The following is a 57671-nucleotide window of genomic DNA, read 5'->3' on the forward strand; positions in this document are numbered from 1 at the left end:
TATCGATGTGCGAGTCAAACACGATAATGCGCTCACCGTCTCCGATGCGACCGATGATGTTGCCCATCTTGTCGAAACGGACTTCATCAAATTTCAGTTTGTTCATTTCTTCGGCAATGCGCTCACCGACGGGGCCGATCTGATTTTCCACGCTTGGAATGGCAACAATGTCGCGAAGGAATTGGATGATCTCTTCCCGTTGCTCCTCAACCTTGCTTTGAATTTCTTTAATGATTGATTCGTTGTTCATTTTCTTTTTAGTTCTCCTTTTGGTTATAAAACTTGTTGATTAAAACACTGAAAGCCAGTATTTGCACGCAATGAAACGAAGCCCTGATTATTTTTCAGTCACCAGCCGTTTTGCCGCCTGGTTATGTTTTTTGACCAGATCGGGCACATCGATCGTCACCAGCTCACCATCTTTGACAATGAACTTTCCGCCAACAATGTTGACATTAACCTTCTGAGGGGCACAGAACAGGGCTGCGGCCACCGGGTCGTGCAGGGCGCCGGCATAATCCAGCCGGTTGAGGTTGATGGCAAACAGGTCTGCACATTTGCCCACTTCCAGCGAACCGATGTCCTCGCGCCCCAGGACGGCAGCACCGCCCCGTGTGGCGATTTCTAACGCCTGGCGGGCGCTCATCAAAGGCGGCGCGTCTTCGCCAGAGCGAGATGCTCCGCCCAATCCGGCGTTTAATCGAGCGAGCAGCATGGCTAATCGAGCTTCACCCAGCAGGTGAGAGCTATCATTGCTGGATGAACCGTCCACTCCCAAGCCCACCTTGACGCCCCTGCCCAGCATGTGCAGGATTGGTGCAATGCCTGAGGCCAGGCGCATATTCGAGCCGGGACAGTGCGCCACTCCGCAACCGGTATCGGCATAGAGCTGGATCTCGGCATCGTTAACGTGCACGCTGTGAGCAAACCACACGTCTTCGCCAATCCAGCCCACCTCCTGCATGTAAGCCACCGGGCGGTGTCCAAACTTTTCGAGGCAAAAATCCTCTTCGTCCTGAGTTTCTGCCAGGTGAGTGTGCAGGTGCACCCCGTATTCCCGCGCCAGCAGGGCAGATTGGCGCATTAACTCGCCGGTCACGCTGAAGGGCGAGCAGGGCGCCAGCACAATCTGCACCATAGACCCCGGCGAAGGATCATGATAGGTTTCGATCAAACGCTGGCTGTCAGCCAGGATGTGTTCTTCGCTATCTACCACGCTATTCGGCGGCAGCCCCCCAGCAGATTCGCCCAGGCTCATCGAGCCGCGAGAGGCATGCAGGCGTAAGCCGACCTCGGCTGCGGCATGGATCTCATCGTCAAGCCTGGAGCCGTTCGGAAACAGGTACAGGTGGTCAGAGGCGGTCGTACAGCCCGATAGCGCCAGCTCAGCCAGTGCCGTTTGGGTAGAAATACGGATATCGTCGGGGGTCATGCGTGCCCAAATCGGGTAAAGGGTCACCAGCCAGTTAAACAGGTTGGCATTCTGGGCTTTGGGCACGACACGCGTCAGGGTTTGGTAGAAATGGTGGTGGGTGTTGACCAACCCCGGAAAAACAATATGCCCGGAAAGGTCAATCTCTTGATCAGCCTTTGCGGGCATGTCGGTTAACGCGCCGATTGCTTGGATAAACCCATCCTTGATGAAAAGGTTAGTGTGTTGCAATTCCTGGCGCTGGTCATCCATGGTGACCAGGATTTCAATATTTTTGATCAATAAAGTCGTCATCAGCATCCTTTCCGATCAAACAGATTGTCAGACAAATGCATAGGTTTGATTGTATCGGAATAAGTCGTTCTTGTCAATTGTCCGACAAACTAAAGGGGCTTAAAATATTCAATTTTCAAGGAATAATCAAGGGATTCACACTAAAAACCGCCTGACACACTCCCATCACCAAGGTAGGAGCGGGTCTAAGCTTCAATCTGCTTCATTTGAGGGAGCGCTCCTGCATTAATGAGCCATGTTTTGAGCTTCCAATCTTTCAATTTCAGCCCTTATCACCGCCAGCGCCTCTTCTGCCGGGACAATCCAGCGCTCCTCCTGCTCCCGTCGTTTGAACTCAAACCCGCCACTCTGCAGCGACCGGGTCGAAACGGTCACTCGCAGGGGGATGCCGATCAGGTCAGCATCCTTGAACTTGACGCCCGCGCGTTCTTCCCGGTCATCATACAGTGGTTCAAGGCCAGCATCCATCAATACCTGGTAGAGCGCTTCGGATTCTTTTTCAGCCGAGCCATCCCTGCTGCTCAGCATCACCAGGTGCAGCGGATAGGGAGTTACACTGAACGGCCAGATCAAACCCTGGTCGTCATGGTGTTCTTCGGCAATACATGCCATCAACCTGCCCAAGCCAATCCCATAAGAGCCCATGATGATCGATCGGGGCAAACCATCCTCATCCAGGAAGGAGGCGCCCAGCGCATCGGTGTACCGACTTCCCAGCTTGAAGATATTGCCCACCTCAACGCCCCGCGCGGCATTCAGCGTGCCCGCACAAAACGGGCAGGGAGCGCCATCTTCTGCCTGTGCAATATCTGCAATGATATCCGCCTGGTAATCCCGCCCAAGGTTGGTATTTCGCAAGTGAAAGCCAGCTTCATTGGCGCCGGCGACCAGGTTCGGTGCCCGGGTCAGCAGGTCGTCCGCCACAACCCAGACCTTTTCCCGATCAATTCCGATCGGTGAGGCATATCCCGGGTTGGCGCCGATGGCGATAATTTCGTCGTCACGGGCAGGTCGGAGATTCTTTATTGTGCCTGAGCCTGCGGCTCCCAGCGCATTAACCAGTTTGGTTTCATTCAAGGTCATATCCCCCCGCAAAACAGCAAACACCATGCGAGGCGGCAGAGAGTCAGCCAGCTCTGCCATTAAAAAGACCGCTTTGGCTGTCTGCGCCGGAGAGATCTGTAAATATTCTGTCAGTTCGGCGATGGTCGCCGCCCCGGGGGTGGCTACTTTTTCCAGCGGCTGCAGCGTCTCGGCGGATGGGTCGGGCTTTCTAAAAGTCGCCACCTGGCGGTTGGCTGCATAATCACACTGGTTGCAAAACAGCAGCGTATCCTCACCGGCAGGCGTCAGGTACATAAATTCATGGGCTTCCAACCCACCCATCATGCCGGTATCCGAACCCACCGCCCTGACTGGCAAGCCACAGCGGTTGAAGATGCGAAAATATGCTGCGTAATGTGCCCGGTACTGCTCATCTAATCCAGTCTGGTCACGGTCCAGGCTGTAGCTATCAAGCATGGTGAATTCACGTACCCGGATCAATCCGGCGCGAGGACGGGGATCATCTCTGAACTTGGTCTGAATATGGTAGATCAACTGTGGCAACTGTCGGTAGGACTGGATTTCACGCCGCGCCAGGTCGGCAACAATCTCTTCGTGGGTCATAGCCAGAACCATATCATGACCGCTGCGATCCTTGAAGCGCGCCATCTCATCTCCGACCTGGTCCCAGCGCCCGGTCTCCTGCCAGACATCTGCCGGGTGCACGACCGGCATTTTCAGTTCCTGTCCGCCAATGGTCGCCATTTCTTCGCGCATGATGTTTTCCATGCGGGCAAGCACCCGCTGTGCCAGTGGCAAATAGGAATAAATGCCTGCCCCCAGTTGACGGATATATCCCGCCCTGAGCAGCAGTTGATGACTGGTAATCTCTGCCTCGGAGGGCACATCGCGCAGAGTCACGCTGAACAGCTTTGACATTCGCATGGGTCAGTCCACCCTTTGTTACGAAAATTCTTCAGCACCCGGTTCAGAAGCATCTCGACTCTCGCCTGGTAGGTCCGAAAGGTCCACCCTTTCCTCCATCGTGACCGTGCCTCGCAGGAAGGCGCCCTCATCGGTTGAGATCGATTGAATGACTACATCGCCATACACCCGACCGGTTGCCCGAATTTCAAGCTTTTCCGCAATAATTTGCCCGCTGACCAACCCCGCGACAATCACCGTCCCTGCTTTGAGCACTTCACAGGTCACCTTGCCGGTCTCTCCAACAATGACCATGCCACGCACGGCAACCTCGCCCTCCAGAGCGCCTTCAATGCGCACACCGCCCTTGCCGCGCAGATCGCCTTTCCAGCTAATACCCGGTCCCAGCACCGAGGTCACCCGATCGACGGGACGGGCAGAAATAATGTCAGGAGAAGTCTTCTTTTTTGCAAACATCAGTGTTAACACCTTTCATTATCAACAAACCAGCTGAATTTTTAGCGACCATCCCGGCACAGATTCAACGCCTGGGCGGCCAGATGGTTCCGGCTGGGACAATTCCGCCATCCGGGACGTCCTGTTTGACCGTTGCCCCGTTCCCAATCCGCGCCCGTTTGCCGATGCTCACATTCAGGTTGATCGTGGCGCGCATGCCAACCAGGGCTGCTTCGCCGACCACAACACCCCCGGCCAGGGTCGCCCCCGGTGAAAGGTTGACATAGGGAGCCAGCTTGCAATCATGGGAAACGATCGCGCCGGTGTTGATGATACACCCGTAACCCACCTGAACCCGAACCCCGACATAAGCCATCGGGTAGACCTGCACGCCATCAGCCAGCATCGCGCTTTTTTCCAGGAAAGCCGTGCGGTGAATCACGCTTGGGCAAAAGAAACTTGCCTCAGCCAGCTTTCGATACACTGACAAACGTGCTGGCAGGTCGCCAATTCCGCCCACGCCGTTCACCGCCAGGCGGATGCCGGCCTGTGCCAGCTCAACCAGTTTTTCACCACCGCCTAAAACCGGCAACCCATCCACAGGTGAACCTTCCGGTAAGCCGTCATCGAGAAAACCAAGTATTTCATAGTCTTCCGAATGGCGCACCAGGGCAGCCAGTGAACAGCCATGCCCACCCGCGCCGTAAATCACCAGGCGCTTCTCACCTTGCGGGAGAGACGTGCCGGACACCGATTTTTCCGATGAAATCAACGCCATGACCGTTTCCCGGGTCACCAGGGTGCCCTGCGGCAGGTCTTCCAAGGATAAACCCTGCGACAGAGCCAATTCCCGCGCCGGTTCGGTGATGCGCAAACCGGTCAGCGCAGGTTCCCGAGCGACTTTCAAGGGTTGGGAGTCCGCCCAGGGCGGCAATGAAGGGTCGCTGGCGTCAGGTGACATGCCGATATACCCCAGCACTTCGCCAGCCTGCAACGTCTCCCCTTCTGAAAATCGCAGGCCGACCAAATATCCGGAAGCTTCGGACTCGATTTCACCGGTAGACTTGGTGGTTTCAATCACCGCCACCACCTGACCCTGTTGAATCGCTGCGCCTTCTTTGACCGGCAATGCGACGATCAGGGCTTCGGATTCGTTGGGATTGATCAGCGGGATTTTTATCGGGATCAGTTTTTGCATGATTTCACACCATTTCTCTTACCCGGGCAATCATATCGTCGACGCCCGGCAGGCAGGCTGCTTCAAGCTCCGGTGCAACGGGGATCACTTCCTCTTTCGCCGCCAGGCGCCGGGCGCATCTGAGGTCTGCCCCCAGGACTTCTGAGGTTCGAGCCAGTACCTCTGCGCCCCAGCCCAATGAGAACGTGCCCTCTTCAACTGTGAGCAGTCGACCTGTACGTGCCACAGAATCAAACAACGGCTGCAGCTCAAAGGGCGCCAACCGAGTCGGCACTAACAATTCGCAGAAGATTTCGTATTCGTATGCCAGCTTGTACAAGGCTTCCAACGCCAGGTGCGCCATATAGCCATAGGCTGCCAGGGTGATCATCGCTGCTGGGGCTGTTTTCATCCTCAGCGTATAGAAGGCACTGCTGCGATCCGTATCGAGCTCATATTCAACCAGGTCAGCCGGTGTGAGCAGCTTCAGCAGATACTGCAGCTTATTCTCAACAAAGAGCACCGGGGAATCTGAAGTGAGGATCGCCTCATACAGCAGTTCTCCCGGAGCCCCGAGGGGACAATCGTCCAGAAGGTGAAAGGGCGCCAGCACGGTCAGCCCGGGAATGCCTAAAAAGAATTTTTCCAGCGTCTGTGAGTGCGTCGGGCCGTAACCGCGACGACCGCCCATCGGCGTGCGGATCACCACCGGGGCTGTTGCCGCCCCATTGTACATGCTGTTGAACTTAGCGATATGATTGATGACCTGGTCGCTGATCAGCGTGACAAAATCCCCGAACATGATTTCAACCACCGGGTGCAGGCCGCGCAACGCCATCCCGCCGGCGATGCCAGTGATGCCCGCCTCTGAGATCGGCGTGGTTATCACCCGGTCCGGAAAGGCGCTGGAAAGACCACGAGTGACCTTGAATGCCCCGCCGTAAGGGTCCAGCAGGTCTTCGCCCAGCAGGATTGCCAGCGGGTCATCGACCAGGGCTTTATGCAAACCCAGATTGAGGGAATCGAGCACAGTGCGGGGGAGTTGTTCGCGCATCAACCCCCTCCTTTAGCGCCCAGGGCGGCTTCAAAAGCCCGTTGAATGTCAGCATCGACTTCATTCACAATCCGGTTGCGCTCTGCCTCTGGCAGGCGAGCCGCCTGGATCGCAATTGGATCGCGAAATTGCCACAGGTTTTCCAACTCCTCGGATGGGCGGGTATCATCGCCCTTGGAATGTGCGCCTAAACGCTCCGTATGAATAATCAACGCCCTCGGTGCAGATTCAACACGGACCTGGTTAATCAACGTCCCGGCCAGTGGGAAAATCTCCAGGATATCACTGCTGTCCAGCTCAGCGGTCGGGATGCCAAAGGTCTCAAAACGCTGACTGACACTGCCGGCAATAGTCAGTTTGGCTGGCGTGGTTTGCGCGATGTGGTTGTGCTCAAGGACGATCAGAATCGGTAGCTGCCAGAGTGAGATCATGTTCAAACACTCATAGACAATACCCTCACCCAGGGTGCCATCTCCCATGAAATCCACCACGATCGCCCCGTTGCCCGCGCGTTTTTCTGCCAGCGCCATGCCGGCTGCCATGGCGACCGTGCCCCCCTGTATGCCGCTGGAATAAAAATTGCGCCAGTGGAGATGTTGAGATCCGCCCACCCCGCCACACACGCCCGAGGGTTTTCCCATTAATTCGGCAAACAGCGTCTGTGGGTCTCCACCATGTGCCAGGAAGTGCCCGTGCGAGCGGTGATTGCTGACCACAACATCGCCTTCCTGCAGGTGAGCCAGCACCCCCACCGCGTTGGCTTCCTGCCCGAGGCTGGTATGCGTTGTGCCCGGGAAAATCCCGGATTTGAAGTGATCCAGCAGGACCGTCTCAAAGCGCCTGATGCGGTAGAGCCTGCGGAAGAGTTCGATGTTAGAGGGCATTGATCGCCCCCTCTCGCAGCGTGAAACGCCAGGGCAGTGAGCGCCAGGGCTCGGGAACCGCATTCAAACCGATTCGAGGCGTTTGCTCGATCCCATCGTCGCTCAGAAACTTCCCGTGTTCGATGATCAGCTCACCGGTCTCGTCGCACAGATCCAGGCGGTTAAAAGCGCCGTCGATGCCCAGCGCCTGGGTTAATTTGGCAGGACCGTCCGTCCAACCCGGTCTCATAGCCTGGTATGGGCGGTTTTTCGCCATAACCGCGACCCCTTCCACCGGCAGGATGGCGCGGATCAACACTGCGGCTGGCGTCCCGGCTCGCTCAGTCACGGCATTGAGCAGCCAGTGCATCCCGTAGGTGAAGTAGACATAGGCATGCCCGGGCTGCTCGTACATCACAGAGGTGCGCGGTGTCTTCCCCGCCGAGGCGTGACAGGCCAAATCATCTTCGCCCTGGTACGCTTCCGTCTCTAAAATCAAGCCTGCCAGGCGCGTTCCGGATTGCGTGCGGACCAGGCGGCAGCCCAGCAGGTCCCGCGCGACGGCCAGCGCCGGGCGGGAATAAAAATCGCGCGGAATAATTGGCATGCTGTTATTTTACTTGATAATTGCTGGGGAAAATTATTTAAGATCGAGTTTGGCAGCGTTTATAGAATATCACCTAAAACTGCCAGTCAACAAACCGGGGAGCAATTGTCGATCATTTTTTATCGGAAGCATCATCTCAAATTCTTTTATACTTTGAAAAATTCCCTTAAATATGTTATGATAGTGAATCAAAGTGCTCAATAACAGCATCCACAAAAATGCTGTTAATGTTCGTTAGCCCCCCAATATTTTATTCGTAGAGGCAGTTGGTTACATTTTAATAAAACTTCCAAGTGAAAGGAGGAATATCGTCGTATTTTCCACACACTCTTTTCCTAAACCGATACTGTGTTCACTCTATTAACAATCAGACACAACAAGAATAACGTAATATGGAGAATATTAAAATGAGTAAATTAAGTAAACCTGTACGACTTCTATTTATTGGACTGTTATTGATTTTAATTGGAAGTATTGTCGCGAATTTATTGCAGACAGATTTTCGAAGAGTCCGCGTGAAAGACTTTTACATTGGGACTGAAAAACAACAAACTGTCCATGCGCTCGCCTTTATCCCAAAGCACTGTACTGCAGAAAAGCCATGCCCAGCGGTTGTAACCAGTCATGGCTGGTTGAACAGCGGCGAGGTTCAAGACGCTGCATCAATTGAACTATCTCGACGTGGTGTGGTTGTTTTAGCTATGGATGCATACAGCCATGGCATGTCAAGCAACCTGACAAGCGATTCTGGCGGCACCTGGGGTGCTATGTCAACCACCGGCATGGGGATGATCTCACTGGTTGAATATCTGACAAGCGGCATCCTTGACTATGTGGATACCTCTCGAATTGGTGTCATGGGGCACTCCATGGGTGGAGGGAATAGCTTCACAACGATCATGCATTATGGGCGTTTGTACAACGCAGCCATTGAAGAAGCAATGCATCCCGATTCTGATGGTGGAGAAGAAATCACTGAAGCTGAGCAAGCCTACGCTGACTCATTTAACAAGATTTGGGCAGCTCTTCCAACGGGTGCGGCACCCAGAATGATTACTGAAGCGAGCAACCCTTACAAGGATATCTACGCCAACTTAGGCGTCCTCTATGGATATTACGAGGAGGGTGGTTTTGGCTCTTCAACTGGCAATGCAGTGTTAATTGGAGAGTCTAAAGAAGCTCTTGACCTGGTGAATTTTCCCTTTGGAGAGCTGCGAGATGCTCCAATAAAATATGTGGAGGAAGGTGTATTCTACGGTAATAAAGCAGACCGGACTTTGCGCGTTCTTTATCAACCCAAGACAACGCACCCTCTTATTCACTTTATGCCAAATGCCACAAGAGACATCATTGAATTCTTTACGTATGTCTTCGATTTAAACACCCAACTGGGCCCAGGAAATCAAACCTTTTTAATAAAGGAACTCTTTAACTTCCTCTCTATGATTGGATTGTTTATGATAATGGTTCCTTTAGCTCAAATTCTAATGTCCTGTCCACTGTTTGCAGAGCTCAAAGGTGAAGAAGGGCCCAAGATTCCTGCACTTACACCGAAAAGTCGAAAGCTGTGGAATATTGGAATTCTTCTAACTGGCGCAATATCGTTTGGAGCAGCGCTTTTGTCCTGGCTGATCTACGACAAAATTTTTGTTGTTGCCACAAAACCAAAGGCTATCTTCAACGCTCCAACAGCAAACAATGTCTTCACCTGGACAGCGATCATGGCAATTTGGTGTATGTTCTGGTTTTGGATTAACTTTAAAAAGGACAAGGCAGCAGGCATTCGTACGGATGAGATGATTGGGTGGAAAATTACGAGTAAAGAGTTTTGGAAAACGCTTTTACTTGCTATCTTTGTTATTGGTGGTGTCTATATCGTCGTTTGGTTCTGTAAATGGTTGTTCAACACCGATTTCCGGATTTGGACTCCTGCTATTAAAACTTTCGCACCCGACAAGCTCATACCCTTCTTCCCCTATCTGATCGCTTTCTTCTTGTTCTATCTATCAAATGCCCTGATCGTTAACGGCGCAATGCGAGTTGAAGGGATGAGTGAGAAAAAGAATCTCTTTATCTGTGCTGTATCGAACATTATCGGTGCAGGGTTAGTCGGTATCCTCCAGTACGGCAAACTCTTTTTCATCGACCACAACGTGCTTTGGGGACCACAAGAGTTTTGCAGCTGGATTGACCCGCTGGTGATCATATTTGCCATTCCTGTCCTGTTCCTTGCCCCGTATATGTTAAGAGCATTCTACAAAATCACCGGGAAGAATTGGCTTGGTCCTATGGTGTTTTCAACCATGGCTGTGATGATACTGGTGATGCATAACTGCATCAATGGATTGTTCTTCTAAATATCTCAAAACAAAAGGGCTCTCTGGAAAGAGAGCCCTTTTGTATTTAACTAAAAAACCCTTTAGAAATCGGGCAATTGCGTTTACAGCCCGTTTTTAGCCTTAATATGATCCTCAAGGGTCAGCCGAATGCCCATTTCCAGGGGCACCAGGGGAATATAATCCAATTTTTCTTTGGCCAGGGTGAGGTCGGCACACATCCGCGAAACGCCACCGCTGATGCGTGTGTTGTACACCTCTTCCGGGTTGCCGCCCGTAACTTTGATCACCACGTTGGCCAGGTCGCGAATACTGGTTTCGCTGCCGCTCCCCACGTTGATCACCATTCCATTGACGCCCTGGGCGCTGGCAGCCGCCACCAGTGCATTGACCACGTCATCCACATAGACGTAATCGCGGGTCTGGTTTGCATCACCATGGAAAACCAGGGTACCGTTTTGCAGTGATTGACGGATGAAATTAGGAATCACCGGAGGATGGGACGCCGGGATGTGCTGTCCCGGACCATAGGCATTAAAGATGCGCAGGCACAGGGTTTGAATTCCTGAAAGGGCGCCAATCGTGCGCACATACCATTCCGATGAGAGCTTTGACACTGCATAAGGCGAACCCGGACGCGGCGCCAGGTCTTCGGTCAGCACGGGCTGTTTCTGTTCCCCATAGACCGCACCGGAAGAAGCCAGCACTACCTTGGGCGTCCCGGCATCGCGAGCCGCTTCCATCAGGTTCACCGTGCCGACAACATTAACCGCTGTATAATCGCGCGGAAACAGGATGGATTCCGGCACCGACACGCGTGCCGCCATGTGATAGACACAGTCAATATCTTGCAAAAGCGTCCACAGTTTCGGGCGGTCGTTAATATCACCGCGGGTGAAGTGCACTTCCGGGTCCAGCGCGTTCGGGTTGCCCGTGGAAAGATCATCCAATACGCGCACATGATGTCCCTGCCGCAACAGTCGGTTGCTGAGTGCCGCGCCTAAAAAACCAGCGCCGCCCGTAATCAGAAAGTTCATTATCGTTTACACCTTGGTTAATGATTTGTCAGACATCATATCACATTCGCCGCCCAGAAAAAAGGGGGCCAGAAAAATGTTTTAACGGAGAGCCCTTTAGCCCGTTGCCAGGCAATGCGCTAAAGTCTATGAGAAATCGGACGCTCTTCCGCGGGCGTTTCGCGCGCCATGATGAACCAGTGTGATCAGTTATGCTTGTTTTTTGTCGTTGCTGTGGACCATGGGCGCTCCATCAGATGTTATCCTTATTCTAACGTCGAATTGAAAAAAAAGTAAAAGCAGATTTAGCGGATTTTCTTCAGCAGGTCAGCAGATCAAATGGGGGGTCGCTAAGAAAACCTTCTTGACCATTGACACTCTCATGGTAGAAATACTATTTTTTAACACTCCCTGATCATTGTGTCAGACTTAAGTTGTATGGAGAAGGCTCATTAATTTGGGTTTGCGCTATAATTTTATTATTCTAACTTTAGTTTAGCGAGTGCAATGCGATGAAACAACTTTTACAAAATATGAAAACTGGACAAGCGGTGGTGGCTGAGGTGCCCGTACCAACTCCCGGTGATGGAATGGCGTTGATTCGGACGGCTAATTCGCTGGTATCTGCAGGCACTGAACGCATGCTGGTGTCCTTTGCCAAACAGGGCTTGCTGGGTAAAGCCCGCTCCCGCCCCGATTTAATTCGTGAGGTGCTCAACAAAGCTCGACGCGAGGGATTGCTCACCACCATCGAAGCGGCGTTGAACAAGCTGGATCAACCCTTTGCCCTGGGTTATTCTTCAGCGGGCACGATCATCAAAACCGGGTCGGGTTTGGCGGGATTTAAGGCCGGCGATCGGGTCGCGTGTGCCGGTGGTGGATATGCGGTGCATGCAGAATACGCGATCATCCCTCAGAACCTGATGGTGCCCATTCCTGAGCCGGTGAGTTTTGAGGAAGCAGCCTTTGCCACCATCGGGGCAATTGCCATGCAGGGTTTTCGCCTGGCCGAGGTTGGGGTTGGCGCCCGGGTTGGGATCATTGGCCTGGGGCTGCTGGGTCTGCTAACCACCGGCATTGCCCGCGCTGCTGGTTGCCAGGTGCTGGGCGTCGAACTTGACCCGGCACGGGCTGAACTGGCGCTCCAGGTGGGCGCTAACAAAGCCGTTAATCGAGAGCAGGCGATTGAGGCAGCCCGATCTTTTTCTCAGGGTGATGGGTTGGACGCCATTTTGATCTGCGCCGACACCTCCGACAATGATCCACTGATTTTGGCTGGTGAGATCGCCCGCGATCGCGCCAAAGTGGTGGTGGTGGGTTCCGTGGGAATGGAAGTCCCCCGCAAGCCCTATTATGAAAAAGAACTGGAGCTGGTTGTGTCCCGGTCCTATGGGCCGGGTCGCTACGATCCGTCATATGAAGAAAAAGCGCATGATTACCCCATCGGTTACGTCCGCTGGACAGAAACGCGCAATATCGCCGCCTTTCTGACCCTTTTGGCGGAGGACAAATTGGATATCTCATCGCTGATCAGCCACCGGGTGGCAATTGAAGAAGGGGCGCGGGCTTATGAGATCATCACCGGGGATCAGCCCTACCTCGGTGTGCTCCTCACTTATGAAGAACAGGACCTGCCCCATGAACGGCGCATTCTTAACACAGCAGCGCCTTCTGTACGGATCAGACCCGATGAAATCCTCGCTTTAGGCGTTTTAGGCGCTGGAAATTATGCCCTTTCCACCTTCTTACCGGTCGTTAAGCGGATCGGTGGGATCGCGCCGGTGGGGATTGTATCGGCATCTGGCGTCAGTGCGCACTACGCCGCACGCCGTTTTGGGTTCGGATTTGCCGCCAGCGAAGCAGAAACCTTGCTTGATGACCCTGTGATCAACATGATTGCCATTCTCACCCGCCATCACCTGCACAGCCAGCAGATTCAGGCTGCCATTCAAGCGGGTAAGCATGTGTATTGTGAAAAACCCCTGGCGGTCAACACGGAAGAGCTGAAGCAAATTGAACAGATGCTGCAAGGGGAAAACCGACCCCTGTTGACGGTCGGATTCAACCGCCGTTTTGCGCCCCTCGCCCAACACCTGAAAGCCTTTGTTGATACGCGCCATGAACCGCTGTACATGCATTACCGCCTGAATGCCAATGTCCTGCCGAAAGGTCACTGGCTGCTCGATCCGGAGGTTGGAGGTGGGCGCATCATCGGTGAAGCCTGTCACTTTATTGACTTCCTGACTTTTCTGGTAGGCGAAAGCCCGGTCGAGGTGTTGACCCAGGGCTTGCCGGATGGGGGCGTCTACAGTGAAGACAATGTGATTATGACCTTCCGCTTCCCGGACCAGAGCCTGGGTCTTGTGTCTTACCTGGCGAATGGTGACAAATCCTTTCCAAAGGAGTACCTGGAAGTGTTCTTTGGCGGTCAGGTGGCAACTCTGCACGATTGGCGCCTGCTGGCAACTGTGGCGAAAGGCCGCCGTAAGATGAAGCGACATCTTTTACGGCAGGATAAGGGACACTCAAATGCCTGGCGGGCTTTCCTGGCTGCCGTGCAGGGACAGGGAGAGCTGCCCATTCCCTATGAGCAACTGCTGGGTGTGACCCGCGCCAGCTTTGCTGCCCTGGAATCCTTGCGCAGTGGGAAGCGTGTGGAGATTTAGTCCAAAAACCATGCTTGGTGGGACGAACGATCCGGACGCTGGGCGTATGGTCATCCGTGATAATTTTTCCGATTATGTTTGCCTGGCCAGTTTTTTATGACAAAGATCAATTATAAACTGATCAAAGCCCTGCGCCAGCTGGGTTTTACCAAGCTGTGGTGCTTTGCGCGTTACCAGGTCGGGTTACGCAGCGGACACTATCGCCGGGCAACGCCCAGCCGCAGAGAGGGCGATGTCGGCATACCGGGCTTAGCGCCTTTAGAGCATTTCCCACAGGTCAGCCAGGAAGAGATCAACAGCACGTTGATAGTAGCGGATGAAATCTGCCGTGGACGGGTGCGCTTGTTTGGTGGGGAACCGGTCCCCTTGATCCTGGAAGCTGGCGCTTCCGGTGAACACTGGACTGTCCTGGAAAGAACGCCGCTTAAGGAGGACATCAAGCTCATTTGGGAACCTGCCCGGTTTGGCTGGGGGATCACCCTGGTCAGGGCGTTTGCCTTTAGCGACGACCCAAATTATGCGCAAGCTTTTTGGGACAAAATGCATGCATTTTTAAATGCACATCCGCCCAATACCGGTCGTCAATGGCAATCTGCCCAGGAAGTTGCCATGCGTTTGATGACCCTCGTCTTTTGTGATCGGGCGCTGACGAAGGCGCCGTCATCAACCCGCGAAAATCGCCAGGCTCTGTGGTCGGCGGTGGCTGAACACGCTTCACGCATTCTTCCGACGCTGGTTTATGCCCGTGCGCAAAACAACAACCACCTTCTGGCTGAAGCTGCCGGGTTATTCACGGCTGGAATTTACCTGCCAGCGCATGCGCAGGCTGGGAAATGGAGGCAACTGGGCTGGGAGTGGTTGAATAGGGGACTGCAACAGCAGATCACAGAATTTGGAAGTTACGTCCAGAACAGCACCAATTATCACCGTTTGATGCTCCAAATTGTCCTGTTTGCGGATCATCTTCGGCGTGCCACCGGGCACATCGACTGGCCGAAGGCGACTTTCGAACGCCTGGCAGCAGCCACACGCTGGCTGTGGGCTCTGACCGATCCGGAGACCGGCTGGGTGCCAAACCTCGGAGCCAATGACGGCGCTTATCTTTTTCCTCTAACTGCTGCGCCCCAGGAAGACTTCAGGCCGGTCGTAGAAGCAGCCGCGAGGGCGTTTTTAGGGAGCGGGATTTACCATCAACCAGAATTGCACGAAATGAGCAACTGGTTTGGCCTTGCCCTACCGGCAGCATCAGAGCAAATTCAACCCCAGGCGATCGATATGGTGCGCATCGCCTCAGGTCAGGGACGGGCTTTCCTCCGGGCGGCACGCTTTACTGACCGTCCCTCCCACGCAGACCAGTTGCATGTAGATTTGTGGTGGCGTGGGGTGAACATCGCCAGGGACCCGGGCACCTTCCATTACAATACGCCGGCGCCCTGGGATAACGCCTTGCAGAGCAGCAAAGTTCACAATACCATCACGATCGATGGACAGGAGCAGATGACCCTGGCCGGGCGTTTCCTGTGGCTGGATTGGGCACAGGCGGATGTTTCAGGGTATGAGGCTGGAGAAGACCATCGATTGAAGTGGGTTTTAGCCGAACATGACGGTTACCGCAGGCTGGGGGCGATTCATCAGCGAAAATTATCCAGGATTGAAGATGGCTGGCTGGTGGTCGATAATATCTTGAAGAGCAGCGATCTTGAACAACAGCCTCACACCGTCAACCTGACCTGGTTGCTGCCCGATTGGGATTGGACATTTGAATCTGGGGAAATACTGCGTGTCAAGGGACCCGAGTTCTCCGTCAGGCTGCAAATCACCGGGGTGGATCAGGTCAACCTGGTCAGAGGGGGGGAGACGCTGGTGGGCACCATCGCAGCTCAGCCTTCCTGGGGATGGTATTCACCCACCTATGCTGAAAAAACGCCCGCATTGTTATTAATTGCTGTCAGATCCGGGTGGCTGCCGATGAGATTAACAAGCACCTGGCAGATGATGGGTTGACCGAACCTTTGCAATTCCTTGTCGCAAATTCGAGTAAAATGTTAATAATATGCACATATTGTTGATCCACCAGGCATTTGCCGCGCTGGATGAAGCCGGCGGAACCCGTCACCATGAGCTGGCCAGGCATCTCGCCCGCAGCGGTCACCGGGTGACCATTATTGCCAGCCCGGTCAGCTACCTGACGGGCGCTGGCACCGGTCGGCGACCTGGCAAAGCGGTTGATGACCTGGGTGTAACCATCATCCGCAGTTGTACCTTGCCCGCGCTGCACCATTCTTTCATCTGGCGCGTCTTCAGCTTTCTCAGCTTTATGCTCTCTTCACTGGTCAACGGTCTCTTTGTTCGGCGGGTAGACCTGGTCTGGGGCACCACCCCGCCAATATTCCAGGCGCTAACCGCGTGGCTGCTGGCACGTTTGAAGGGCGTACCCTTTCTGCTGGAGGTCCGCGACCTGTGGCCTGCCTTCGCTGTGGCTGTTGGGGTGTTGAAAAATAAATGTCTGATCCGCCTCTCAGAAGGCTTGGAGCGTTTTCTTTACCGGTACGCTGACCGGGTCGTGGTCAATTCGCCCGGATTCATCCAACACCTTCAACAGCGCGGCGCCCGGCAGATTACGCTGGTGCCCAATGGCGCCGACCCCGACATGTTTGACCCGGCTGCAGATGGGAGCCAGTTTCGGGTGGAAAATGGTTTGGAGGAGAAATTTGTCGTTTTATACGCCGGCGCCCACGGCATATCGAATGATCTGGATGTGGTATTGGATGCGGCTGAGTTGTTGCGAGACGAACCTTCTATTCGCATTGTCATGCTGGGTTCAGGCAAGGAAAAACCCCGACTGGTCGCTGAAGCTGAGCAGCGTCAATTGGAGAACCTGTTGTTCCTTCCGCCGGTGGCAAAACAGGATATGGCAGCAACCCTGGCTGGCGCAGATGCCTGCCTGGCAATCCTGAAACCCATTGAAATGTTTAAAACCACCTATCCTAACAAGGTCTTCGATTATATGGCAGCGGGTCGTCCGGTGCTTTTGGCGATTGATGGTGAGATTCGCAAAGTGGTTGAGGAAGCCCGGGCTGGCTTGTTTGTTCCGCCTGGTAACCACCATGCTCTGGCGGATGCCATCCAGGCAATGGCAAAGGACCCCGTAGAATGCCGCAAAATGGGGATAAATGGCAGAATACTGATCGAAACACGCTTTTCCCGCGCTGAACTGGCGAATCAATTTGCCCTCATGGTTGATGAGATCAGCCAACAAAACCAGGACTGAAACCACGGTGTATTTTTTTTAAAAACTTCGATCCACTGAAAAGGCATGCTTCAAAATTTGAAGCGGAAATCAAGTAGATTTTTCATACCTCAACAAGCCCCTCTACGTGAAAGGGCGATGATGTTGAGAAAAATAACACGTCGGGCAAGCCATTCATTGTCCTTTCCGGGGGGATAAGCGCACCCATCGACAGCCCTGATCGCCTGCCGGAAGTTGAAGTTTACAGGAATGCAGCAGCGAAGTTAAAGATTGAACCCGTCGTGGCAGTGTTGACTGAAAGACAATAATCAGCTATTGCATTAAATACCCAATTATGGTAAGTTAATGCAATGACATACAAAGAATTACTCGATCGAGTTGGAAATTTACCGGTATTTACCAGTGGGCTTTTGCTGGCTGGCGATGTAAATCCTGTAAATATTCATAAACAACTATCCCGCTGGACGACTGCGAAGAAGATCATCCAATTGCGGCGTGGAGTTTACACCCTTGCAGAACCTTATCGAAAAATAGAGCCCCATCCTTTCACGATTGGTAACCGCCTGGTTTCACCATCTTATGTCAGCTTACAGTCTGCGCTTGAATACTATAATCTCATTCCTGAAGCGGTTCCTCAGGTGACAAGTATCACCAGCAGATATCGAACTCAGAAATTTGACACACCATTGGGTTTGTTTGCTTTTCATCACATCAAATCGCAGTTATTTTTTGGATTTTCACTGGAACAGGTCGATATTGACCAATTTGTTTATTTAGCTCGTCCAGAAAAAGCCCTCCTTGATTTAATTTACCTGACCAAACAGGGACACTCAATGGCTTTTATAGAAGCCCTCAGACTTCAAAATTGTGATCAACTCGATTTGGCGTGGATGGAAAAAACGGCAAGGGATTCAGGTATGAATAAATTGATCCAGGCGGTTAAAAACCTTGTCACCCTTATTTCATAAGAAGGTTCGAGGTGGCTATGAAATCTGATTTAAAGAATTATCTACTTACAGCAAAAAGCAAGCAACAAGCCTTGAATTGGATGAGAGAATATTTACAGGCGCGCGTTTTGGCTATCTTACAGGAACAGGGTGCAATGATTCCGCTGGCATTTCATGGCGGGACGGCGCTTCGGTTTCTTTATCAGCTCCCCAGATATTCTGAAGACCTGGATTTCTCATTGGAAAATCACATGGATGCATATGATTTTCATAGCTATTTATCGTCTATTTCAAACCAACTTTCCCTTGAGGAGTACCCGGTTAACCTGAGGTTCAATGATCAAAAAGTGGTGCAGCATGCCTTTATTGGTTTTCCTGGATTATTATTTGAATTAGGTCTTTCACCTCATGTAGATCAAAACTTCACGATCAAATTAGAGGTGGATACACGACCGCCTCAGGGCGCCGTCTTGAGGACGACATTGTTCCGCTATCGTGAATTGTTTTTGAATCTCCAGCATCATGACAGAGCTTCATTGCTGGCAGGCAAGGTGCATGCTGTTTTGCAACGAAAATATTTAAAAGGACGGGATATTTTTGACCTTATTTGGTATTTGAGCGATCGGTTGTGGCCACCGCCAAATTTTGTTATGCTTAATTTTGCTCTGCAGCAATCCGGTTGGGAAGGACCACAATTATCCGAGTTCAATTGGAAATCCATTTTGTCCGACTTTTTATCCACAGCAGATTTTGACAGTATCCGTAAAGACGTGGCGCCATTTTTAATTCGTTCGGCAGACCAGGACTTGCTGAACCTGAAAACCATTCAGGGCTTGCTGTGATTGGAAAAGGCTTTTGATCGGTTAATTTAAAAATTGCGACCTGCATTCATTTTTGAAGGCTGAGACGGTGCTCAAATGATTGTCCGGCTGATCCAATTTCGGAGGGGTTTATATGAAATACCGATCGCACCGAGCACTGGCTGAAACTGCTTTCCCTTCGCGGTCCTGGTGCGGTAGAATACCTTGATCAATTTAATCAACAAGAAGGCAATGATGACCCTCGATGTTCAAAAAATCCGCTCTGATTTCCCGATTTTGCACACTCGGGTATACGGAAAGCCCCTGGTTTACCTGGACAATGCCGCCACAACCCAAAAGCCTCAAGTGGTGATCGATGCAATCGTGGATTATTACACCCGCTATAACAGCAATATCCATCGTGCGGCACATCACCTCTCGAACCTGGCGACCGAAGCACATGAAGGTGCCCGCCGAACCATGCAACGCCATATCAACGCCGAATTCGAGCACGAAATCATCTTCACACGCGGCACAACGGAAGCCATTAACCTGGTGGCGTATTCTTTTGGAGAAGCGTTCATAAACCCTGGCGATGAAGTGATTTTTACAATGATGGATCATCATTCGAATTTTGTCCCCTGGCAGATGCTGTGCGAGCGCCGTGGAGCAAACTACCACGTGGTCCCCTTTGATGAAAATGGCGACCTCAGGCTGGATATCTACGAAAACCTGCTGAGCAGCAAGACGCGCCTTGTTGCTTTTAACCATGTCTCCAACTCACTTGGCACGGTCAACCCGGCGCAGGAGATCATTCGAATGGCTCATGCCGCTGGGGCGGTTGTATTGGTCGATGCAGCGCAGGCCGTTCAGCATGTTGACCATGATGTCAGAGCGCTGGATGCGGATTTCTATGCCTTTTCTGGGCACAAGATCTACGGACCGACCGGCATTGGCGTACTTTACGGCAAAGAAAAATGGCTGGATGCCATGCCGCCTTACCAGGGTGGGGGCGAGATGATCGAACAGGTGACCGTGGAAAAGACCACCTATAACAAGCTCCCCTTTAAATTCGAAGCCGGAACGCCCAATATCGTTGGTCCGATTGGCTTGGCAGCAGCGCTTGATTACCTGAACGCCCTGGACTTTACCGAGGTCATGGCACACGAAGATGCGGTTTTAGCTTATGCCCGTAAAAAATTGCTCGAGATTGACGGGTTGAAGATCTACGGGAATGGCAAACGACATACCAGCATTGTTTCCTTTAATATTGAAGGGGTGCACCATTATGACCTGGGAACGCTTTTAGATACCCGCGGCGTGGCGGTGCGTACCGGGCATCATTGCACGCAACCGATCATGGCGGCTTTGGGGGTTGAAGGCACTGTGAGGACGTCGCTGGCGCTATATAACACTTTTGAGGATATCGACGTGCTTGTCGAATCCATTCGGCAGGCACTTAAGATTCTAAGGCGGTGAGCCATGCCAACAATACAGGAAATTCAAGCCCAGATTATTGAAGATTTTTCTTTTCTACCCGAATGGGATGAACGTTACGCGTATTTGATCGAATTGGGACAAAAAAGTCCGCCCATGGCCGAGGAAAATCGTACCGAGGACAATCTTGTGCGAGGGTGCCAATCGCTGGTGTGGCTGGCCCGTGAATGCCGCCAGGGCGTCGTATACCTGGAGGCTGACAGCGATTCGCTAATTGTCAAAGGGCTGGCGGCATTACTGCTGCAGGTTTTTTCCGGTCAGCCTGCAGAAGATGTGAGCCAGGCTGATCTGCATTTCTTTGAGACGATCGGACTCAATCAACACCTTTCTTCCCAGCGCACCAACGGTCTGCTGGCAATGGTAAATGAAATCCGGTCCTTTGCTGTACAATGTATGGGGGAGGGCCGTTAATTCCTTCTCAAGTTGATCATAAAAACTTGCATTTGTCTGCCAGAGTTTATCTTGGCAGCCGTTGACCGGGATAAAACCCCAGCTCTGTGATAACCTTGATCCGATTAACAATTTTAGCGACGAAAACTAAACCCTATGAATGAAAAAACAATCCAAATTTTACTGACCAACGACGATAGCATCCACTCACCGGGTTTATGGGCTGCCGCACAAGCCCTGGATTTGCTTGGATTTGTGCATATCGTTGCACCACGGCACCAGCAAACCGGCACCGGGCACAGTATGCCCAATACTTCAACCGGAATTATCGAGACGATGTCGCTGCACGTCAACGGGCGTGATTGGCCTGTGTATGCCGTGGATGGCACACCGGCACAGGCGGTGGTGCACGGCATCTATGAGGTGATCAAATCCAAACCCGATCTGGTGGTTTCAGGGATTAATTATGGGGAAAATATCGGTTCATCCATTACTGTTTCCGGCACTGTTGGCGCAGCCCTTGAAGCGACCTCATTTGGCATCCCCGCCCTGGCGGTTTCGATGCAGACAAAACCGGAGTATCATCTTTCTCTGTCGCAAGACATAGATTTCAGTGCAGCAGCTTATTTCACGCACAAATTCGCCCGGGTAATGTTGAACAGGAAATTTCCCTTCGATGTGGACGTACTTAAAGTGGACGTGCCCGCAGGGGCTTCAGCGGAAACCCCCTGGATGATCACCCGCCAATCACGCATGAAATATTATCACCCAGAAATGACGCAGCGTAATTCTTTTTCTGAACCCGGCCCGGTCAAATACAAACCGAATTATGACCCAAACAATTTAGAGCCAGACGGAGATACTTATGTGCTTTTAGTCGATAAAAAAGTCTCCGTCACGCCAATCAGCATTGATATGACTTCCCGCACAGATTTTCATCAGTTACGCCGGCTGATCGAAGCGATGGATGATTAACGCCGGGCGGGTATTCACCTGCTGATTAACGATTTAAACAGAACTATTAAAATGCTTTCATGTTAATTAAGTGACCATTCTAAGCAATTATTACAGGAGCTGACACCATGGAGAAAAAAGAAAAACTGCCCTTCATTACAAATATTCTTTACGGCATGGGAGATTTCGGTTTCAGCATGAACAACTCAATCATCTCAGCCTTCTTCTCGGTTTTTCTGGTGACGGTGGTGGGTGTGGCACCAGGATTGGTGGCCATTATTTTATTCGTTGGGCGGAGCTGGGACTTTGTCAATGATTTGCTGGTGGGGTACATCTCGGATCGCACCCGGACCCGGTGGGGACGGCGGCGTCCCTTTTTGCTGTTTGGCACCGTTCCTTTTGGGTTATCTTTCTTGCTGTTATGGCTCCACCCGAATTTTGGCCAGACCGGATTGGTGATCTATTATTCGCTGGCTTATATTATTTATGAAGCCCTGGCAACCTTTGTTTATATGCCGTATTTTGCGCTCACACCGGAATTGACCTCCGATTACGATGAGCGCACAAAACTCACCAGTTTCAGGATGATGTTCAATATTACCGGCAGCCTGACGGCATATATCCTGCCTTTACTGATTGTGGGCAACGATTGGACCCAGGCGACTTCGCGCAATGTGATAATCATGGCAGTGGCGGCTGGAGCACTCGCGGCCGCGCCTTATTTTGGCGTTTTTTTTGGCACAAAAGAAAAGAAGGAATACCAGTCCGAAAAATTACCAAAGTTCTGGCCTTCACTTAAGGCTGCCTTCAAAAACAAACCCTTCGTATTTGGTGCCCTGATGTACCTGGCCACCTGGATGGCAATTATTGTAATCGAATCCAACCTGCAGTTTTTCATCCTGCATATCATCCGGCGCCAGTCTCAGAACATCATCATCATGGTCAGCATCTTCGTCACGGCGATTTTTGCGCTACCGTTCTGGAACTGGGTTTCGAAAAACTGGAATAAGCGCAGGGCTTACATTATTGGCGTGGGATTTTGGTCTATGGTGATGATTGTGCTGATTTTCATGAATCCCCAAACGCCCTTCTGGCTCATTCTCATCCTGTGTGTGCTGGCTGGGATTGGCGTCAGCGCCGGGCAAGTACTGCCCTGGGCAATTATCCCGGATGCAATTGAATGGGAGGAATGGCACACCGGGGAACGCAATGAGGGTATTTTTTACAGCCTGGTCACCCTGTTGGGAAAGATCGGCATGGCGATCGCGCAACCACTTTCGCTGCTGGTTTTGCAGATCAGCAATCTGCAGACCGGTCAGGACGCAGTACAACCCCCCAGCGCATTGCTGGGCATCCGCCTGGTCGTCGGTCCCATTCCTGCGATGTGTTTGATCGCTGGCATTTTAATTGCTATTTTTTATCCCCTGGAACGCACACAGCATCGCCAGATCGTGGATGACCTGCGCACGCGGCGTGCGGCTCTAAAAGCGAAGCGCACTTAACAAGAGCTCTGGCTGGGGTTAGCAGCAGAAATTTTCCTCAACGATTTAGACGTCAACGCACAAAGTCCTGTGAAAGGAAACTTCACAGGGCTTTTTACAATAAATCAGTGTTAACCTTCCACAAAAGAGAGTTGATTGTGTTTTGGTTCACATATTTAAAAAAAGCGATGCCAAACCTGAAATACTTGATTGCGCAGCAATAATCATGTAAAATTTTAAAAGAAAATGAATGAAAGTCCCGGGATTCGGGTATATCCTGAGCTTTATATTCGCAGTTAATGTCATTCAGGGAGCACAAAAATGAAGATCATCAAAGTATCAACCAACTCCCGAACCGCTGCGGTCGCCGGGGCAATCGCAGCGATTCTCCGTGAGCAAAAGCTTGCAGAAGTTCAGTCCATTGGCGCCGGCGCTGTTAACCAAGCCATTAAGTCAATTATTATTGCCAAAAGCTATTTAGCTAAAAATGATTTGGGGATTGTGCTGGTGCCAGAATTTGTGGATGTGGATATTGACGGAAAAACTCGAACTGCAATCAAGCTAACCATTATGACACAACCCGTGCTACAGGAACAGAATTCAGCATTGCCTGTGGAATGAACTGTCTGTACGGGTAGAAGGAATTAATCCCCCAGCTTTTAGCGAGGTTAACACGCGCGTTATCGCGCGTACAGGGGGTTAAAGGTCAAAGCGGACTTCGGCTTTGCCAATCAATATTTCTTTGACTTTATTCACAATTAATTCCAGGTGTCGGGGTTTGGCTACATAATCCAGATTGTCGCAGGGAATGGTCAGGATAGGACAGAGTGCAAAATGCTCTATCCAGTTTTCGTACAGGGTATTCAGGTCAGCCAGGTATTCCGGGCTGATGGTTTTTTCATAATCGCGTCCGCGCTTTGATATACGCTCCAACAGGGTAGGAACAGAGGCTCGCAGGTAAAGCACCAGGTCAGGCGGTGGCAAAAACTCCACCAGGACTTGGTACAGCTCTCGATAGGTGGCATAATCCCGGTCGCTGATGGCGTTCTGCCGATGCAGGTTGTGGGCAAAGATTTCAGCATCTTCGTAGACACTGCGGTCCTGGATGACCGAGCCGTTCATTTTCATTAACTGCCGGTGGATATGCAGACGCCGCATAAGGAAATACACCTGTGAGTGAAAAGCCCAGGTTTGCATGTCCGCGTAGAAATCAGTCAGATAAGGGTTTTCCGTTACTGGCTCATAAAAGGGCGTCCAGCCCAGGACTTCACTGAGCAATTTAACCAGGGTTGACTTTCCCACGCCGATATTTCCGGCTACAGCAATGAATTTTTCCATGAGATGCTTATACCTGCCTTCTGAGGTGAAATAAAGAAGAGTTGCCTGGTGTTGATTATAAGCTGAAATGGGAATGATACAGCAAATTGGAAAATATTGACGGTTGATCGCTGATAGCCGATAGCTGATAGCTGATAGCTAATAGGCGATAGCTGATAGCTGATAGCCGATAGCCAATGGCCGATAGCAAATAGCTAATAGCCGATAGCTGATAGCTGATAGCCGATAGGCAATAGCTAATTGCTGGCGGAAAGTCTTTGAGTGTAGCACCCCACGGTGACATGTGAGTCGAGGTGATCCCAATAGCAAAGCATATTGAAAGTATTTGTCTCCCCCATCCTTTGGGATGGGGGCTGGGGACAGGGACAGAAGAAGGGCGAGGCAGACCTCGCCCTTTTTTCAAAGCTTCGTGTATGCCGTGTTTTTCAACACCCCCGTTAATTAGGCAGCAGACTGAGCCTTTTGTATCTGTTTTCGCAAGAACACTTTCGTTATCTCCGCAGCAACCGAGGGGATCAGGACCAGCGGAAGGATCTCAAGCCATTCTGCAATCCCCAGCGGGGCTGTGTTGAAAACCGGCTGAAGGAAAGGTATGTATATCACTACGAAAATCAGCAGCAGCGAAACCAGCACAGCCCAGTTCATGATTTTATTTTTGAATACACCGATCTTGACCAGCGGATAGTATTCAGAGCGTGCGGTATAAGCTCGGAACAACTCGGAGATGCTGAGGGTCACAAAAGCCATGGTTTGGGCAAACTCGGCATGTTCAGGCTCGAAGATATGACCAATCGCAAATGCAATCAGGGTGACTGCGGTGATGGCGATGGTTTGTACCACGATGCCGATCTGCATGTGACGGTTGATGATGGGCTCGCTTGGCGGTCGGGGCGGGAGGTCCATGATGTCGGGGTCACCGGGTTCGGTTCCCAGCGCCAGCGCAGGGGCTCCATCCGTGACAAGGTTCAACCACAGCAGTTGAATCGCGGTCAGGGGGATGGGCCAGCCTAACAAGGTCGCCAGGAAGATGACCATGATCTCGGCCATGTTACAGGAAAGCAAATAGTAGACAAATTTACGGATATTGCTATAAATCACCCGACCCTGTTCCACTGCAGAAACGATGCTGGCGTAGTTATCATCGGTAAGGACCATGTCGGCTGTGCCTTTAGCAACATCGGTGCCGGTGATGCCCATCGCCACGCCAATATCCGCCCGTTTGATCGCTGGCGCATCGTTGACACCGTCACCCGTCATCGCCACCACTTCCTGGTTGGCTCGCAGGGCATCGACAATGCGCATCTTGTGTTCCGGGCTGACGCGTGCATACACATCGGTGATCTGCACGTTTTGAATCATCTCTTCATCGCTGAGCGTATCGAGCGTGCTTCCCGCCATCACCTGATGGCCTGGGCGCAATAGACCGATCTGTTCTGCGATGGCTCGGGCCGTATTGAGATAGTCACCCGTGATCATGATGGTGCGAATCCCGGCGCGATTGGCGGTATCGATGGCGTCTGACACTTCCTCGCGGGCTGGATCGATCATACCGATCAACCCCACAAAGGTCAGATCGCGTTCCAGTTCCTCGCTGTCGATCTCTTCCGGTAATGTGGTGACGGTACGGCAGGCAACGCCTAATACCCGCAATGCATCATTGGTCATGGCATCGTTGGCTGCCAAAACCTCCTGACGGCGCGCTTCGGTCAGGGGTTCAAGACGATCATTACCGACCTCAATATGGGTACACAAGCCAAGCACCACGTCTGGTGCGCCTTTGACATTGATGATGTACGGGTTTTGTTGTCTTTGCCCATTGTTGATGAGTGAAAGGTCATCATTCGCCTGGTCATCAACCGAATGAATGGTCAGCATGCGTTTGCGTACGGAATCAAAAGGGATTTCTTGAGCGCGGGGAAAGGTTTGGTTGAGCAGATCGATAGAAGCGCCCATTTTTAGCGCTGCGACCAGGATCGCGCCTTCGGTTGGATCACCGACCATGCGGAAGATTTCCCGTCCGTCCTGTTCGCCGGCTGGTTCGAGCTGGGCATCGTTATTCAAAGTGCCCAGCCACAGGGTCGATTTAATTGCCGGGTAATCTTTGATGTCGATCGGCTGATCGTCTTTTAGAAAATCACCTTGCGGGGAATATCCCCTTCCTGTGATGGAGATGAAATCACCATCGGCCCAAACACGGGTGACGGTCATTTCGTTTTGAGTCAATGTCCCGGTTTTATCCGAACAAATGACGGTGGCTGATCCCAGGGTCTCAACCGAAGAAAGCTTGCGGATGAGGGCATGGCGCCGAACCATCTCGCGCATTCCCAGCGCCAGGCTGATTGTGACGATTGCGGGCAAGCCTTCAGGCACGGCAGCAATGGCCAGAGAAACCGCAATCATGAACAGCTCGGTATAGGTTTCCAGCGCTTGACTGCTGAAGAAATCTGCCTGGCCCGGTTCAAGGGCAAAGCGGACCACGCCAATCACAAAGATCAGGGCACACACAGCCAAACACGCCCAACCCAAGATTTTCCCGAACTGGTCTAACCGCCGCTGCAAGGGGGTTTGCTCATCCTCGACCTGCTGGAGCATGGTGGCGATCATTCCAAGCTGGGTGTGCATGCCGGTGCTGACGACGACACCCTTGCCACGTCCATAATTCGCCAGGGTTCCCATAAAAGCGGTGTTGGTCCGGTCGCCCAGGGGAACATCCTTCTCGAGCCTGGATTCCGCATTTTTCTGTACGGAGACGGATTCACCGGTCAGTGAAGCCTCATCGATGCGTAGGTTGACCGCTTCAAGCAAGCGTATATCTGCCGGGATATAGTTGCCTGCTTCAAGGAAGACGATATCCCCGGGAACCAGTTGAGAGGCGGGCACGGAACTGCGTTTACCATCCCGAAGCACGGAGGCTTCCGGCGCAGCCAGTTTCTTGAGGGCAGCCAGGGAAGCCTCTGCTCGGCTTTCCTGAATGATCCCCATAATGGCATTCAGGACTACAATCGCCAGAATGGCAATTGCCTCTACGTAATCCCCCAGAAGCGCTGAAACAATGGCTGCACCCAGCAGCAAGTAGATCACAAAACTATTGATTTGTGCCCACAACATCTGCCAGAAGGTGGTCGGGGGCGCTTCTTCCAGCTCGTTCAAGCCGTACTGTTCCTGCCTTGCCGCGACTTCTATACTTGTAAGCCCAACGTCAATTTTCGATTCTAACCGCTGCAACGCGTCTGAGCTGGTCAGAGTATGCCATGAAATCGACACATCATCCGCACTTTCGACATATTTCTCGGTCTGATCACCTGTCATACAATTTTCTCCGATCGATTAATTTACAGCCACTCATTATATTCGCTCCTGTAAAATAAACCCTGATATAATCTCAGGTTCTATTGAAAAATCCTGTAAATGATCACAAAAGAGCAGAAAACGCAAACGTAAAATCGAGGGTGACGAGGCATGGCTCGCCCGTATATCATCCGGACAAAAAAGGATGTTCTCTGCGAACATCCTTTTTTTGACCATCATTCCTCAATGGCTTTAGGCTTCGGGACAAATTTTTGTTCCGGACGGCAAAATGGTATTTTTGGGAATAACCACGATACCGTCTTTGACAGAATAAGCATCTGTATCATAATCGGTGCCGATCGGGAAGGGTTTGATACACACATCCTGACCGATGCGAGCGTTTTTATCAATGATGGCGCCTTCAATATCACAATTCTTCCCGATTCCGACGGGAATCTCGCCCGTGTAATCGAAAAAATCAGCGCCCATCAGGACCGAATCTTTAATACGTGTGCCAGATCTGATCATGCTACGGATGCCGACCACCGAATGATTGATGTTTGCTTCGCTGATGATGCAGCCTTCGTTGATGAGAACATCGTTCAATACGCAGTTAGAAATCCGGGTGGCGGGAAGAAAACGCCCGCGGGTATAAATGGGAAAATATTGATCGTGGATGTCAAAGCGGGGGCGCGGCAAGGTCAGCTCAAGATTAGCCTCGTAGAACGAACGGATTGTTCCAATATCGTGCCAGTAACCGCTGAATTCATAGCCAAAAACGGCTGGCTCATTACTCACACAATAGGGGATGATGTCATAACCAAAGTCGTTAAACTCTTTTTTCCCGGATTGCATGGTTAACAGGTCAACCAGAACATCGAGGTTGAACAGGTAAATGCCCATGGACGCCAGGAAGGGTTGTTCAGGATCATCGCGGGTAACAAAATTATCCAGGATGTGCGGGTCTTTGGGTTTTTCGGTAAAATCGACGATTTCAGAGCTCTGATCAAGCTTCAGCAAACCAAAGCGCGAGGCTTCGGAACGGAAGACGGGCTGTACCGCCACCGTCACCTCGGCGTTTTTCTCCCAGTGAAAATCAGCCATCTTGGAATAATTCATACGGTAAAGGTGGTCACCCGCCAGGATCAACACGTATTTTGCACGCGTTGTGCGGATTTCAAACAATTGTTTTCGAACCGCATCGGCTGTGCCCTGGTACCACTCTTTGTGCTCCATGGTTTGCTCGGCTGCCCAAATTTGTACGAAGCCGGTGTGAAACTTATCAAATTTATAAGTATTGGTGATATGGCGGTGCAAAGAGACGGAATTAAATTGCGTCAGCACTGCGATTTGGTAGATGTTCGAATTAATGCAGTTGCTGATGGGGATATCAATCAACCGATATTTTCCAGCAATCGGCACAGCAGGCTTGGCACGTTCTAAAGTGAGGGGATACAGGCGCTGTCCCTGCCCGCCCCCCAGGATCACCGCCATGATATCAGAATAACTGGGCATCAGGTCTCCTTTCCGTGCAACGTGGATATGACTGGTTTTTCTTTACATTTCTATTGTAGCCGATATTTCGGAAATTACGATCGCTGAAAGTTTATTTCGATTTGTCCTCCACTTTGCCGGTTTTTTGATGATGAACGATCTTAAGAATTTCCTCAGCGGATTGCAGGGTGCCCTCACTGATTGGGCCGAGCATCTGTGCCAGTTCTGCCAGCCGCTCCGGGTCCGCCAGGGGTTGGACTTCAACATGGGTGCGCCCATCCTGAAGCGCCTTGATGACCCGGTAGTGCTGCTCGCCGTAAGCCGCCAGTTGCGGCAGGTGGGTGATGCACATCACCTGGTGCTGGTGAGAAAGGTTCCACAGTTTTTCGCCGACAACCATGCCGACACGACCACCAATCCCCTGGTCAATTTCATCAAATACCAGCGTGGGGATTTTATCGGCGTTCGCCAGCACGTTTTTCAAAGCCAGCATCAAACGAGAGGTCTCGCCGCCCGAGGCAATCTTTACCAGGGGTTTAAACCCCTCCCCGGGGTTGGTTTCAACCAGGAACTCCACCCGGTCGATGCCGTTGGCGTCGAAAGCCACGCGTTGACCGTCCTGCAATGGCAGACCGTTTTCATCTGGGCGTTGGGTAATCTCAATTTGAAAGCGTGCCCGTTCCATCTGCAGATCCTGCAGTTCAACCTCAATCCCTCGACTGAGCTCGCCGGCAGATTCTGACCGCCGCTGGCTGAGGGCTTGCCCGTATCCTGACAGAGCCGTCATCAAGCTGAGCTGGCGTTCTTCCAGTTCTGAGATTCGCTCCCCGGCATGGGTGATCGATTCCAGTTCAGCCCGGGCTTTTTGGGCATAAGCTAAGATCGCATCGATCGTCTCGCCATATTTTCGCTTCAGGTTGTTGATCAGATCGATGCGTTCTTCGACCTGGTCTAACAGGTGGGGGTTAAATTCGATGTTTTCGGCGTAATTACGCACCTCCAACGCCAGGTCTTGCAGGGCGGTCACACTGGAAGACAGGCGCTCATACAACGGCTCTGTGGATGTGTCGATGCGCGCCAGGTTGCGCAGGGCGTCCAGCGCTTCACCGAGCAGGTCGTTTACACCGCCCACTTCGGGCGAGCCTTCTTCCAGCACGATCAGGGCTTGCTGGGCATGTTTTGCCAGGCTTTCAGCATTTGCCAGGCGGGTTCGGTCCTGGCGCAGATTGCTTTCTTCGTCGGTCTGCAACTGGGCAGCGTCGATTTCCTGGATCTGGTAGGTGAGCATGTCCATCCGGCGGGCAGCATCCTGTTCCAGGGTGCGCAGATGCTGTAATTCCGCCCGGACTTCAACCAGTTGGCGGTAGACAGCCTGGTATTGCGCCAGCAACTCGCCGATATCGGCAAAACCATCCAGCAGGTGCAGGTGATTGCGAACGTGCAGCAAGGATAAATGCTCCGATTGTCCGTGAATATCAATCAGGTATTCACCGACTGAGCGCTGCAGGGCTGCTGTCACCGTCCGCCCATTGATGCGGGCTATGTTGCGCCCTTCGCGGCGGATTTCGCGCCCCATCACGATGTAATCCGGGTCGTCGAGCAAGTCCTCTGCCTTCAGCAGGGCGTGGATCGGCTCCCGAACGGCTGAATCCAGGCGGAAGGTGGCCTCGACCTGGGCACGCTCGGCGCCGGTGCGAATGGCGGTAGTTTCAGCGCGACCGCCCAGCACCGCTTCCAGTGCATCCATGATGATCGATTTGCCGGCGCCGGTTTCGCCGGTGAAGATCACCAACCCGGGTAAAAAATCCAGGTGTAGTTTCTGGATAATAGCAAAATTTTCAATCTGTAATTCAGTTAACATTGATGATCCTCACTACCGCTGGCTTCCAGAAAGGCGATAATACGCAGATGGCACCGCCATTACGAGATAAAGGATTTGATAACCCAGCGGTAACAGGCTGAAAAGACTAAACGCGCCTGCACCCCGGCTGAAGAGCAAATTAAACAGGATGAGTACAGGGATGGGCAACCCGCCCAGGATGATTCCCAATCTTATCAGTCGGAACAGTCTTTTGCTGCGCCGTTTTTTTGTGACCAGGCGGACAGCTTCAGCGATACCCACGCCGGCTGCAGGCGCCAGCAAAACCGTAAAAAAACCGATCAATGAGGTCAACCAGCTACCCAACAGGCTCAGCAGCACCGCGATGATAAAACCAAGGACGTAATCCTGGGGGCGGCTGGTATCGAAGATCTTTTGCTGCTGCCTGACGCAATCTGAGCAGCGGTAACCCGTAGGCGTCTGGATGGCTTCAGATGGGGTGATTGGCTTGCCGCAGCGACTGCAACGCAGGATGATTTCTTGTGTTTGATAATGATTATGATCTGGCATTGGATTTACTGCTGAGTAAAGGGTTGTGTTCCATATACACGGTCAGGTTGCGATAAAAGTAGTTCGGGTCCTGAAAGCGAACCATCAAGAGTGACTTTTCATGCGCGGAGACTTCAACGCAATCTCCGCTGCTCAGGTGAACCGGTGGCTGTCCGTCGACGCTGACCACAGCCTCGTGTGCGCTCAGGACGCGCATCGTTACCGATGAGCCTTCCGAGAGGACGACCGCCCGGTCAACCGACAGGTGGGGAGCGACCGGCATCAATAGAATGTTGCGGATCTCGGGTGGCAAAATCGGTCCGCCTGCTGCCAGTGAATAGGCTGTGGAGCCCGTGGGCGTGGCTGCAATCAGGCCATCTGCCACATAGCTGGCAATGTGTTCGCCGTTGAGCAGGGCTTCGACATTGATCGGGCGCACATAGCGACCCCGGGCAACCACCACATCATTGATCACATCAAAGGGATCCTGTTTTTCACCACAGCAAACACAGCAAGCACGAAGCATCATGCGCGCCTCATAGCGAAAGTCACCGGACAACAATCGTGGAAAATAATCGCGCCATTGGTCGCTTTTGAGCTCAACCAGGAAGCCAAAGGTGCCGATATTGATGCCCAGCAAGGGGATGTCCACAGGCGCACACAGGTGCCCGGCACGCAGCATGGTACCGTCGCCGCCTAAAGCGATCACCAGGTCATGTTCTCCCGCTTTGACGGACTTTCGCAAATCTTCGTCAAAAAGCGAGCCCACATCAGCGTTGCCACCCAGGGCTTGAATCGTTAAACCAACCTCCCCGGCAACCTCCAGTGCGCGGGGAATATTGGGATGCGCCAGAACGGCAATGCTTTGCGGAGCTTCAGGGTTGACGGTCATCGTGTTCTAATTATAATCTTTTTTCAAGCAAGGGCTTGAACAGGGCTTATTCCACCCAGATCCACACAAACTCGGTTTTTAAAGGTATCCCGGTTATGATTTCTTCTGGCTTCAACCCGGGAAAGGCAAAATGATACAGTGAGCCGCCGGAAACGAGGAAAAACCCTTTTGAATCGGGCTGCCAGGTCAGGGATTCAACAGGCTGGTCGATCAGCGTTTGCAGCGGGTTACTGCTATGAGATTGAAACAGGCGCGCCCCTGCTTTGGAATTTTCACCATCGCCCCAGGCGATAACCCAGCTCCCATTCGGCGCCAGGCGCGCATTGCCCTCACCTGGCAGGAGAATGCTCTCACCCTGGGGGGTGAAAAACAACACCCCCTGTGTACCTGAAGCCACAAACCTTCCGCCTGTGTCCCACATGAGATGGGTCCAATCGCCTGCAGCCTGTAAGACCTGCACCGGGCTGTCGAGCTCACGCCGATAGATGCCGCCTGACAAGCCCTGGGCAATCGCGTCCGAAAAACTGATGCTGAACGCGATTACGCCAGAGCCGGGATCATAGGCTGCTTGTTGAAAAGCCTTTTCAAAGATAATCGAATCTTTCACCTCTTCTGCACTGACCCGGCGAAGCAACCTGGGACCGCTTGCCGTGTTGGAATAGCTCAAAAATGTGTGTGGGTTGATCCAGCCGATGATCACTTCTTCAAAGCTGTCGATTGGTGGGCGATAGAGGGTGTTTTGGCTGTCATAGCTGGGAAAGCGCAAGCTTGAAACCAATGCCGGGTGCCATGTTTCCAGCCGATAGTCGTATTCAAATTCCTGGGAAATCAACCACTCCCCGCCCGGTGACCACACAGGCAATGCGTTTTGAGAATAAAGACCATTTACACGATCGACGCGGTTGTTGAGTGTATCGATAACATACAGGTCGCTGGATTCTTGATCTAATGCGGCTGAAAAAGCCAGATAACGGCTGTCTGGTGACCACGTCAGCCCATCCGGGCGTGTGACAGTCATCAGGGTTTTTAGCGCCCGATCGCCCTGGTTGTGGACGATTTTGCGCTGAACCGAGATCGATAACAATGGCGTCAACTTGCTAACCTCAAATGAGGGCAGGTTGACCTGATAAAGCCCCAGCTCGTCTGTGCTCTCCGCTGATCCTGCCCGGAGGATTAATTTACTGCCATCGGGAGCCAGCCCCCGGGTGAGATCAGCGGTGATGATCGGCTCGGGCAAGCTGATGCGATGAATTTCGCGGGTGTTGATATCATAAGCATTCAAGCCTTCGCCCTCCGGGTCTGGGAATATCAGCCAGGGACCGTGGGCTTTTTCCTGGGGCGTTGATGTTATGATGACAGTGGGCGAAGCGACTGGCGTATTGCTCGGTGCAGTCGGGGTAAAGACAAAAGGGGCTGTTCCGGCGATTGCCTCTCGAGTCAGGGCGATTTCCGTGTTCCGCACAACGGCAGTGGAGGTTCCTGCCCATGACGCTGGACGCGGTGAAGTCAACTGGCAGGCAATCCCGGTTCCAAGAAAGAGAATCACTCCCCAGATCAGAAATACTTTCGTGTGTCTGCTCTGACGCCCGGGCATTATTCTTCAATGATCTCCAACCGGGACATGGAGGCAACCAGTGCTTTCAAGCCCAGCCCGTCAAAATAGACCTCCACGGTTTCATCGCCAAATTCCAGGCGGCTGCTACGAACGATACCTTCTCCATACACCGGGTGTCGCACGTGCATTTCCGCGTAAAAGCGCTGTTCGTGCTTTTTAGGAGGTTTGGGTGCGGCTGTCTGTGCTCTTGAACCGTAGGGTCGATCCCATTGATATTGTTGGTAATCATCGCTTTCATCCCAGCGATCAACCCGGCTGACACGCCCCCGGGTGAGGTTTGCCGGCAAGTCCATCAAAAACCGGGAAGGCAGCATGGTTTCGTAATTGCCATAAGGGGTGCGCCGTCTTTGGGCGCGGGTGAGGTATAAGCGATCTTTGGCGCGGGTCATCCCCACATACATTAAGCGCCGTTCTTCAGCCAATTCCTCATCCTCATTTAATGATCGACTGTGGGGCAGGATGTGTTCATCCAGCCCGATGATAAAAACTTGCGGAAACTCCAATCCCTTGGCGGAGTGCAGAGTCAGCAAGGTGGGAGCGTCAATGGTTTCCGGGAGGGTGTCCTGATCAGCGACCAGAGCCATCGTTTCTAAAAATACGTCCAGACCGGCTTCTTCATATTCCAACAGCACGGACCGCAGCTCCAGAACATTCGCCCAACGGTCCAGAAATACATCATCCTCAGCTTTGATGTAAGCCTCATAATCCGTATCCAGCAGTATCTGGTCAAACAGTCCTGTGAGTGATGCCTGGTCCAGGCTGCTGCGCCAGCCGACCAGCAGCTTGCTGAAGGGCAACAACCGGGCTGCGAGCGATCCCAATGCCTGTGCAAATTCCGAATCAGGCTGCAGAGATAAGGACAGGAGAACCTCACCGCTGCTGACGCCGTATTCACGGGCAATTTCTTGCAGACGTTGCAGGGTGACCGCGCCAATGCCGCGCGGCGGGAGGTTGATCACCCGGCTTAGGCTGACCTCGTCCTTGGGATTGTAGATCAAGCGCAGAAAGGCAATCATGTCTTTAACTTCACGGCGACCGTAAAAACGCTGTGCACCCACCAGGCGATAGTTCATATTGGCGCGGCGGAAGGCTTCTTCCAGCAGTCGAGATTGGGCATTGGTGCGGTACATGATGGCAAAATCGGTTTCTTTGGCTGTTTTCTGTTCAAACTGGCGAGCGATGATATCCACCACGTAGGCAGCCTCATCATAATCATCGAGCGCTTCGTAGACAATCACCGGTTCACCTTTACCGCGCTCCGTAAAGAGAACCTTTTTTGTCCGGTGAACATTTTTATTGATCACCGTTGTCGCAGAATCCAGGATGGTTTGGGTTGAACGGTAATTGTGTTCCAGTAATATTTCGATATGGTCGGGAAAATCTCTTCTGAAACGTTCCACGTTTTTATAATCCGCGCCGCGCCAGCGGTAGATGGATTGATCTTCGTCGCCAACCAGAAACAGGTTGCGATGATGCGCGCCTAAATGGAACAGAAGGTCATATTGTGCCTGGTTGGTGTCCTGGAATTCATCGACCAGGATGTGTTTAAATCGCCCGGCATATTTTTGACGCACATCGGGTTGATTCCTCATTAAGCTCGCGGTATACAGCAGCATATCATCAAAGTCCATGGCGTTGCTGGTTACAAGGTGAGCCTGGTAGGCTCTGTATAATGACTGGATGATCTCATCTCGATAATTTTCTAACGGGAGCTCTTCCGGTGTCTGGAGGTCGTTTTTCGCGTTGCTGATTTTAGCCAACACCTGGCGGGGATTAAAGTCCTTTTCATTGAGCCTGTGTTCTTTGATGACGCGCTTGATTAATGCCAGTTGATCATCTTCATCAAAGATTACGAAATTGGAATCGACGGGAAGGTACGCGGCCTCACGCCGTAGGATGCGTCCGCATATGGCATGAAAGGTGCCCAGCCAAAGCCCCTCGACCCTCTCTCCCAGTAAATCCTTGATGCGATTGCCCATTTCCCTGGCAGCCTTATTCGTAAAAGTGACCGCCATGATCTGGTAGGCAGGCACCTCTAATGCCGCGATCAGATAAGCCACGCGGTAGGTCAGCACGCGAGTCTTTCCGGATCCGGGACCTGCCAACACAAGAATTGGACCGGGCGGGGAAGCCACAGCCTGTTTTTGTTGTGGGTTGAGCTCTGTGAGGAAATCAGACATGATGAAAAAGATTCTACCTTTGCCCTATCGGTGCGTCAACGCGACCGGTCCGAGCGTACCCCAGCTAAAGGTTGAAGCGGATGGTGATCACATCGCCATCCTGAACAAGATAGCCCTTGCCCTCCAGGCGCAGTTTGCCCGCCTGGCGCGCTTCTGTAAAGCCGCCCAGGTGGATCAATTCATCGAACCCAATCACCTCGGCGCGGATAAAACCTTTTTCCATATCCGAATGAATCTTGCCGGCAGCTTCAAGGGCGGTTGACCCGCGCGTGATCGTCCAGGCATGGGCTTCTTTTTCTTCTTCCACAGTAAAGAAGGAGATTAAGTCCAACAATTCGTAGGATGAACGCACCAGGCGGTTGCGGCTGGGTTCCTGAATGCCATATTCTTTCATGAACAGTGTTGCATCCTCGGGGCTCAACTGGGCGATCTCCATCTCCAGTTTGATGGGCATGCAAATTGGCTGTGTGAAGCCCTTGAATGCATCTAAACTGATGGGAGGCTGACCTTCTGATTGATTGACTACAACCAGTTGTGGTATCCGACTTAGCAGACCATGCCCCGAGAGCTTTTTTTCTTCATCCGGGCTGAAGGTCTCGCCGCGCAGGGGAAGCCCCTGGGACAGGGTTTCGTTGAGCCTGGTGAATAACGCTTGCTCACGTGCGATTTCGGCTTTGTCACGACCATACCCTCCCCGCTGCCGCTCCTCTTCCAGGCGCATTAATTTACGTTCGATCTGAATCAGGTCATGAAGCATGAATTCCGATTCCATGGTCGCCAAATCTCGCAACGGGTCAACTGAACCGGCTGAATGGGGCACAAGGGGGTTTTCGAATTGCCGGATGACATGAATGAATCCATCCATTTGCGACAAAGTATTGAGCAGTGGACCAGAAATGCCACTCCTGGCTGATTCGCCGTCCAACCCGCCAATATCGACATAAGTGACCTTGGCATAAACGATCTTCTTTGGGCGGAACGCTTTAACCAGGGCATTAATACGCTCATCGATAACGTCGACAACGGCGGTATGCAACGATAGTTTGCCTCCGCTGATCCCTGTGGGGGTATCGCCCTGCGTGAGGGCGTTGAATAAGGTGGTTTTTCCGGATTGAGGTAAGCCGATGATGCCTAATTTCATTACTGCTCCAATAATCGCTCCACCTTGCTTGAAAGGAGGATGAAAGTCTACCTTAAAATGATACCCAATTAATCCCTGGCGAGTTGATGAAGGGTGTGCGGTTGTGCAATTGAAACCCCGGATTCAAAGCATCTCGATGGAATTGCTTGACCTGGACCGGTGAATTGGATAAAATACTATCTGCCAGCCGAAGTGGCGGAATAGGCATACGCGCACGACTCAAAATCGTGTGCCTTCGGGCATGTGGGTTCGATTCCCACCTTCGGCATGCTAAGGTTAAAAAAGCTCATCGAGGTGAGCTTTTGCGTTTAAAGCGCCGATTAATCACCGAATTTCTGAATGCTGGCGGTTTGAATTAAGACACCCCGGTAGCGATGAACAACCCATTCATCCTGAACATCCGCCTGCTTGGTGCGATTGAAATTTCTTCCGATGACGGGCATGTGATAGAGGACTTCACGTGCAAGAGAACTGGCAATGCAATGGGAGAAAAAGGGCGCTGTCAGTTCTCTTATTAATTTTGTTTGATGAAGGCAACGGTTACACCTGCCCCGCCCTCCGTGTCTCCGCCGCTTTCATAGCGATCAACGAAGGGGCTGAGTCGCAGGGCTTCCCGCACGGATTCGCGTAGGCGTCCGGTGCCTTTACCATGAATGATCCGTACAAAGGGCAATCCAGCCAGGAAGGCTTTTTCTAAATAGCCTTGAAGGGTGTCCAGCCCTTCATCCACCCGCTGACCGCGCATATCCAGTTCAAACCCGGGGGATTCATGCGTCCTGGGGAGAATGGTTTTCCCAGGTTTTGTCCTGTCTTTTTGGAGTTCAGGCGGATCTTCTTCGGTCTCGCCTTTGCGGATGATATCCGAACGGCGGGCGCGTATTCTGAGCATACCGACCTGGACTTCAATATCAGCCTCGGTAATACCGGTGACCACCCCATCCTGGTCAATCGAACGGAGATGAACTTTTTCACCCAGATGCAGGGGACCTTTGGTTTTGCGCACCGGTTTTTTGGGTGCCTGGCGGACGATCGGTTCTGCCAGCTCTTCTTCCAGGGTTTCAACGACTTCTGCAACCTCGTTAACAACATCCAGCGGTTGGTGCGCCCTGGCAAGTTGACGCCGCAGGGTTTCCAGTTCGTCGCGCACCATCGATAACTGATCCTCGGCTTCCAAACGGGCTTTTTCCAGCAGGGCAATGCGCTCATCTTCGATTTGGTCGAGGCGATCAGCCAGCTCTTTACGGATCGCCTCTGCCTCTTTTTGGGCGATTTCTGCAGCTGAGCGTGCCTGTCGTGCCAGGTCTCGCTGGCGATGGATCTCATCGAGCAAATCTTCTGCCCGCAGGTCGGTAGGGTCGATTTCGGCTCGAGCTGCCGAGATAATTGACTCTGGTAAACCCAAACGTTCGGCAATCGCCAGGGCGTTCGACCGCCCAGGAAGCCCGATGGTGAGGTGATAGGTTGGTTGGAGCGTTTCGAGGTCAAACTCAACGCTGGCATTTAACACCCCCGCAGTGGCGTGGGCGTAGGCTTTGAGCTCCGGGTAATGTGTGGCCACCAGGCAGGTGATGCCCCGCTCTAACAGGTGAGCCAGCACTGCGCGCGCCAGGGCAGATCCCTCCTGCGGATCCGTCCCGGCGCCCAATTCATCCAATAAGACCAGCGACTTAGGCGTCGATTTTTTCAAAATGCCGTTGATATTGGTCACATGACCGGAGAACGTTGAAAGGGATTGCTCGATGGATTGTTCGTCGCCGATATCAGCATAGACATCTTCAAATATCGACAGCGTCGAACCCGATTGAACGGGAATTTGCAGACCCGATTGAGCCATCAATATCAGCAAGCCGACGGTTTTCAGGGTTACCGTCTTTCCGCCTGTGTTGGGTCCGGTGATGACCAGCGCAAAGGTATCAGCATCAAGATCCACATCGATAGGAACCACGGTTTTGGGATCTAACAGGGGGTGGCGAGCTTTGAACAATCGGATCGTGCTGCCGGGGTGGATGGTACCTGTTTCCCTGGTTGGCACCAGGAGGGGTTCGACTGCATCGATATCCAGCGCGAAACGGGCACACATGCACGCCAGGTCGAGTTCAGCCAGGGCTTCAACCATGTGTTTGAGGGCATCGCCATGCTCACCGACGCGCAGGGTCAATTCTGCCAGGATACGCCGGATTTCGTCACGCTCTGCCAGGACCAGCTCGCGATAGCGGTTGTTCCACTCCACCACCGCCAGCGGTTCAATGAACAGAGTCGCTCCCGACGAGGATTGGTCGTGAATCACCGCTTTGATGCGCCCTTTGTACTCTGCCCTGAGTGGCAACACATGTCGCCCGTTGCGCTGGGTGATGATCGGTTCCTGCAGCATGCGGGCTGTGCTGGGCTCTGATAGAAAACGTTGCATGCGCGCCATCATGCGTTCGTAGGTGATCTTAATCTCGCCGCGGATTTGGGAAAGTTTATCTGAGGCGGAATCGAGGATGTCGCCCCGTTCGGATATGGTTTTGTTGATCTGATCCACCAGCCCCAGACCCACGGGCAGGTGCTCTGCCAGGCTGGAAAGCATGGGTGTTTCTTCGACCAGGGTCTCCAGGACGCGCCGCGCCGAACGTGCGACGATCAACGTGTTTTTTATCTCCAGCAAATCCCCGGGTTCAAGCACACCCTCGCGGCGCGCAACCCCAATTTGGGGGCGAATGTCGTGGGCGTTGTGAAAAGGCAGGTCAAGGTTCAGACTGAGGATATGGCGTGCCTCGCGGGTCGCAGATTGCCGGTCACGCACGTCCTGCAGGTCTGATTGGGGTTGCAGACGGCGTGCAAGTTCAGCCGAGGCGCTGAAACTGGCGTAGTCTGCCAATCGGCTGATAATTTTGTTGTATTCAAGGGTCAGATAAGCTTTTTTATCCATGCGAAATTAGTTTATCACGAATTTACTCCCTGGAGGTAAAGATGGGGGTGAGAGCGATCGGGAGAAAAGCCTACCTCGGTTTTGGAAATTTCATGAGAGGAGAATTGAATCATCGAAATTGGAAATTAGTGTACTGCGATGCTTTTCTGGGCGCTTTTTTCGATGGAGTGTGTGTTGAAGAACGATTAAAAAGGAACACATGCCACATAAAACGAGCTGTTAAATTGTGGTATTCCGAGTGAAAACCTTTAGTGCGCTTAATGGTTGTTAAGACCTGCCAAACCAGCAACTAATTTATTGCATTGTTGACGATAGCCTTCAATCAATTGATCATAGAACGGAAAGCTTTGCCAATCTTCAATCCGATGGTGTTCGTTCAGCCAATCGTAAGTCCGTTTCGATCCAGAAAGCCAATCGACGGTGACTTCAAACCCCAGATCGCGTTTAGCAGCACTGTTGTCGAAGATGTTGGTGTACTGAAAATTGAGATAGGTGACGATGGCATTTTCCGGTGTGATGCGGGCGAGGACCTCCGCAGGAATGTGGACGATTTTTGGTTTGGGCGCGCCAATGGCTGCGGCCAGGCGCTCGTGATATTGATTCCAGGTTTGCCATTCCTCGCCGGCCAGGTGATAGACCTTTCCAAAGGCCGTGTCGTTCCCTGCTGCGTTGACAAACGCGCGGGCAACATCATCAACATGACATGAGACCCACAGGGACTCCCCGTCGCCGTGAACGATCACGGGCTTGCCCTGCCGGATTCGATCCAGGAAATAGGTGTCACTGCCAAGAGAATGAATGATGGTTCCGCCTTCGCCATAGGTGCTGGCTGGCCGCAGGATGGTGACCGGGAAGTGGCCGGCATGGTGAGCAGCCATGAACACATCTTCACAGGCGGCTTTTTCACGCCCATAATCCGAGAGGGATTCCCGCGGGTGGGATTCAAGCACGGGAAAAGTCGCCGGTGGCTTGGTGTAGACGTCAACCGTGCTGCAGAAGATCAATTGGCCTGTTTTTCCGGTCAACGCCCGGATGGTGCTTTCAGCCTGTTCTGGTTTATAGCAAACCATATCGATAACACAATCAAAGGGCCCGGCGGCGGCGATTTTTTCTTCAAAAACAGTCCGGTTGTTCCGGTCGCCCCGGATATGTTCATACTTGCCATCCACCCTGGACTCGGTTTGGCCGCGGTTGAACAGGGTCAGGTTGTGCCCGGCTTCGAGCAGTTGGCGGCTGATGGACGTGCTGATCAGACCTGTTCCACCGATGATCAGGATGTTCATAGAGTTTCTCCTCATTAACTGTTAATTTTGGAATTCGCTTTCAGCAAAAAAACAGGGCTTATTGTACCCAATAGTGAAATAACTGTAAACATCACCGGGGAACGAATGTTTTATAGCACCACCGATATTTCCTCTGCGATCTCAATTCTATCCAGGCGTACGTCACAGCGGTACGCGTGGACTTCTACGCCGGCGAGATTGACCTGGCGCAACCGAGCAGCAAATTCGGGGTCGACCGTCTCATAAGGGGCGAAGCGTTGTGCATCGCCGCGCTGAGCGATGAAGACCGCGCTCGCCTGCTCACCTCCTGCCGCCAATTCTGCCAAAGTCTCCAGGTGACGGCGACCGCGCGTTGTGGGCGCATCGGGGAACATGCCCACACCGTTCTCAACAAAGGTTACCGATTTAACCTCCACCCAGCACACCGTTCCAGGTGATGACAGGCGAAAGTCCAGCCGGCTGTGCCCATAGGTGACCTCTTTTTCAACGTTTGTAAAAGGGAAGGCTGCCAACAGACCCGTGCTTACGGCTTCGGCAAAGAGCGTGTTTGCCATCGTTGCCTTGACCGAGCACAGACCGCCCCCCGGCAGTTCGCTCAGCAGGAGGGTGAAGGCGGTCTTGCGTCCAGGATTGTGCGCTTGTTCCATCCATACCCGGCATCCTGGCTGGAGTGCGCCGGTCAACCGGCCGGTAGTGGGTACATAGGCTGTGGTTGTTTTGCCACCATCAAGCTGAACTAGTGCGGAGAACCGATTTTTTCGCTCAATCAGAATGCCCGGCTGAAGTGGTGGATATTTCATCTCGTTATGCTTGAACTATTGGTGGTGTGGCTTGGCGGTTTGATCCATACGCCCTGTGCCCGGCCTTCTGACCACCCGTAAGGTGCTAAATCAAGCGGGACGGTTTCCCATCCACGCTCAATTCGCGAACCGATTTGATCCCACCCCGCCAGTTCAGCCATCCCACCCGGCGTTTCAACGCAGTGGGCGCCGGTTGCAACAGCCATACGCAGGGCTTGCTCGGGAGAGGCGCCCCGCAATATACCCGCCAGGAACCCGGCAATAGCCGCATCGCCGGCACCCGTGCGTGATTTTTCGGTGACTGCAAAAGCAGGCGCCCAAATTTGCCGATCATGCCAGTCCTCGCCAAGATGCTCCAGTCCGCGCCCGCATTTTTTCCAGCGATTTGAGGGCGCTGTGCGCAGGTAAATTCCCCGCGGACCAAGTTTGACCAACAGGGCTTTGACGCCATAACGCAAAATCCTGTCAGCCAGCCCTTCCAAACGTGACGGCTCAATCGCTTCGATTAAAGACAAATCAGGCTTTGCACAGTGCTGGTCAAACAGCTTTCGATCGAGCAAAAAGATCAGTTCTTCCAGGCTGGGAACGAACAGATCGACCAGGGGAAGGGTGTTGTCCAGGATTGCCAGCCAATCCAGGCGTGCGGCGGGACCAGAAGAGAGGTCGGGAAGGCTGAAATCAAGCGCAGTGGTCAGCCCGGCGCGGCGGGCGCGTCCCAAAATTGAGGCCAACTCAGCCCCTTCGCCCCGGTAAATTGAGCGCATCAGCGGCGGGTATCCAAAATGGAACAGGTCGACGCTTTCCAGGATTTCGCGGGGCAGATCGGAGGCATAAAAGGTATCGTTGACGCCCGGGTGTTGGAGGAAAGATCGGTCGACCCCGGGTGGGTCGATGACAATCGTCACGCCGGTGGACTGACCAGGGTCAATCACCAGGTCGGCAGCCAGGTGAGGTGACACTTCACCGAGGGCATCCTGGAGCACCTGACCGAATAAGTCATCCCCGATTTTGCCGACCAGCCGGACGGGGATGCCCAGACGGTGCAATGCCAGTCCGGTATTGGCGACCGCACCGCCTGGGATGGACCTGACACCGCCCGTGCGCATCAAGTGCCCGGGTTGAAACCGGTGTTGAAATTGCCCCTCAGAAACCGCCGAGAGATCGGGGATCACATCCAGACAGAGCAGCCCAGCAATGATGGCACGTTTAGCGTACATACGCGTTCTCCAAGGTGAAATTCTGTTATTAATCTTATCATAGCGTATGCTGGGAGATGGGGTTGGAAATCGGGTGGGAGCAACAAGCCCTTCGTATAGAATTGCGAACTGTTTATCACGTACTCCACAAGAGAGATGAGAGACTTTTGTATGTGATTAAGCACAGGTTTTTAAAAAGTACGCCATACTAACCTCATTGTGATTCTTGCTATTTGGTAATTAATAGGATCAAATATCCGTATCTTACCCTTTTTGAAAAAATATAAGAGACATTTATGTTATTTGAATCTGTACCCTCCACGGAGGCAGAGAGGTCATGACGTCCCTATGAGGTGGTACTTTTTTTGAAAAAATGATTGACAGGCTGCAGCATCTCGTTGATAATTGACCTAGATTGCTATTCTTCAATCAATGGTTGTGTCAATGATAAACGAACCGCTCTACATTCACATTATTCGTGATATTCAGGGGAAAATCGTTTCCGGTCAGTATCCGAGTGACACGTTCATTCCCAGCGAGCTGGAACTGCAGGATATTTACAAAGTCAGTCGTACCACAGTGCGGCGCGCCATTTCAGAATTGATTAACGCAGGCTACCTTACCATCATCAAAGGAGTTGGTACCAAAGTTATGCCAAGCCGATTGATGACAATGCCTGAAGAATTGATGAGCTTTACACAACTCATGCTAAATCAAGGCGTGAAGCCCGGCACGAATATTTTGGAGATTACAAAAGAAAAAGCGACCCCTGATATACAAAAGGCGTTGGAATACCAGGGGGATCTGATCAAAATTTCGCGACTGCGCACAGCGGATAACACACCCATCTCTGTCAATATCTCTTATCTGCCTGCCGAGTTGTTGCAAACCAATGCTTTAGAGGTTATTCATACCCGCGATTCACTTTATGAAGCACTGGAAAAAGACTTCATGATAAAAATCGCCACCACAGAAGATACATACAGCGCAATCAGTGCCAACGCAAGCCAGGCAAAGCAACTTTCCATCCGCAAAGGCGATCCGTTGCTGATGATAGAACGTACAGCCTTTGATAAAAAGAATCGACCGATTGAATACAGCATCATTTATTTACGGGCTGATCGATACCGTCATACCATCACGTTAAGAGCAAAATAAAAGAGGAGAGATTATGAAAATCCTTGGTTTAGGGACAGTGGCAATGGATGTACTCATGGAGGTGGATCAACTGCCTGTTGCCGACAGCTTTGGCGTTATTTCTAAAGTGAGTTATCTGCCAGGAGGTAGCGGTACCAACGTTATCGTACAAACCGCGCGGCTCGGCGCTGAAGCCTCCTACATTGCCAAGCTCGGAGATGACTCCATAGGGAAAGATATATTAACCAGTCTGGAGGATGAAGGTGTTGATATCGCGGGAATGAGAATAAAGCCTGAAGGAATATCTTTGCATACCAATGTAGTGCTGGATAAAGATGGACAAAAATTCATTCTACTTAATTTTGGAGATGCCTTCGGAACGCTGAGCACCGAAGATGTCGATCGGGAATTGATTGAAAGGTGTGACACCTTCTTTACAGATTGTTTTCCTAATGAAGCACCGTTTTTCGCGCTTGAATTTGCAAAATCACTCGGGAAAACAACCGTTTTTAACATGCAGACTGGCTTTGGCACCTATGCTGCCTTTGGCATCCAAAAAGCCGATCTTCTGGAGGCACTCTCTCAGATTGACATATTTGCCCCTTCGCGTGAAGGGCTTAAAGATCTGTTTGGCTCTGAAGATCCTCAGCAAGTGCTACCGGAATTACGCAAATATTTTAGAGGAACCATCATTGTCACTCTGGGCGCAAAAGGGGTCATTGCCATTGACTCAGATGACCGGGTGATAGCAGTTCCAGCAGTGAAAATTGACCCTGTTGATACAACAGGTGCTGGCGATTCATTCATTGGCACTTTTATGGTCGCTCATTTACAATGGAATCAACCATTGGACGAAGCGCTTCGCACGGCGAATGCCAGCGCAGCTTATACGTGCCTGGGTATAGGCGCGCGCAGCAGTCCCAATGCAAAGCAACTCGGAGAATGGATTTTAACACATACCAAAGGAGAATAATTATGAAATTAGAGGATAAAAAAGCAGACTACAAGAAAGGGAAATGGACCACTAAGCAAATTGCGATTATGGCCATTTTCATCGCGCTGAGTGTTGTTGGCGCGTTTATCAAAATTCCAAGCCCGATTGGTTCAATTGGCTTGGATTCAGCCCCAGGCTATTTTTCGGCAGTTGCCTTTGGACCCCTGATTGGTGGCATTGTCATCGCCATCGGTCACCTGATTTCTGGTGCCGTCGTAGGGTTTCCGCTCACCATTCCGATTCATATCGGTATCGCGGTTGGCATGGCTTTAATTGCCTGGGTATTCTACATCCTCGGGCGCAAGGGCATCATTGGTCTTATCGCGGGCGTTATTGTTTGTTCACTGCTGAACAGCTTTGCCCTGGGCGTTTTGCTGCTTCCTATTGGCGGCAAGGCATTGTATGTATCGATGATTGTGCCGCTGCTGGTCGCGTCCGCGGTTAACCTGGTTATTGCGGCCATTGCTTATTACGCGCTGCGTAACAGCACATTGCTCAAGTAAACAGGACGATTATATGGACGCCATTCAGGTTACAGACCTAACCTATCATTACCCGGATGCTCACAAAGCCTCTTTGCAGAACGTTAGCTGCAATATTGGGAAAGGTACGTTTACTGTACTTATGGGTGAGACTGGTGCTGGTAAATCAACTTTGTTAATGAGCCTGAATGGCGTCATTCCAAAAATGATGGAAGGTACCCAGACCGGAGACGTTAAGCTGGAAGGACAGTCTATCCAGCCATATCGGGTGCAGACCATCACAGAATACGTTGGTCTGGTGATGCAGGATGCTGAGTCGCAGATTCTCGGTCGAACCGTTGAAGAAGATGTGATGTTCGGTCCTCGCAATTACCTGGTACCGCGTGAAGAAATCATTCAAAGGGTGAAGGATTCGCTCAAGCGAGTCCGGTTACAGGGCTTTGAGAAGCGAGAGGCAACTTCACTTTCTGGAGGGGAAAAACAGCGCTTAACCGTTGCTTCCATCCTGGCGCTCAATCCTCAAATTCTACTACTAGATGAACCCACCTCCGAACTGGATCCGCTTGGGCGTGAGGAAATCTATGAAACGATAGATGATTTGCGCAAGAATTCAGATATTACCATGCTTGTCGTTGAACATTCCAGTGAAGATATTTGCGAGAAAGCTGAACACTTGCTCATCATGCAAAATGGAAAATTAACCTGGGAAGGCAAGCCGCAGGACTTCTTCAGGGATATGGATTTGGTGACCCAAAATGGCATCAAACCCATCACGGTTTCAGCCATTGGCTGGCAGTTAATGGAAGCTGGATTGATCGCCAGGGAGGAAATCCCCCTGACAGTGGAAGATGCTGCGAGATTGATTCGTGGTTTGATTAAGAATCAACCGGTCCCGCTTCCACCGAAACGCGAACCCAGAAACTCAAACACATTAATCAAGGTTGAAGACCTGACATTTGGCTATGGAAAAGATAATTTGATCATTGATCAAATGAATCTTGAAATCCAACAAGGCGATTTTGTAGCGATCATTGGGCAGAACGGCGCCGGAAAAACGACGTTGGCGAAACAATTAAACGGTTTGCTCACCCCCATTTCAGGGAAAATTATTATTGATGGCAAAGATGTCACCGGCAAAAAGCCGGAAGAGCTGGCATATATCATCGGTTATGTTTTCCAGAATCCTGACCATCAAATCTTTTCGACCACGGTTTACAATGAAGTCCTTTTTGGGCTCAAACTCGCAAAATTACCCCAGGACGAAATCGATCAACGCATTGAAGAAGTTTTGGAATTTACCAACCTTAAAGAATTTAAAAACATCCACCCTTTTTCTATGGGCAAGGGTGAACGGCAGAAACTTGCCGTAGCATCTATTCTGGCGTTGAAACCAAAAATTCTGGTGGTGGATGAACCCACAACGGGACAGGATTGGAAAGGCATCCAGGTGATGATGGAAATGATGAAAACGCTCAACGAGCAAGGCACGACCATCATCATGATCACACACGATATGGATGTTGTCAGTCGCTATGCCAATCATGTCATCCTGATGAACGATGGCGAAATCCTTATGGAAGGAAGTCCGGAAGAAGTGTTGGCGGAAACTGAAATTCTCCGACAGGCAAGTGTGACCACAACGCAAACAGTGAGGCTCTGTAAGGAATTGGGCATACCCGTGTACCTCGACAGAAGCCAGCTGGCTGAGAGCATCATTAACCTTACCAATGGAAAACGCGCATGACAACATCAAGAATTAGTTCACTCGATATTCGTTTGAAGGTTTTGTTCTTCGTAACAATGGTGGTGTTAGCCTTCTTCTTTAATAATCCGGCTTACAATTTCGTGCTTATGGCGTTTTTAATTGTCGTGATGCTTTGGGGACAATTGCCATTGGCTGGGTTTTGGTCGATGTTAAAGCCCATGTTACCGGTTTTTATTATTATTCTGCTTTTTACTTTGTTTACAAAACCCTATGGTCTGCCCGAACGCTATACTGAGCAGATTCTTTTCTATTTGTTACCCAATGAAAAGATGCCTGCTACTTCAGGTGGGTTAATCCTAGGGATTAATTTCCTGCTGCGGATTATGTTGATGATTTCAGTGACGTATATTTTTATCTCATCTACAGCAATCGATGACATTTTGTTGTTGATGAGTGAAATGAAAGCGCCTTACTGGCTTTCAATCCTGATAACGACTGCGATCAGTTTCATCCCAACCATGAACCATAAGAAAGATCTGATTTTCCAGGCACAGAAGTCGCGTGGCGCAACGGTAAACCAAAAAGGCGTCTTTGGGCAACTGTTAAGTTTTGTACCTATCATGGTGCCGTTAATCACCAACTCTATTCTGATGGCAAACAACCTGGCGATTGCGATGACCAATAGAGGCTATGGGGCGACTTCACAGATGACCATGATGAAAGATTTAAGCTTCAGTCGTGTGGATAAGGTGCTATTGGTGCTTATTCTGCTCATTTTCATCGGGGCCGTCATTCTACGTTTTCCTTTTAAATATGGAGTTTTATGAGGCATATCTACGACACGCTTGTCGGCCTGGCTTACGGAGACAGCCTCGGTATGCCTGTCGAAATGTGGCCTCGAAAACGAGTTTTTGAAGCTGTAGGAAAAGTTGACCGTTTATTACCCGGTCAGACAGGAAACCTGATTACAAGCAGCCTTAAAAAAGGTGCAGTCACAGATGACACGCACATCAGCCTGATTCTTTGCCAGCAGTTGATTGAAGAAGGCGATATCATCCCCGAGCATTTTCTCAGCCGTTTGATGAACTGGGTTGAAAACAATCCCGAAAGCGCCGAACTGATCGGCCCCAGCACGATCAAAGCTGTCGAACTTTTTCAGCAGGGTATGGCATTAGAGCAAATCGGTTTGTTTGGCGAGACCAATGGCGGTGCAATGCGCATCGCACCGATTGGCATCTTCTTTGATTTGAGGGAATTTGATACATTCATGGCAAAGGTACATTTGGCATGTTTACCTACCCACAACACAGCGATCGCTATCTCTGGTGCGGCAGCGATTGCAGCGGCAGTTTCATACGGGGTGCATGTGGGAAGTGACCTAAATGAAATGCTCACCTGGGTTAGAAAGGCAGCGACCGCGGGGAGAGACTTCGGACGCGATCTGGGTTACCCGCATATTGATAAACGTTTGGACTTAATTATTTCATTATTTAATCAACACAAAGATGTGGAAGCCAGGCAGGAGCTCTTGCATAAGTCGCTGGGGACTTCCATACAAACCATCGACTCAGTTCCCACCAGCCTGGCAACAGCACTTTTTTACCAGGGACAGTTGCGAGAGTCGTTGCAGTTTACTGCCAATCTTGGCGGCGATACTGATACAATTTCGGCAATGACCGGTGCTATTTGTGGAGCACTGAATGGCGCTCATCAAATACCAGCTGAAGACATCGAATTAATTGAGCGCGTTAACAGCATCGATTTTTCTGGGATTGCCGATAGGATCTGCCAGAAATTAGACAGTATGCCCCGTTTGAGTTGACTGTTTGACTGATCAATTTAATAAACAAACCAATTGAAAAGGAGTGCGTAAATGGTTAAAAAAGCATGGCAATTAGAAAAAGAATTCCGCCAGACTGCCCTGCCGGTAGACCGTCGGGTTGTTCCTGCACAATGGGATCATGTGCAAGAATATCCTTGTGGGGACGGCCTTCTGCGCTGGAACTGGAATATTAAAGTACCTGGTTCCCTCGCAGTTGACCGTTTTTTTGTCGGTATGGTGCAGGACTGGGGAAATCAGGGCTATGACGTCAGTGAAGCGGAAGAACTCCTGCCTTTGGGAATTCAGCTGGAGGCAGAAGACCGCATGGAAGAGTTACGTGTCGTTTCTGCTCGGGTGATGAAGGCACTCTGCGAAGCGCCAAAAATTCCTGGCCACCCATATCATAGTTACGAACATCCTTCTTCCTGGGATGATGTAAGAGAGGCGTTGCCTGCTGCTTCAGGATATCAGCCACTATCAGGCTGGAGAGACGACATTCCAGAACGCATTTACCAGGGTTGGATTGGTCAGATCGCCGGAGGCTCGTTTGGAACAGCCATTGAAGGATATACCGGCGAACTCATCCAGAAAGTTTATGGCGATGTGAGGGGATATCTGATCCCCCCGGAAACCACGAATGATGATGTGGTTTACGAATTATTGTTGCTGGATGTGTACGAAAGAATGGGTAAAGGTATCACCTCGGACGTTTTAGGAGACGAGTGGGTTCAAAAACTTCCGTATGGTGTATCTGCTGAGGGCGTTGCACTTCGCAATTTGAATTTGGGTATCTACCCACCGGATTCGGGCAGCTTTTTAAACCCTTATTGTGATTGGATTGGCGCTCAAATGCGAACAATGGTGTGCGGCATGTTAGCACCAGCCGACCCCATGGAAGCAGCCCGATTGGCTCATATTGATTCTGTCATTTCGCATGCACGCAATGGTGTTTATGGGGGGATGTATGCCGCTGTGATAACATCCTTAGCTTTTGTGATGGACAATCCTCGTGAAATTGTGGTCGAGGGTGCAAGGTATATCCCTGCAAAAAGTGAATATGCTGCCAAATTAGCCTTCTGTTTTGATGTGCTCAGTAATAATTCCGATCCCGAAAAAGCCTGGGCGGTTTTGGACAAGCACTTTGAACAGTACAACTGGATTCATGCATATCCCAACCTGGCTGCTGACCTGTTGGCGCTGTGGTATGGGGACGGTGATTTTACTGAAACGATGGCTCTGCTGGCAAAAGCCGGGTACGATGTGGACTGCAATGCCGGCCTGGTTGGAAATGTTCTGGGTGTCATGCGGGAAGTGCCAGAAGAATGGTCTGACCCGCTGGAAGATTTGCTGGAAACCTATATTAAAGGCAAAGAGAGGCTTTCTATCCGGTCGATCGCCGACATGAATGCGCGCTTAGCAAAAGGCTAATCCAACAACAGAAAGCACAATCATCATTAAAAAATCCCTGCCAGAACCGCAGGGATTTTTATATAAACATATCAGAGCGGATAAACAATACCGAACCATGCCCGGTAAAGATTAATTATCAGCTTCAGGGTGTGATAACAAGTATTTTTTCAGAACAACGCGGTAAGCCGGTCGGTAAGCGGTGCGGTATGCGTCGGAGTGGTGCAGGGCGGGATAGCCCTGTGGCTTCAACGTTGACATCAATTCTTCCAGTCCTGGAACGAATGGCAGGGAGGTATGTAAATATTCTTCCAGCAGTTGAAAATCTGGAATAACCTCCTGACTGGTGCGAATAAAGGCATCTAAAAGTGGTTCAGGGTCACCGCCCTCGGCTTTGAAGGGCGCCAGGTGGACCCGCACCAAATCTCCATCCGGGCTGATCGGGTCGATAAGCGCTTCCGGCCAGGGGTCAGACAGGGTTTCGAGCTCATTTTTCAGCCATTCACGGGCAGCCTCGCGATGGGTGACTGCGTGGGCCGGACCGCAAGCTGCCTGGTGGATGAGTTTATACCCATCCTGGGCTTGCATTAACGGGTAGCGTTTTAAGTGATCTTTGAGGATGGTTGTGAAGTTCATTTGCAATCCTTGTTTACTCTGTGGATCCCGGCAAGGTTTGAGGACGCCAGATCGCCATGCCGATGGCAGCTAAAACCGCCAGCCCACCCCCAAACAAGAAGGGTGCAGAGGGTCCGAAACCTGCCCAGCGACCGACGCCCTGCCACAACACCCCGGCGATTAACGAAGCTGGCAGGTCAAGCATGCCAAGGACAGCGTTATACGTGCCGTATGCCGTGCCGCGCAGCTCGGGAGCGACCAGATCGGCGACCATGGCTTTGGCTGTACCGTAGGTCAACCCATAATATAAACCATAAGCACAATAAAGCGTCCACACATGCCAGGGCTGCCTGGCCAGAGCAAACCCCAGATAAATCAGTCCGTATAACAGCCATCCGCCGATGATCACCAGGCGTCGGTCAATATGGTCCGAAAGGTTGCCGGCAGGGGTGGAAACCAGGGCATAGATCAGGTTGAAAGCTGCCAGCATGAGCAGGATGCCCAGCACGCTCACACCCCGCTCCTGTGCCCGCAGCACCAGAAAAGCATCCGAAGAGTTTCCTAAATCGAAAAGGCCCACAATCAGCATGAAGACCAGAAAAGGCTTGCCCAGACGCTTGAAAGAGATTTTCGTAGCAGCGGATGCATCCTGAACCTTGACATCTTTGGCAATGACCGCCAGGCTGATCACTGCGAACAATGCCGGCACCAGGCTGATCAGCACAACGGTGCGAAAGGTATTTTCTCCCAGCTGTAAGTTGGTCGACTGCGCCAGCCAGACCACCAGGGCAGCGATCAACAAACCGACCATAGCACCGCCGGTGTCTGCAGCCCGATGAAAACCAAAAGCCAGACCGCGCTGCTCGGGTTTGATTGAGTCTGCAACCAATGCGTCACGCGGCGCGGTGCGCACACCTTTTCCGACGCGATCTGCCCAGCGTACGCCAGCCACCATCCCCCAGCTTTTAGCAAAATAAAAGAAGGGTTTTGAAAGCGTTGAAAGCCCGTACCCGATGACTGCCAGCCATTTTCGAGCGCGCAGTTTGTCTGAAAGCCACCCTGAGAACACCTTCAGCACGCTGGCTGTGGCTTCAGCCACGCCTTCAATAATGCCGATGATATTGGTACGCACGCCCAGGACGTTGAAGAGGAACAGCGGAATGATGTTGATCACCATTTCGCTGGAAATATCCATGAAAAAACTGGTCAGGCTGACCGCCCACACGTTGCGGTGAAATTTGCGCATTTTGTTTCTCCGTGTTCTTTAAAAGTCGCTTTGAACTTCACGTTTGAATCTAAGATGCCATTTTATCACTTTTCGGCTGCTATAAGATATATTCGCAGGGTTGTGTGAATATCAGCACAGCGTTTCTGCTTAGAGGGTTTGTTTACAAAGAGCTATTCATGCGGCTTATCAGGGTGATTATTGATGACACTGATTGGGTACAATTTATTTCAGATCAGGTGAATGAACGGGCAGCAACGATAAAAAAACCATTCAAGGAATGCGCCATAACTTGTCCCGATAATTTACCTCAGGCGAGAGCAACGATGACCCCCTAAAAATTTGGACTGAGCTGATAACGGATGAATGATCCTTTAAACCCTAAAAAAGAACCGATTGCACAAGCCGCTTACAACCAGTTTGCAGAAGCTTATGCAGCCCTGGTTGAAACCAAAGCACATAATGCCTATTATGAGCGACCAGCGACGCTTTCGCTATTGCCGGAGGTGCGCGGCTGGCGGGTGTTAGACGCAGGCTGCGGTCCTGGTGTTTATGCGCAGATCCTGCTTGCACAGGGTGCACAGGTGGTTGCTCTGGATGTCAACCCAAAGATGGTGGCGCTGGCTCGCGCCCGCCTTGGCGAGGAGGCGCGGGTTATTCAAGCCAGCCTCGAGGATCCATTGAACTTTTTTGAAGCAGAATCCTTTGACCTGGTGATAGCGCCCCTGGTTATGGACTATGTGCGCGATTGGGGCTTAACTTTCAGCGAGTTTCAACGGATTTTAAAGCCGGGCGGAATACTGGTGTTTTCCATTGAGCACCCGGTGATGAAGTATTTTGATTTCATTGAGAAGAGCAACTACTTCCAGGTTGAGCAAGTCTCCTATACCTGGAAAGGATTTGGACCACCGGTGGAAGTGCCAACCTTCCGACGCTCGCTGACGGAGGTGTTCAACCCGCTAATTGACGCAGGCTTTAACATCGACCGGGTGCTGGAGCCCCTGCCGACGGAGGCATTTAAAGCAGCACAACCGGAGGATTACGAGAAGCTCTTGCGAGAACCCGGTTTTATGTGCATCCGGGCTGTGCGTAGATAAACACAGGATTCCGAAAACACGGTGATGCAAAAAATTTTTGCTGAGAGGCAAGCCTGGATTTTGGTATTCATTAATACCGAACCGGTTACATCCAGTCACGGCGGCGCATCCGCAAGAGAATAATCACCAGAAGAAAAGCCAGCACAATCAAGAACAACGCCACGCTGATCGTGCTGACCCATTGGCTGATTTGCGCTCCGTGGGTAAAAATATTCATCCCAAAAAACTCGTTGAGGAATGAAAACAACATAACCAGCGTAGTAATGATGGTTAGAATTTTTATGGTGTTATTCAACTGGTTATTGACCACGGACAAATAGATGTCCAGAACGCTGTTGACGAATTCCCGCAGAATTTCGATGACTTCGTGCACCCGTATGAGATGATCGTACACATCCCTGAAATACATGCGCTCTTTTTGCTCGACAATCTCAAAATCACCAAGGGAGAGTTTGTTCAATACCACGCTTTGCGGGACAACAATCCGGCGCAAATTGAGGAGGGAACGCTTGATGGAGAACACTTCTTCCAGCAATTCTTTATCTGGTTTTTGAATGAGCACGCCTTCAATTTCTACAACACGCGCATCCAGCCGGTTGACCATTTTCATGTATTCATTTGCCAGTTCATCGATGATCTGGTACAGGATAAATTTACTGTTTTGCTGGTGGCTTTCATTGCGCAGGAGCCTGGTCCACACCACGTCCACAGCAGGATAACTTTCCTGGTGGTAGGTGACGATGAAATTCGAGCCGAGAAACACATCCAATTCGATGGATTTTGTGATATCGTCAAGGGGTTGATTTGCCCTGACAGCCACCAAGGATAGATACAGGTAATCCCCCCAATCATCGATTTTGGGAACGTGGATTTCCTCCAGGGCGTCATCGATCGAGAGTGGGTGGAAATTAAATACCTCCGAAAGCACCTGTCGGCTCTTGTCAGGGGCATCGTGATAAAGATCAACCCAGACAAGCACTTCTGGATCTTCAAGTGCCGACCGGACGGCATCCAGATCGGTCGATTCAGGCATTAGATTCCCATCTTTTTGTATCAGGATGCGCATTGGGCCTCCTTTGTCATCATCAGTGATTATCATTTGAATTACAGTTTGATTTTACCATTCAAGCCAGGTGTTTCCGTTTTGGAAAAGTATCACAATAACAGGCAGGATGGGGTGGAAAACAATTAATTAAACTGCTATACTATGTGCAACACGGTTATCACCATGCAGTTTGTGAATTAGCATGTTTCCGATCACGAAAATTGACGTCAACTCACGAAGGAAGAGGTGCTTATGAATTGGAAGTTATCGTTGTTGATGAGTATGTTGCTTATAAGCCTGTTGTTTTTGAATGGGTGCGCCGTTTCCGGCACGCAGGAGCAGCTCAGCTTTGAAGACCAGGCCAGCACCAGTGTTGCCGAGACGCTGATGGTGATGCAAAGCGTCGAAACCATCGTGGCGATGACGGTATCTGCCGGGGAGATTGAACAACCTACACTGGAAGCAACGGCGGAACCCCCCACACCAACGGCTACCTTCACAGAGATTCCGACCGAGACGATGGTGCCAACGCTGACTTTTACAGCCACATATGCTGTTCCCATGGTATCGGTCAGCGTACCTACGAACTGCCGTCTTGGGCCGGGAGAGGTATATGCCCAGGTCAGCGTGTTATTGGTAGGAACTCAGGTTGAGGTGGTGGCGCGCAGCGCCGACGGCGACTATTGGGTGGTCCGAAACCCTGGTGGTGAGGGCACGTGCTGGTTGTGGGGTTATTACGCCATCGTGCTCGGACACACAGGCAATTTGCCTGTTTGGGACCCACCACCCACGCCCGCGCCGGCTGCCACCTACACAACTGTGCCCTTAACGCCCTCAACCTACAGCACCGGCGCGTTGGAGATTGAACAGACCTATACAGCAGATTTAGATGAGGGCCTTTTGAATGGCGGCTCTGGAAAGGATTTGTGGTACCAGGTAGTTTCTGCCACTGAACGATATCTCACCCCGATTAATGGAGCCGGTTTTGCAGTTTGGGGCGGTTCTGCACCCGGGATGTCCGACTGCATTGGCGCCAGCTTAAGCACAACCAGTATCCCGCTTTCCAGCTCGCTGGTGGGCACCTATGTCTGTTATAGGACGAACGAAGGGCGCCCCGGCGCCTTCCGGGTGAATGAGCTGACGGGAACCACGATTAAAATTGGCTACACAACCTGGAATAAACCATAAGCATGGATTGATGTTCGTTAACCGGGTTTGGGCGTTCACCCGGTTGACATGCGCGTTTGAATAAAACCTTTTGGCACGCAGCAGTGAAAAACCCGCCAGGTCTCACTGGCGGGCGCCTGTATTCACGCGCAATTTTTTTCGTATTCTAATTTGCAGATGCTTGCTGAACTGCATGGGGTGTAATGCGAAAGTCGGCGGTCGATTTTCGATTACACTTCAATCCCAAACCAGTTGCGGATCAGTATCCCAATCACAAAGCTGAAAGCAGCCACACCCAGGCTTAATCCCGCCATCTCGAGGAAATGTTTCCCAAAGGGAAGATCCTTGGCAACGGATAAGTAGAAGTTAAATATGGCGATGATCAACACCGAGGTTGTCAGCGCAATGGCCAGGCTGATGATCTCATTGTTCAGCAGCAAATAGGGCAGGATCAACAACGTCACGGTAATAATGTAGGCAATCCCGGTGGTAATGGCGGCACGGACGGGATCTTTTTTGGTTTCTTCGGAGCGGGTGGAAAGATACTCGGAGGAAGCCATCGAGAGCGATGCGGCAATGCCGGTGATCAACCCCGAAAGGGCGATGATCTTCACGTCACGGAAGGCAAAGGTCAGCCCTGCCAGCGCACCGGTCAGCTCCACCAGAGCGTCGTTCAAGCCCAGCACGACCGAGCCGGCATACAGCAGCGATTCCTCATCCAGCATGCCGAGGAGCTGGTTTTCGTGATCATTTTCCTCTTTGAGGATCCAAAGCGCATCGGGAACTTCTTCAGAGATCTTCTCGTAGTTGACCTGGGCTTTTTCTTCGCCCAGTTCCATCAATTTTAAACCAAAGGTATAGCCAAAAATGTGGCTGATGGTGGTGTACAGCCAAATTTGGAAGCGGCTGGGTTTGACCTCTTTTTTGGTGTGCCCTTTCCAAACTTCATAATGCCGTTTCTCGTCGTCGCCAATTTTCTCGACGATATGGCGATTGTCTTCATTCGGGAGCGTTTTGGCAATTTTGTGATAGACATGGTATTCGGTTATCTCAATACGCTGGGCTTTAAGGATTTCTTTTCGAATTTCAGGTGATAGTTCCATGGTTTCTCCTTCAGCATCAAGTGTACCTTAATCACAGCGTCGGTTAAGATGGAAATAAAGCGGTGACAGCTTTACGCCACCATCCGATCATCGATTGATCACAGGGGGACACAAAAACAGCTAGTCGCAGGACAACGTGCCTCACATCCAATCGCGACGGCGCATCCACAAAAACATC

General features: G+C 51.5%; 48 protein-coding genes and 1 tRNA gene (2 of these 49 running past the window's edge). 21 read left to right on the plus strand and 28 right to left on the minus strand.

Features of this window, described 5'->3' with window-relative positions; genetic code table 11:
• From CFX1CAM_RS01760 to CFX1CAM_RS01795, 8 genes are all read right to left on the minus strand, one after another.
• Positions 1–250, minus strand: the 5' end (the start) of a protein-coding gene (locus tag CFX1CAM_RS01760; protein ID WP_087861359.1) for a YgeY family selenium metabolism-linked hydrolase. The gene continues 968 nt to the left of window position 1, outside the view; the window shows 250 of its 1218 coding nt (coding positions 1–250); it begins with the start codon at positions 248–250; the stop codon falls past the left edge of the window.
• A gap of 87 nt (positions 251–337) precedes the next feature.
• A complete protein-coding gene (locus CFX1CAM_RS01765) occupies positions 338–1726 on the minus strand; it encodes an 8-oxoguanine deaminase (RefSeq protein ID WP_173745449.1) in 1389 nt (462 codons plus the stop codon).
• 225 nt (positions 1727–1951) lie between these two features.
• Positions 1952–3715: a proline--tRNA ligase gene (locus tag CFX1CAM_RS01770; RefSeq protein WP_087861360.1), complete on the minus strand. Its 1764-nt coding sequence runs from the start codon at positions 3713–3715 to the stop codon at positions 1952–1954.
• A gap of 18 nt (positions 3716–3733) precedes the next feature.
• Positions 3734–4171, minus strand: a complete 438-nt coding sequence (locus CFX1CAM_RS01775) for a bactofilin family protein (protein ID WP_087861361.1) — start codon at positions 4169–4171, stop codon at positions 3734–3736.
• 64 nt (positions 4172–4235) lie between these two features.
• Positions 4236–5348, minus strand: a complete 1113-nt coding sequence (locus CFX1CAM_RS01780) for a NeuD/PglB/VioB family sugar acetyltransferase (RefSeq protein ID WP_087861362.1) — start codon at positions 5346–5348, stop codon at positions 4236–4238.
• 4 nt (positions 5349–5352) lie between these two features.
• Positions 5353–6381, minus strand: a complete 1029-nt coding sequence (locus tag CFX1CAM_RS01785; protein WP_087861363.1) for an alpha-ketoacid dehydrogenase subunit beta — start codon at positions 6379–6381, stop codon at positions 5353–5355.
• On the minus strand, positions 6381–7265 hold the full coding sequence (locus tag CFX1CAM_RS01790) for a thiamine pyrophosphate-dependent dehydrogenase E1 component subunit alpha (protein WP_157891643.1): 885 nt from the start codon (positions 7263–7265) through the stop codon (positions 6381–6383). The genes CFX1CAM_RS01785 and CFX1CAM_RS01790 overlap by 1 nt, the downstream gene beginning before the upstream one ends.
• Complete coding sequence (locus CFX1CAM_RS01795; protein WP_087861365.1) at positions 7255–7851, minus strand: DNA-3-methyladenine glycosylase; 597 nt, start codon at positions 7849–7851, stop codon at positions 7255–7257. The genes CFX1CAM_RS01790 and CFX1CAM_RS01795 overlap by 11 nt, the downstream gene beginning before the upstream one ends.
• Before the next feature lie 407 nt (positions 7852–8258).
• Here CFX1CAM_RS01795 and CFX1CAM_RS01800 point away from each other — a divergent pair, with 407 nt between their 5' ends.
• Positions 8259–10208, plus strand: coding sequence for an alpha/beta fold hydrolase (locus tag CFX1CAM_RS01800; RefSeq protein WP_087861366.1), 1950 nt, complete (start codon positions 8259–8261; stop codon positions 10206–10208).
• Between the two features lie 83 nt (positions 10209–10291).
• On the opposite strand, the gene CFX1CAM_RS01805 is transcribed toward CFX1CAM_RS01800, so the two are convergent.
• On the minus strand, positions 10292–11224 hold the full coding sequence (locus CFX1CAM_RS01805; protein ID WP_087861367.1) for an NAD-dependent epimerase/dehydratase family protein: 933 nt from the start codon (positions 11222–11224) through the stop codon (positions 10292–10294).
• A 491-nt stretch (positions 11225–11715) separates the two neighbouring features.
• Here CFX1CAM_RS01805 and CFX1CAM_RS01810 point away from each other — a divergent pair, with 491 nt between their 5' ends.
• The 10 genes from CFX1CAM_RS01810 (at position 11716) to CFX1CAM_RS01860 (ending at position 23809) form a co-directional block, all read left to right on the plus strand.
• Positions 11716–13869 carry a bi-domain-containing oxidoreductase gene (locus CFX1CAM_RS01810; RefSeq protein WP_087861368.1) on the plus strand — a complete coding sequence of 718 codons (2154 nt, stop codon included), beginning with the start codon at positions 11716–11718 and terminating at the stop codon, positions 13867–13869.
• Between the two features lie 96 nt (positions 13870–13965).
• Positions 13966–15873 carry an alginate lyase family protein gene (locus tag CFX1CAM_RS01815; protein ID WP_087861369.1) on the plus strand — a complete coding sequence of 636 codons (1908 nt, stop codon included), beginning with the start codon at positions 13966–13968 and terminating at the stop codon, positions 15871–15873.
• 49 nt (positions 15874–15922) lie between these two features.
• Complete coding sequence (locus CFX1CAM_RS01820) at positions 15923–17140, plus strand: glycosyltransferase family 4 protein (protein WP_087861370.1); 1218 nt, start codon at positions 15923–15925, stop codon at positions 17138–17140.
• 329 nt (positions 17141–17469) lie between these two features.
• Positions 17470–18087: a type IV toxin-antitoxin system AbiEi family antitoxin domain-containing protein gene (locus CFX1CAM_RS01825; protein ID WP_087861371.1), complete on the plus strand. Its 618-nt coding sequence runs from the start codon at positions 17470–17472 to the stop codon at positions 18085–18087.
• Positions 18088–18104: 17 nt separating this feature from the next.
• Positions 18105–18908: a nucleotidyl transferase AbiEii/AbiGii toxin family protein gene (locus CFX1CAM_RS01830; protein ID WP_087861372.1), complete on the plus strand. Its 804-nt coding sequence runs from the start codon at positions 18105–18107 to the stop codon at positions 18906–18908.
• Between the two features lie 213 nt (positions 18909–19121).
• Positions 19122–20345, plus strand: a complete 1224-nt coding sequence (locus tag CFX1CAM_RS01835; RefSeq protein WP_087863209.1) for an aminotransferase class V-fold PLP-dependent enzyme — start codon at positions 19122–19124, stop codon at positions 20343–20345.
• Positions 20346–20348: 3 nt separating this feature from the next.
• Positions 20349–20774, plus strand: a complete 426-nt coding sequence (locus CFX1CAM_RS01840) for a SufE family protein (protein ID WP_087861373.1) — start codon at positions 20349–20351, stop codon at positions 20772–20774.
• A 135-nt stretch (positions 20775–20909) separates the two neighbouring features.
• Positions 20910–21728, plus strand: a complete 819-nt coding sequence (gene surE, locus CFX1CAM_RS01845; RefSeq protein ID WP_087861374.1) for a 5'/3'-nucleotidase SurE — start codon at positions 20910–20912, stop codon at positions 21726–21728.
• A 107-nt stretch (positions 21729–21835) separates the two neighbouring features.
• Positions 21836–23209, plus strand: coding sequence for an MFS transporter (locus CFX1CAM_RS01850; protein ID WP_087861375.1), 1374 nt, complete (start codon positions 21836–21838; stop codon positions 23207–23209).
• A 300-nt stretch (positions 23210–23509) separates the two neighbouring features.
• On the plus strand, positions 23510–23809 hold the full coding sequence (locus CFX1CAM_RS01860; RefSeq protein WP_087861377.1) for a stage V sporulation protein S: 300 nt from the start codon (positions 23510–23512) through the stop codon (positions 23807–23809).
• 78 nt (positions 23810–23887) lie between these two features.
• On the opposite strand, the gene CFX1CAM_RS01865 is transcribed toward CFX1CAM_RS01860, so the two are convergent.
• From CFX1CAM_RS01865 to CFX1CAM_RS01910, 9 genes are all read right to left on the minus strand, one after another.
• Positions 23888–24526, minus strand: a complete 639-nt coding sequence (locus CFX1CAM_RS01865; RefSeq protein ID WP_087861378.1) for a deoxynucleoside kinase — start codon at positions 24524–24526, stop codon at positions 23888–23890.
• A gap of 441 nt (positions 24527–24967) precedes the next feature.
• Positions 24968–27835, minus strand: coding sequence for a cation-translocating P-type ATPase (locus tag CFX1CAM_RS01875; protein ID WP_087861380.1), 2868 nt, complete (start codon positions 27833–27835; stop codon positions 24968–24970).
• Positions 27836–28066: 231 nt separating this feature from the next.
• The gene (locus CFX1CAM_RS01880) at positions 28067–29329 is read right to left on the minus strand and encodes a glucose-1-phosphate adenylyltransferase (RefSeq protein ID WP_087861381.1); all 1263 of its coding nucleotides are present in this window, start codon (positions 29327–29329) and stop codon (positions 28067–28069) included.
• A gap of 91 nt (positions 29330–29420) precedes the next feature.
• Complete coding sequence (gene recN / locus CFX1CAM_RS01885; protein ID WP_087861382.1) at positions 29421–31169, minus strand: DNA repair protein RecN; 1749 nt, start codon at positions 31167–31169, stop codon at positions 29421–29423.
• 12 nt (positions 31170–31181) lie between these two features.
• Positions 31182–31697, minus strand: a complete 516-nt coding sequence (locus tag CFX1CAM_RS01890) for a hypothetical protein (RefSeq protein WP_087861383.1) — start codon at positions 31695–31697, stop codon at positions 31182–31184.
• On the minus strand, positions 31684–32568 hold the full coding sequence (locus CFX1CAM_RS01895; protein WP_087861384.1) for an NAD(+)/NADH kinase: 885 nt from the start codon (positions 32566–32568) through the stop codon (positions 31684–31686). The genes CFX1CAM_RS01890 and CFX1CAM_RS01895 overlap by 14 nt, the downstream gene beginning before the upstream one ends.
• 46 nt (positions 32569–32614) lie before the next feature.
• A complete protein-coding gene (locus CFX1CAM_RS01900) occupies positions 32615–34162 on the minus strand; it encodes a hypothetical protein (protein WP_087861385.1) in 1548 nt (515 codons plus the stop codon).
• Entirely contained in the window at positions 34162–36363 is a 2202-nt protein-coding gene (locus CFX1CAM_RS01905) for an ATP-dependent helicase (RefSeq protein WP_087861386.1), read from the minus strand. Before CFX1CAM_RS01905 ends, CFX1CAM_RS01900 begins: the two co-directional genes overlap by 1 nt.
• 64 nt (positions 36364–36427) lie before the next feature.
• Positions 36428–37504, minus strand: a complete 1077-nt coding sequence (locus CFX1CAM_RS01910) for a DUF933 domain-containing protein (protein ID WP_087861387.1) — start codon at positions 37502–37504, stop codon at positions 36428–36430.
• A 186-nt stretch (positions 37505–37690) separates the two neighbouring features.
• Here CFX1CAM_RS01910 and CFX1CAM_RS01915 point away from each other — a divergent pair.
• Positions 37691–37772, plus strand: a tRNA-Leu gene (locus CFX1CAM_RS01915).
• A 52-nt stretch (positions 37773–37824) separates the two neighbouring features.
• Here CFX1CAM_RS01915 and CFX1CAM_RS11670 read toward each other — a convergent pair.
• The 5 genes from CFX1CAM_RS11670 to CFX1CAM_RS01940 all read right to left on the minus strand — a co-directional run bounded on the left by CFX1CAM_RS11670 (position 37825) and on the right by CFX1CAM_RS01940 (position 43715).
• The gene (locus CFX1CAM_RS11670) at positions 37825–37947 is read right to left on the minus strand and encodes a hypothetical protein (protein ID WP_269457040.1); all 123 of its coding nucleotides are present in this window, start codon (positions 37945–37947) and stop codon (positions 37825–37827) included.
• A 71-nt stretch (positions 37948–38018) separates the two neighbouring features.
• Positions 38019–40415, minus strand: coding sequence for an endonuclease MutS2 (locus CFX1CAM_RS01920; RefSeq protein ID WP_087861388.1), 2397 nt, complete (start codon positions 40413–40415; stop codon positions 38019–38021).
• A gap of 257 nt (positions 40416–40672) precedes the next feature.
• The gene (locus CFX1CAM_RS01930) at positions 40673–41698 is read right to left on the minus strand and encodes an NAD-dependent epimerase/dehydratase family protein (RefSeq protein ID WP_087861390.1); all 1026 of its coding nucleotides are present in this window, start codon (positions 41696–41698) and stop codon (positions 40673–40675) included.
• Between the two features lie 110 nt (positions 41699–41808).
• Entirely contained in the window at positions 41809–42498 is a 690-nt protein-coding gene (sfsA, locus tag CFX1CAM_RS01935) for a DNA/RNA nuclease SfsA (protein ID WP_087861391.1), read from the minus strand.
• Positions 42495–43715: a carbohydrate kinase family protein gene (locus CFX1CAM_RS01940; protein ID WP_087861392.1), complete on the minus strand. Its 1221-nt coding sequence runs from the start codon at positions 43713–43715 to the stop codon at positions 42495–42497. Before CFX1CAM_RS01940 ends, sfsA begins: the two co-directional genes overlap by 4 nt.
• 423 nt (positions 43716–44138) lie before the next feature.
• Between CFX1CAM_RS01940 and CFX1CAM_RS01945 the strand changes: the two genes are divergently transcribed.
• Genes CFX1CAM_RS01945 through CFX1CAM_RS01975 form a run of 7 tightly spaced genes read left to right on the plus strand, consistent with a single transcriptional unit; the run spans position 44139 to position 51262 of the window.
• Positions 44139–44852 (plus strand): GntR family transcriptional regulator, encoded by a 714-nt coding sequence (locus tag CFX1CAM_RS01945; RefSeq protein ID WP_162287643.1) that lies wholly within the window; start codon positions 44139–44141, stop codon positions 44850–44852.
• Between the two features lie 13 nt (positions 44853–44865).
• Positions 44866–45804, plus strand: a complete 939-nt coding sequence (locus CFX1CAM_RS01950; protein WP_087861394.1) for a carbohydrate kinase family protein — start codon at positions 44866–44868, stop codon at positions 45802–45804.
• Positions 45805–45806: 2 nt separating this feature from the next.
• A complete protein-coding gene (locus CFX1CAM_RS01955; protein ID WP_087861395.1) occupies positions 45807–46328 on the plus strand; it encodes an ECF transporter S component in 522 nt (173 codons plus the stop codon).
• A 13-nt stretch (positions 46329–46341) separates the two neighbouring features.
• Positions 46342–48051, plus strand: coding sequence for an ABC transporter ATP-binding protein (locus CFX1CAM_RS01960; protein WP_087861396.1), 1710 nt, complete (start codon positions 46342–46344; stop codon positions 48049–48051).
• Entirely contained in the window at positions 48048–48839 is a 792-nt protein-coding gene (locus CFX1CAM_RS01965) for an energy-coupling factor transporter transmembrane component T family protein (protein ID WP_087861397.1), read from the plus strand. The genes CFX1CAM_RS01960 and CFX1CAM_RS01965 overlap by 4 nt, the downstream gene beginning before the upstream one ends.
• Positions 48836–49834: an ADP-ribosylglycohydrolase family protein gene (locus CFX1CAM_RS01970; RefSeq protein ID WP_087861398.1), complete on the plus strand. Its 999-nt coding sequence runs from the start codon at positions 48836–48838 to the stop codon at positions 49832–49834. Before CFX1CAM_RS01965 ends, CFX1CAM_RS01970 begins: the two co-directional genes overlap by 4 nt.
• 51 nt (positions 49835–49885) lie before the next feature.
• Positions 49886–51262 carry an ADP-ribosylglycohydrolase family protein gene (locus CFX1CAM_RS01975; protein ID WP_087861399.1) on the plus strand — a complete coding sequence of 459 codons (1377 nt, stop codon included), beginning with the start codon at positions 49886–49888 and terminating at the stop codon, positions 51260–51262.
• A gap of 111 nt (positions 51263–51373) precedes the next feature.
• Here the strand turns inward: CFX1CAM_RS01975 and CFX1CAM_RS01980 are convergent, their stop codons facing one another.
• Positions 51374–51877, minus strand: a complete 504-nt coding sequence (locus tag CFX1CAM_RS01980) for a hypothetical protein (RefSeq protein ID WP_087861400.1) — start codon at positions 51875–51877, stop codon at positions 51374–51376.
• Positions 51878–51890: 13 nt separating this feature from the next.
• Positions 51891–53102, minus strand: a complete 1212-nt coding sequence (locus CFX1CAM_RS01985; RefSeq protein ID WP_087861401.1) for an MFS transporter — start codon at positions 53100–53102, stop codon at positions 51891–51893.
• Positions 53103–53443: 341 nt separating this feature from the next.
• Here CFX1CAM_RS01985 and CFX1CAM_RS01990 point away from each other — a divergent pair, with 341 nt between their 5' ends.
• Positions 53444–54178: a class I SAM-dependent methyltransferase gene (locus tag CFX1CAM_RS01990; protein WP_087861402.1), complete on the plus strand. Its 735-nt coding sequence runs from the start codon at positions 53444–53446 to the stop codon at positions 54176–54178.
• 85 nt (positions 54179–54263) lie between these two features.
• Here CFX1CAM_RS01990 and CFX1CAM_RS01995 read toward each other — a convergent pair whose 3' ends face one another.
• Positions 54264–55244 (minus strand): magnesium transporter CorA family protein, encoded by a 981-nt coding sequence (locus CFX1CAM_RS01995; RefSeq protein WP_157891644.1) that lies wholly within the window; start codon positions 55242–55244, stop codon positions 54264–54266.
• A gap of 231 nt (positions 55245–55475) precedes the next feature.
• Between CFX1CAM_RS01995 and CFX1CAM_RS02000 the strand changes: the two genes are divergently transcribed.
• Positions 55476–56411: a hypothetical protein gene (locus CFX1CAM_RS02000; RefSeq protein ID WP_087861404.1), complete on the plus strand. Its 936-nt coding sequence runs from the start codon at positions 55476–55478 to the stop codon at positions 56409–56411.
• A gap of 209 nt (positions 56412–56620) precedes the next feature.
• Here the strand turns inward: CFX1CAM_RS02000 and CFX1CAM_RS02005 are convergent, their stop codons facing one another.
• Both CFX1CAM_RS02005 and corA read right to left on the minus strand, forming a co-directional pair.
• Positions 56621–57493 carry a VIT1/CCC1 transporter family protein gene (locus CFX1CAM_RS02005; protein WP_087861405.1) on the minus strand — a complete coding sequence of 291 codons (873 nt, stop codon included), beginning with the start codon at positions 57491–57493 and terminating at the stop codon, positions 56621–56623.
• A gap of 141 nt (positions 57494–57634) precedes the next feature.
• Positions 57635–57671, minus strand: the 3' portion of a protein-coding gene (gene corA / locus CFX1CAM_RS02010; protein ID WP_087861406.1) for a magnesium/cobalt transporter CorA. It continues 947 nt past the right edge of the window; the window shows 37 of its 984 coding nt (coding positions 948–984); its start codon lies beyond the right edge, outside the window; it ends in the stop codon at positions 57635–57637.

This window comes from Brevefilum fermentans (genome assembly GCF_900184705.1).
Classification (GTDB): domain Bacteria; phylum Chloroflexota; class Anaerolineae; order Anaerolineales; family Anaerolineaceae; genus Brevifilum; species Brevifilum fermentans.

What these genes read in the sequence shown, in the direction of transcription:
- CFX1CAM_RS01795 (WP_087861365.1), bottom strand. Translation starts at nt 7,851, where the DNA reads ATGCCAATTATTCCGCGCGATTTTTATTCCCGCCCGGCGCTGGCCGTC.
- CFX1CAM_RS02005 (WP_087861405.1), bottom strand. Translation starts at nt 57,493, where the DNA reads ATGGAACTATCACCTGAAATTCGAAAAGAAATCCTTAAAGCCCAGCGT.
- CFX1CAM_RS01980 (WP_087861400.1), bottom strand. Translation starts at nt 51,877, where the DNA reads ATGAACTTCACAACCATCCTCAAAGATCACTTAAAACGCTACCCGTTA.
- CFX1CAM_RS01910 (WP_087861387.1), bottom strand. Translation starts at nt 37,504, where the DNA reads ATGAAATTAGGCATCATCGGCTTACCTCAATCCGGAAAAACCACCTTA.
- CFX1CAM_RS01970 (WP_087861398.1), top strand. Translation starts at nt 48,836, where the DNA reads ATGAGGCATATCTACGACACGCTTGTCGGCCTGGCTTACGGAGACAGC.
- CFX1CAM_RS01865 (WP_087861378.1), bottom strand. Translation starts at nt 24,526, where the DNA reads ATGGAAAAATTCATTGCTGTAGCCGGAAATATCGGCGTGGGAAAGTCA.
- CFX1CAM_RS01955 (WP_087861395.1), top strand. Translation starts at nt 45,807, where the DNA reads ATGAAATTAGAGGATAAAAAAGCAGACTACAAGAAAGGGAAATGGACC.
- CFX1CAM_RS01985 (WP_087861401.1), bottom strand. Translation starts at nt 53,102, where the DNA reads ATGCGCAAATTTCACCGCAACGTGTGGGCGGTCAGCCTGACCAGTTTT.
- CFX1CAM_RS01965 (WP_087861397.1), top strand. Translation starts at nt 48,048, where the DNA reads ATGACAACATCAAGAATTAGTTCACTCGATATTCGTTTGAAGGTTTTG.
- CFX1CAM_RS01875 (WP_087861380.1), bottom strand. Translation starts at nt 27,835, where the DNA reads ATGACAGGTGATCAGACCGAGAAATATGTCGAAAGTGCGGATGATGTG.
- CFX1CAM_RS01765 (WP_173745449.1), bottom strand. Translation starts at nt 1,726, where the DNA reads ATGACGACTTTATTGATCAAAAATATTGAAATCCTGGTCACCATGGAT.
- CFX1CAM_RS01805 (WP_087861367.1), bottom strand. Translation starts at nt 11,224, where the DNA reads ATGAACTTTCTGATTACGGGCGGCGCTGGTTTTTTAGGCGCGGCACTC.
- sfsA (WP_087861391.1), bottom strand. Translation starts at nt 42,498, where the DNA reads ATGAAATATCCACCACTTCAGCCGGGCATTCTGATTGAGCGAAAAAAT.
- CFX1CAM_RS01840 (WP_087861373.1), top strand. Translation starts at nt 20,349, where the DNA reads ATGCCAACAATACAGGAAATTCAAGCCCAGATTATTGAAGATTTTTCT.
- CFX1CAM_RS01790 (WP_157891643.1), bottom strand. Translation starts at nt 7,265, where the DNA reads ATGCCCTCTAACATCGAACTCTTCCGCAGGCTCTACCGCATCAGGCGC.
- CFX1CAM_RS01770 (WP_087861360.1), bottom strand. Translation starts at nt 3,715, where the DNA reads ATGCGAATGTCAAAGCTGTTCAGCGTGACTCTGCGCGATGTGCCCTCC.
- CFX1CAM_RS01945 (WP_162287643.1), top strand. Translation starts at nt 44,139, where the DNA reads ATGATAAACGAACCGCTCTACATTCACATTATTCGTGATATTCAGGGG.
- CFX1CAM_RS01905 (WP_087861386.1), bottom strand. Translation starts at nt 36,363, where the DNA reads ATGTCTGATTTCCTCACAGAGCTCAACCCACAACAAAAACAGGCTGTG.
- CFX1CAM_RS01920 (WP_087861388.1), bottom strand. Translation starts at nt 40,415, where the DNA reads ATGGATAAAAAAGCTTATCTGACCCTTGAATACAACAAAATTATCAGC.
- CFX1CAM_RS01950 (WP_087861394.1), top strand. Translation starts at nt 44,866, where the DNA reads ATGAAAATCCTTGGTTTAGGGACAGTGGCAATGGATGTACTCATGGAG.
- CFX1CAM_RS01900 (WP_087861385.1), bottom strand. Translation starts at nt 34,162, where the DNA reads ATGCCCGGGCGTCAGAGCAGACACACGAAAGTATTTCTGATCTGGGGA.
- CFX1CAM_RS01775 (WP_087861361.1), bottom strand. Translation starts at nt 4,171, where the DNA reads ATGTTTGCAAAAAAGAAGACTTCTCCTGACATTATTTCTGCCCGTCCC.
- CFX1CAM_RS01785 (WP_087861363.1), bottom strand. Translation starts at nt 6,381, where the DNA reads ATGCGCGAACAACTCCCCCGCACTGTGCTCGATTCCCTCAATCTGGGT.
- surE (WP_087861374.1), top strand. Translation starts at nt 20,910, where the DNA reads ATGAATGAAAAAACAATCCAAATTTTACTGACCAACGACGATAGCATC.
- CFX1CAM_RS01880 (WP_087861381.1), bottom strand. Translation starts at nt 29,329, where the DNA reads ATGCCCAGTTATTCTGATATCATGGCGGTGATCCTGGGGGGCGGGCAG.
- CFX1CAM_RS02000 (WP_087861404.1), top strand. Translation starts at nt 55,476, where the DNA reads ATGAATTGGAAGTTATCGTTGTTGATGAGTATGTTGCTTATAAGCCTG.
- CFX1CAM_RS01830 (WP_087861372.1), top strand. Translation starts at nt 18,105, where the DNA reads ATGAAATCTGATTTAAAGAATTATCTACTTACAGCAAAAAGCAAGCAA.
- CFX1CAM_RS01815 (WP_087861369.1), top strand. Translation starts at nt 13,966, where the DNA reads ATGACAAAGATCAATTATAAACTGATCAAAGCCCTGCGCCAGCTGGGT.
- CFX1CAM_RS01860 (WP_087861377.1), top strand. Translation starts at nt 23,510, where the DNA reads ATGAAGATCATCAAAGTATCAACCAACTCCCGAACCGCTGCGGTCGCC.
- CFX1CAM_RS01960 (WP_087861396.1), top strand. Translation starts at nt 46,342, where the DNA reads ATGGACGCCATTCAGGTTACAGACCTAACCTATCATTACCCGGATGCT.
- CFX1CAM_RS01810 (WP_087861368.1), top strand. Translation starts at nt 11,716, where the DNA reads ATGAAACAACTTTTACAAAATATGAAAACTGGACAAGCGGTGGTGGCT.
- CFX1CAM_RS01820 (WP_087861370.1), top strand. Translation starts at nt 15,923, where the DNA reads ATGCACATATTGTTGATCCACCAGGCATTTGCCGCGCTGGATGAAGCC.
- CFX1CAM_RS01930 (WP_087861390.1), bottom strand. Translation starts at nt 41,698, where the DNA reads ATGAACATCCTGATCATCGGTGGAACAGGTCTGATCAGCACGTCCATC.
- CFX1CAM_RS01800 (WP_087861366.1), top strand. Translation starts at nt 8,259, where the DNA reads ATGAGTAAATTAAGTAAACCTGTACGACTTCTATTTATTGGACTGTTA.
- CFX1CAM_RS01895 (WP_087861384.1), bottom strand. Translation starts at nt 32,568, where the DNA reads ATGACCGTCAACCCTGAAGCTCCGCAAAGCATTGCCGTTCTGGCGCAT.
- CFX1CAM_RS01890 (WP_087861383.1), bottom strand. Translation starts at nt 31,697, where the DNA reads ATGCCAGATCATAATCATTATCAAACACAAGAAATCATCCTGCGTTGC.
- CFX1CAM_RS01825 (WP_087861371.1), top strand. Translation starts at nt 17,470, where the DNA reads ATGACATACAAAGAATTACTCGATCGAGTTGGAAATTTACCGGTATTT.
- CFX1CAM_RS01835 (WP_087863209.1), top strand. Translation starts at nt 19,122, where the DNA reads ATGACCCTCGATGTTCAAAAAATCCGCTCTGATTTCCCGATTTTGCAC.
- CFX1CAM_RS01995 (WP_157891644.1), bottom strand. Translation starts at nt 55,244, where the DNA reads ATGCGCATCCTGATACAAAAAGATGGGAATCTAATGCCTGAATCGACC.
- CFX1CAM_RS01975 (WP_087861399.1), top strand. Translation starts at nt 49,886, where the DNA reads ATGGTTAAAAAAGCATGGCAATTAGAAAAAGAATTCCGCCAGACTGCC.
- CFX1CAM_RS01850 (WP_087861375.1), top strand. Translation starts at nt 21,836, where the DNA reads ATGGAGAAAAAAGAAAAACTGCCCTTCATTACAAATATTCTTTACGGC.
- CFX1CAM_RS01940 (WP_087861392.1), bottom strand. Translation starts at nt 43,715, where the DNA reads ATGTACGCTAAACGTGCCATCATTGCTGGGCTGCTCTGTCTGGATGTG.
- CFX1CAM_RS01990 (WP_087861402.1), top strand. Translation starts at nt 53,444, where the DNA reads ATGAATGATCCTTTAAACCCTAAAAAAGAACCGATTGCACAAGCCGCT.
- CFX1CAM_RS01780 (WP_087861362.1), bottom strand. Translation starts at nt 5,348, where the DNA reads ATGCAAAAACTGATCCCGATAAAAATCCCGCTGATCAATCCCAACGAA.
- CFX1CAM_RS11670 (WP_269457040.1), bottom strand. Translation starts at nt 37,947, where the DNA reads ATGCCCGTCATCGGAAGAAATTTCAATCGCACCAAGCAGGCGGATGTT.
- recN (WP_087861382.1), bottom strand. Translation starts at nt 31,169, where the DNA reads ATGTTAACTGAATTACAGATTGAAAATTTTGCTATTATCCAGAAACTA.